Raw genomic sequence first — 57671 nt, forward strand, 5'->3', positions numbered from 1 at the left:
GACCTGACTCAGCCCTCGAACGTCTCCGTGCACTCCGATGACGCGCTCGTCGGAAAGGTGAAGGCCGCCATCGCAGCGGACGACGAGAAGCGGAAGGAGAACGAGCCGCTCAGCCGGAAGCCCGCCCTCGTCCCGATCCTGCCGACGGAGCTGCCCCGGCAGTTCGAAATGACCCTCTGGGACGTGCTCCACACCCTCGCCCGGGCCACCGCTCTGTCGTGGCGGGGTGCGGGCCGGGGACTGGCGGAGCACTGGGGCGCACTCAAGTACACCCAGGCCCTGGCAGGCGGTCGCGACTCCCTTCTCGCCCTCACCAACGAGGGCTACCACATCGGTCGAGTTCAACCACGACGCCATCGCGATCGTGGAGCGGGTGTCCGATCAGCTCAAGACGAGCGTCTACAGCCGCGAGAACGTGATCTTCGGTCTGGTCACCCATCTGAACCAGCATCCGGACGACGAGACACGCAGGGTGGGCGTCCAAGCCCTCATCCAGCGACGCAGTCGCACAGTCTGGATGGACCTCCCCGACGCCGGCTATCACGAAGCAGTCCGCTGCCACGACTCCGGCATCCCCGTGCGCGTCCGCGGGGTGCTCAACAGCCCGCCCGGTGGATCCGCCACCATGCAGGTCGCCGACTTCGGACCGGATCCGTCCTTCGGGCAGTAGCGGCTTTTACGCCTCGCGGCGCCAAAAAGGCCCCTACCCTCACACCGGCCCGTCGGGTTCACGCTCCGACGGCATCGCGGGCAGAGCGTCTTCGAGGGCCCGCCGAGCTTCTGCGAGCTGTGACTCGGCACGTTGCAGAGCAGCGATCAGCTTCGGGAGCCCTGTGCGTGCGGCGGGATCGCCATCTTCACCATCGGTGTACGCCTTGAGGGTGTGCGCCAGCCGAAGGAAGGCGTCCCGCGCCGCTCGTTGTTCGTCCGGTTCGAGATGCTCCGAGAGCTTCAACCACTTGGCCTCCTTGTCGTCGGCCTCTTGGGCAGCAAGCGCGACAATCTCACCTACCACCCCACGGACGGTCTCCTCAAGGCTCAGCGCCACCCGAAGCAGTGGTGCTCCGACCATGTCGTCCTCACTGGGTTCACTCCCAGACGGGAACATCCGGTAAAAGCTCCAGCGGTCCTGGGGCTCGCTCAGTCGTTCCAATGCCCTGAACACGGAATCGAACGCGCGCAGCGGTGGAGTTTGGGATGGGAATGCCGTCCGGTGGTCCCAGAGCGCGAGGATGACGGTCGTCGCTTCGCGGCGTACGCCATCCGCCTCTGCTCCCGTGGCGTCCTCCGCCTGCACGATCAAGTCACCGATGCGGTGGGCCATCCAGCGGCCCAGGACATCACTCTCAGAGAGACTGTCGGCGATCTCCTTGCCAAGTTCGAGGGTCCGCTCAAAGCTCGCCGCATCTTCCGGAGTCATCGAAGAGGTAAATCTTGTAGGACCGTTCGCGTGGGGGGAGGGATTCGTCATCGTTTTGGCGGGACCTCGTCGTGTAGCTCTGCTTCTGGTCTTTGTGTGTACGGTCGATCATCACTTCGACGATCATGCTCTGTTCGGCCAGAGCCAGCAATTCCTGAAGGGCGTCCCGCTGAATTTCCAGCCGCCGTCCCTGAGTACCCGTCACACGGTCCGAACCGGTCGTAGAAGTATCGTCCCAGCAGGTGCTACGAAGAGCGATGTCATCAGCCCGAGTCCATTCGCGCATATCTGCGTCCGCTTCCAGCCCTAGCAGATCGATGACTTCATCAGAAGGCATATAGGGCGGGTACTTGATCCCTGCGGCCAGCGGATCCTTACTGTCCATCCCCTCACGCCCGTCAGGATCGATGATCCAACCGGTGAGCCGGAAACCTTGGACGTCGAACTGGTAGTCGCTGTCATTGGCATCGGGAATGCGGTAGCCCATGTACGAAGGGGCTGTCTGCAGGGCAAGTACCAGTGCCCTGGCCCTCTCGGGAGTGACGAGGGCACTACGGATCAAGACGCTCTGCTCAGCTTCATATCCCGCGTCATCGGAGCTTTCCCAGACTGTGACCCATCCGTCACCCGCCACGAGACGCTCACTGAAGTGCCTGCTGTTCAGCCGCCAGACCCAGTCGGCGTCCGGGGATTCGTTCTTTCCTCTCAAAACGCTCTGCGGTGAGGGGTCCCGTCGGTCGGCAAGCCACCTGCCGTCGTCTCGAGTGACGCGGAAATCACGAAGCCAGTCAGTGAACAGGTCCATGTCCGCCCCGCTCTCCCGGTACACGGGATGCACCTTGAGCAACTCCCCGGCCACGGTCCACAGGGCGTGAGTCGTGAGGTAGAAGTCCAGGTCGTCGGCGTCCGGCCGGGTCGTACGGTAGGCGAAGGTGCTCCCGTCCTTGTACAGCCTGAGGGTGTGGCGCGGGTCGTCCTCGTGGGTGCCGCGGTAGGGGAGCCGCCAGGCGTCCGTGATCGTGCGCCCAGCGAGACCTATGACGGTCTCCTCGGAGACCCCAAAGGCTTCGCCGAGGGGCTTGCACCAGTCATCCTTGAAATCCCAGAAGAAGCGAAAGTCGCTCGGTTCGGATTCGTGGGCTTCGTCCTCCATACGGCTTCGATTTCTTGCTGCTCGTTCCTCCCACGACTCAGTGAGGATTTCCGTCGGGATGTTGATCTCGCGTACGGTGGCGAACTCCTCTGCGCTCAGGATCTCAGGGCGGGACGAGGCGAGGGCCAGACAGATCCTTTTCGCGCTCTCCTGCATCACAACGTGCGGTCCGTCGTCGAAGAGCACTCTCCGCAGCAAGGGCTCGAACTCTGCAAGTGTCCGATGCGTCGCGGGGTTCTGAGCGGCCCGCGCGAGGGCGAAGAGCAGCCATTGACGGGCGTGCCGATCGTAGAAGGGCAGACGGGCATCATGGAACGGAGTCACATCGATCGTGCCGAGCGCGAATCGTAGGAGGGCGTCAAGTTCTTCTTGGCAGTTAAGTTCGGCGAGGAGCCTGACACAGTGTGCGGCCCGCCACCTGACGTCCTGCTCGGGGTCACCCAGGACTGCCCACAGATAGCCTGCGAAGCACTCCACGACTCCGGTCGGCCCAGTGGGAAGGTCGGCGAACCCACCGTCGCCCGAATCCTCGGGGCAGAGGTCAGCCAGCATGGTGCCGAAGTCGTCGAGGACAACCTGCGCCTGCTGACCGGTAAGGCGTGGGGCAAGCCGAGCTGCCAGGTGATAGCACTCCTCGGGGGGAAGCACGGCCGACTGCGAACCGAGTTCTCGAAGAGCCGTCGCGAGCAGATCCGCATCGCGCTCGTCGGCCAGACGAGCGAGTTCGGACAGGCCGATGGGGTCGTAGACCTTGGTGGTCAGCTCCCGACTGAACCGGGTCGCGGCCGTGTTCGCGAGATGCCTCAATTGCTGGCGCGCCGCTCGTGGCAGCAGCGGCAGAGCAGCCAGCTTCTTGACCATCTGCGCGTAGTCGAAAGCGTCGAGGTTGGGATGGGACTGGAACGCGGCCAGCATGTCGTCAAGTTCACGCAGGGGCACCCTTACTGCGTGGGCTATGACCTGCTCCATATACAGCAGGTGGTCGGACGTGCGAACGAGGTGGCGGGCCTGCTCCCAGCCTTCGGCGGTGGAGAAGTCGCACTCTGCCAGGGCGTCCTCGGCCTGCCGTGCACGAGCCGCTCGCGCTGCGTCCTGCTCATTGTCCGGGGTCCATCGGCCCGAGCTGTAACCGCCCGATGCGGAGAAGGCGATGTGGCGTTTGCCAGGGGCGAGCAGTGTTCCGGAGATGTCGACGTCCAGTTCGGCGGCGGTCCGGTCGAGGCGTTCGAAGGATGCGCTGCTGAAGCGTCGTGGCCGTAGGAATTGTCCCAACGTTCCAGCGATACGCTCACCGTCTCGCGGAGTCTCGCGCAGTGCTCGTTCGACGAGACGGAGTTCATCGACGCGGTGCTCGTCGAACGGCACCAGCGCTGCGGCGGTAACGGCGGACGGAGCGAGCGGGCCGGCCTCTGCGTCGAGCAGTGCCTGGATGAATGAGCCCACGGAGCAGAAGCGGCGGTCGCGCCAGCGGGACGCGACGGTCGTCGCGGTCGCGGCGCTCAAGCGGCCCATGGAGGCCAGTACCTCGGAGTGATTCGTTGCGTCCCCAAGGTAGGGTTCCAGGCTTTCGGTGAGTTGGGCGACGCGATAGGCACGACGGTCGTCGTCGTGATTGCCGTCGGATGCTCGGCGGGCGACGGAGAGGAAGGCCCGCCACAACGCGTGTACGTCGTCGCCCACGCGGTCGGTCAGATCGATCGCCTGGGTGAAGTAAGCGTGAGCTTCGCTTCTGTCGAATCGCTGGACGGCGCGAGTAAGTTTCACCATCTGCTCCGCCTTGTACTCGGCACTCTCCTTAGCCGCGTCGAGCGAAGCGGCCACGGATTCAGCGAGTTCGACGGCGATGTGCTGCAACTCATCGACAGGAGCCGCTGCTCGGACAGCGTCGATGAGGACCCCATCAGGAAGGTGCCGCTGCGCGCTTCGGTACCAGTCGAGCAATTGCTGGCGCGTTCCCTCGGACGAGCCGAAGGCTAGGATCCGGACGCCGAGCCCGGCAATGCCTCTGTGCAGGAAGTGGGGCACCTCCTCAAGGGTCCGGTGGGACGGGGTAGGGGGTACGAGTTCCGGGAAGAGACTTTCCGTGTCGCTGGCGGTTCCGACGAGGCAGTCGATCCACAGGCTCGCCCAGGCGCCGAGGGGCACGACATTCCGCTTGTGGTCGTTTGCGGTACTTGAGTACGTGTGCGGCTTCTTTCGCGCTTCCCGGACGTCTTCGCCGGCGAACTCGTCCGCGTCGAAGGGCTGTCTCCGGATCTTCGACAGCAACGCGAAGCCGCACAACAGCGTGATCGTGTCGGTGCCGCGCCCCCAGCGGCTTCCGGCTCCCCTACCCAGGTCGCCGGGGAGATTCAGCCGCAGGATCCGCTCGGCTTCCCCGTCCGAGAGAAGTCCGTGGCGCAGGCCCATCGCGACGATCCAACCGACCGCTGGAAGCTCCTTGTTCTCTGCGGAGTATCCCGGGTGCCGACGAGCGGAGACGGATCGGCGCTGGCGCTTCAGCCTTCTCACCAAGCGCCGCGCAAGGGGCGCCTGGCAGACGAAGTTGGCCTGCCAGGCGGCAGAAGCGACCGCGAGCTGAAGGTATTTCAAGGACACGGCCGCAAGGCCGAGAGCCTCCAGATCCTCGGTGCGGCCCGAGTCGGCAAGCCGGGTGGCGATGATCAGTCCGGCCTCGAAGGCCACCCAGTTGGGGCTCCACCGAGCAAGATGGCTGACACATGCTTCTACACCGTCGGTGTTGAGAAGCCCGAAGGCGACCTCGGCAATATCCGTCGCGGTGACTCTGTGCCGGTTCGCATCGTCGTCGTCCGACTGCTGCACCCATGCCCTGAGCCATTCCGAGGCGCTGCGCAGCCGACTGCGGGCGAAGTCGGTCTGGCCGGCGGCGAATGAGAGAAGGGCGCCCTCGCAGTGAAGATTGGAACCGGGCCAGTCGCCAACGAGGCTGCGGTTCGCGACGATGTCCTCGATCGTGACGGCATCCAGGAACTGCCCCGCCAGATCGGTGTTGGACCGCAGCAGTTGAAGGCGGCGGGAGTGGCCGGCGGCCAGGCTGCCGGCCTTGACGGCCAGCCGGGTTGCCTCCCACTCCTTTCCCACGCGCAGTGTGGCTTTGAGAGCGAACTGGGCCCGTTGCTGGGCGATCTCCCGTTGTTCCAGGTCATCGCCCTCGGGTAGGGCGCCGTCGGTCATCGCGAGTTCGACGAGGGTGTCGACCTGGCCGGCCTCCCAGAGCAGTTGGGGCAAACTGGCAGCCACGTACGGTTCGTTGGCGGCGAGCGGGGTCAGTCGGTCGATGAAATCGATCAGGGAGCTGCCGGTGGGACGGTACTTCGTCCGGAACCAGGTCTCGGTCGGTTCGTCACGGAACTGCAGCGTGTCACCGTCGACGAGGAGCGGGCGTCCGAGATCGGCCGCGAAGCTGTGCACAAGGGCGGCCGGTACTCCGCACAGCTCGGTCAGAACCTTGACGGGCAACCTCGGCCGGAGCGCAGCCAGGGCCTCGCACAGACGGTCGATCTCCGCGCTCAGGTGGTGGGCGTCTTTGCATCGGTCCACCATGTCCTGGAGGAGTTCGTCGAAGAGGGAGCCGTCGGGGTGCTGCCTCGCCTCCCCGAGAGAGACCAGACAGGACTCGATGTCCGAGGCCATACCCAGAACGAGGGCCTGGATCCGAGGGTTGCCGCCGGTACGCCGATGGAACTCGGCCGCCTGTGCCTCCGAGACCGGCCCGAGTACCGACTCAAGATGCTGCTTGGACTCGGCCACGCCGAAGCCCTCGAGCTCGATTCTGTACACGTTGGGCGGCGGTTTCAACAGATCGATGCGTTCGCTGCGGCACAACATCACGAGCCGCACGTTGTCCGGCAGCGTCTCGCGCAGCACGTCCGTGACGAAGGTCCGCTCCCCGCAATCGTTCGCGATGAGCGCCGCGTTGTCAGCCGCGTCCACGACAAGAACCAGGAGCGCCCCGGGAGCGGAGGCCGTGACAGCCTCCGCAGCGCCCCGGACCCTGGCCATGAACGCCCTCGCGTAGTCGGCCGGCTGAGCTGTGCCCACCGGGATCAGCGGATCGCAAAGGGCATGCGCAGCAAGCTCGTTCGCCAACTGCACCAAACCTTGGCGATGTTGATGGCGCGGTGAACTGGAACGCCGGTACCCACCGTTTCCGAAGCAGTCGTAGACGAGTGTGACCGAGCCGGAAGGCAGATTCGGTTCGATCTGTGTCGTGAGCACCGACTTGCCCACGCCACCGGCCGCGTGAACGACGACGGGCCGCCCGATGAGTCCGACGATGTCGTCGACGATCGCGCGAGTCTGGTCCGTCACGATGACATGCCCGGGTTGGTCGATGAGCTTGGGCGCGGGCAGCACATGCTCAGGTGGAACTCCGAGAGCGGCAAGTACCGTGGAGCGTTCAACGACGTGGTTCGCCTCGAGCGAGGTCGCGCGTCTGGTGATCATCTCCTTCAGCAGCAGGGGCTGCACATCCGGCGCACCGGGAAGAAGACCGGTCAAGTCCAGCCGGAACAGCCCTTCGAGCCGCAGAAGGCCCGGGGCCGTGGCATCCACCTCTAGGCGACTGAAGAACACGGCTTCACCGGCTACATCGTCGGAGAAGTCCGCATACTGCCTGAGGTACTTGACTTCGTGCGCATACTTACCGGGCTCTCCACCGGCTGCCAGGACCTCGATCGCTCGAAGCACGGACTCGCGGACCGGTCGGTTGGAAAGGAACTCGAAGGTCACCTTCTCTTCGAGCCCCGGGGACTCCTGACGAATCTGCCTGAACTTCTCCGCGAACCCCTTGACCGTCTTCGAGAGACCCGACACAGTCCACTCCTCCGTGGCCTGTACGGTCGAGTGCTTCAGCTGCCGGTACACCACACGGTTGGCCTCGTGAAGGCCGGTCGCACCGTAGTACTCGGCGATGTCGACTACGTCCTCGCCAGCTTCGCCCTGGGTGTCGTCGGGCGACACACCCTCGACAGCGATCGCGGTCAGATCGGCGTCGGGAAGCAGTAGTTTCAGCGCCTGGCGAGCCGCCCAGTGGTAATGGAACTGATCACCGTCCCGGCTGGCACGCAGAAGATCGGTGTCAGGCATACCCACTCCCGACAGTCTTCACAGCGATGGAAGGGGGCAAGGGACTCCTCACATCACAGCAGACCAAGACGGTGTAAGCGCACATACATTACCCACCCCTCTCGGACTCGGGCAACGCATCCACTGGCGCACCCTGCCTTCGGCTCCGGCGGGCGGCATAAGCCAGGGCCAGATACCCCGACCCCCGACCCCGTCCTCCAGACCGTGCTGATCACCCTCAGCACGGACGATGCCGGCAGACGACGAACCTTTAGACAGGCTCCTGCCCTGCCTACGGCAGCCACTCAGCGTGCACACGGCCGCGCCCGAGTTGGACTGGCTCCCCCCTCGCCTGTGGCCGCAGCTCGGGTCATCTCTGGGGAGAATTTGGGGAGCACGAGCAGCTCTGGGGAGAGCGTGGGGAGAATCGACTACCCAAGCGGGTACGAGCCTGAAAGAACGCGAAAGAAGGATCAACGCAGGCCAGGTACCTGATCGCTCACATTCCTGCAGGTCAGGGCCACCTGGATGATGACTTCAAGAAGATCTCCTCGCCCTTGTAGACCATGCGGCCCCTACGCGCTCGTCAGGCTGCTTCCCAGAGGCCGGCGTCGAGGATCCGGGCGGCCTTGGTGATGCTGCCCGGCATCAGGTGGCGGTAGGTGCGGTACGTCTCCTCGATGGACTTGTGGCCCATCCATTCCGCGACGTCGGTGATGGGGATGCCGTTGCCGAGGGCGTTGGAGGCGAAGTAGTGCCGGAAGCCGTACATCCCCACCCCCACCTCCGGCGGAAAGTCGGCGAAGAGTTTCCTCACCCGGCGCCGCTCCATGCCTTCGGTGAAGTAGCCGCCCGGACCGCGCAGCAGGTAGCCGTCCTTCGTGGTGCCGTGCTTTTCCTCGTACCGCTCGATCGTCTCGCGGACCGACCGCGGCAGGGGCACCTCCCGGAACTCCCCCGTCTTGCGGTGTTTCAGCTTCGCCGGCTTCAGCGTGTTGGAGTGGATCTGCTCGCGCACCCGGTAGACGTCCTGCGCCACGACATTGTTGACGTTCACCGCCCGCGCCTCACCGTTGCGCAGGCCACAGCCGGCCATCATGACGATCTCCAGCGCCAGGTCCTCGTCGGCGACGGCCAGTGCTTTCGTCACGTAGGCGAGAGAGGGAATGGCAACCGTTCCCCGAACGTATTCGGGCTCCTGGACCCCCTTCACCGGGTCGTCCGCCATGGCCCCCTTGGTGTAGGCGTCCCGCAGGATGGTCTTGAGGACCCGGAAGATGTTCACCTGGTTCCCGCGGCCGACCCCGTCGTTCTCCATCTCGTCCAGGAAGCGTTCGACCACCATGGGCGTGACCGAGTTCAGCTTCCGTGACCCCAGACGCGGGACGATGTGCACGTTGATCGAGCTGTCGACGTGCTCGCCGGTGGAGTAGTCGGTCATCTTGCGCTGCCGGGGCCGCCACTGCTTCGCGTACTCCTCCACCGTCAGCTGCCCCAGTTCCCGGCGGGCCACCGCCACCGACGGCGCCGTCGTCTTCTTCTCCGCGTAGAGCTGCGTGAGACGTTCGATCGCCTCGTCCTGCGTGCCGTAACCGGACTCCTCGCGCTGCTTGCCGAGAGCGTCCCGGAAGCGGATCGAGTACGGGTGCGGGCAGCGGGTGGGCTTGGCGCAGTCGCAGTCCTTGAAGAAGGACCCCATGCCGCGGGCGAGCTGTCGGGCCATGTCACGCACCATCCGTTCCAGCCCAAGAATCTGCTCAGGCGCCGCACTGTCGGTCGCAGGTCAGCAAGCGGGACACGTGCGGGACGCATGCTGACCGTTTGCTGACCTGAGGGGGGCACATGATGCCCCTGACCTGCGGCGACGCCAAATAGTTAGATCTTGGACTTGAACATCGTACGTATCATCGAGGCACTCCTGGACATAGGCTCCCTGCCTGCGTTTTTGCAGGTCAAGGGCTGTTTGCTCACCCTAAAACGAGTCGCATGTCCGGTCAGCTTTCCGCAGGTCTTTCAGGACTCACGCTGACCACTTGCCGACTTTTCTGACGCTTCGCCAGGTGGCATTGGGAAGACTCCACTCGCCCTCCCGGGCTCCACCCCGACGACTCCCCAAGCCTACGCAGCTCTCCCTCGCGGGTATCCGTGATCACCGTCACGCCGACGAGCTGACAGCGGTTGCACGCCCCCGCGACTACCGGTGAAGGGCACCGGCAGGGGCCGGCCGGGAGGAGGCGGGTCAGCGGACCGTCGAGACGGCCCGCGCGGGCATGCCGGATCAGGGCGCCGGGACCGGCGACGACGTTGTAGAGCAGATTCGTGGGTGTCACCGCGGGGGACGGCACGCCCAGGACGCTGACCTGCACCGGCAGCAGGAATACCGCGCCGGACACCCCGGCCGGGGCCGTCACCGCCGAGATCACCAGACCGGCCGCGAACCCCAGCGGTCCCGAGGGCCAGTTCACCGCACATCTGTCTCGGAGATCACCGGTCAAGTATTGGCAGGGCGCCGTCAGTTCGGCACGCGGGGCGGGCGGCTGCCTGCGCACCGAACGCGCCGCGTGGCTCTCACCGGTTCGTCACGCTTCCGGTGGGTCGGCGCCCTTTCCCGCGTCGGCGTCCTCGTCCTGCTCACGAGGGCCGCGGACGGGTCGCAGGAGCGCGGCGAGGAGGACGGCCGTCAGTGTGCCGGCGACGACGCCGCTGCCCAGGATCGTACGGGCCCAGGAGGGGAATCCCGCGTACAGGTCCGGGGTGAGCAGCGGCAGCAGCCCCGCGGTGAGTGCGAGCGCGGCCGTCAGACCGCCCTGGCCCGTGCCGGACAGGTCGGCCCGGCGAAGCATCTCGACGCCCATCACGGCGATGACGGCGTAGACGACGAGGGACGAGCCGCCGACGACGGCCTCCGGTATGCCGGCCAGGGCGCGCGACACCGGGGTGGCGAGCCCGAGGCCGATGAGGAGGACGCCTGCCCCGGCGGTCACGAAGCGGCTGCGGACTCCGGTGAGTCGGCCGATGCCGATGTTCTCCGCGCTGGTGACCATGAGCGACGTGCCGAACAGTCCGCCCACCATCGAGACGAGGGCGTCGGCGCGGGCGACGCGCGGAACGTCCCGCTCGGGGGCGGGAGTCCGGCCGACGGTCTCGCTGTTGAGCACGGTCTGTCCGGTGATCTCGGCGAGGGTGGTGAGGCTGAACACGAGCAGCGGCAGGGCGGCCACGAGATCGAACCGGGGTGACCCGAACGGCAGGAGGTCCGGCAGGGCGAAGCCGCTGCCGGCCGCCGGACCGAAGGTCCCGAGGCCGGTCGTCACCGCCACGACGGTGCCGGTCGCCATCCCGATGAGGACGGAGGTCTGGCGCCAGACGCCGCGCAGGAACACGTACGCGGCGACGGTCGCCGCGACCGTCAGCGCGGCGAGGAGCACCGCGCGCGGTTCCCCGGTGCCGTCCGGGCCGGTGATGAGCCGGGCGGCGACCCGGATCATCGCGATCCCGATGAGCAGCACGGTCACGCCCATGACCAGGGGCGGAAAGAGGCGTACGACCCGGGCGTACAGGGGCAGTACGGAGAGCAGGAGCGCCGCTGCCAGGAGGACGGCACCGGTGGCGGTCGGCGCGCCGTGTTCCTGGGCGATCTGGAGGAACAGCGCGGTCGCGGCGCCGCCGGGCAGCATGACGAACGGCAGGCGGCCGCCGATCCGCCACACGCCGAGGGACTGGAGCAGGGCGCCCGCGCCGCACAGCAGCAGGACGGCGCTGAGCAGCGAGGCCGTGGCTCCCGGGGGCATCTTCAGGGTGCCGGCGACGAGGAAGACGGTGGAGACCGGTGCGGCGATCATCGCCAGGACGTGCTGGGCCGCCAGCGGTGCCAGTCGCCGCAGCGGAACCCGCGCCTGCACGGGCTCGACGGCCTCGACGGCCTTGGCGGGCCGGGGCGAGGCGGAGGCGGAGTCAGAGGCGGAGTCAGTGTCTCGGGTGGTCGTCATGCCGTCGCCTCCAGCCACGGGATGTCGGCCGCGGCGTAACGGTAGGCGCGGAAGACGGCGTTGGGTTCGGACGGGAAGAGGCCCCGGACCTCGCTCTCGTCGTATCCGGCGAAGTGGGGGACGACGTACTCCCAGCAGAGATAGCCGTCCTTCGTCACCTCGAAGAGCCGCCCGGACGGGGAGTCGGTGACGAGTGTGTTCCCGTTGGGCAGGCGCTGCGCGGAGCCCATGAAGGGCGCGAAGAAGAACTCGCGGGCCGGGTCGTGGTACTCCCATACGACGTCGCCGCCGGCCCGGTCGATCTCGATGACCCGGGAGTAGGGCACGTCGTGTCCGGGGCGGAAGACGCCGTTGTCGAAGACCAGTAGCCGCCCGTCGTCCAGTTCGGTGGGCGCGTGCTGCTGGCTGACCGTGCCGGGTCGGCTGCGCCAGAGGATCTCGCCGGTGTCGCGGCTGATGACGACGACCGCCGAGACGCTGCGCAGGCTGGCGAGGATGTTGCCGTCCCGTAGGGGCGTGACACTGTTGATCAGGGGCCAGTGCTCGCGGGCGTACGCCTCGTGGAGCGCGAAGGACTCGCGGTCGAGGTGCTCCGCGGCGCGCCAGGACCACAGGAGTTCGCCGTCCGGGCCGACTTCCCTGATGGTGTCGGCCCAGACCACGCCGTCCGCGGCTTCGGAACCGGGCACCCCGCCGCGTACCGTCGCGGCTTCGGAACCGGTCAGGGGCTCCAGGGCGGTGTAGAGGATGCGGCCGTCCTCGAGATGGTGGGCGTCGTGGTGCTGGAGGGGATCCCGGTGCTCCCGGAGGACGGATCCGTCGGGTGCCGCCCGGAGCATGACGCCGCCCCGGTACTTGTGCCACATGGGGAAAAGGGCGCGCTCGCCCGGGAGTACGCCGTTGTAGGCGAGGGTTCCGTCGGCGAGCAGCCGGGCATGGCGGCCGGGCCGGTAGGGAAGGTCCCAGCGGTGGACGGCACGGCCGCTGATGTCGACGAGGTGGACCTCTCCCGTGCCGGTGAGCGGCGCGTAGAGGGTGTAGCCGTCGTACACGGCCGCCTCGTCGCAGGCGATGAGGCCGGTGGGGCGTCGGCGGCGCGAGTTCTGGTCGATCGGGGGCATGTCGGAAGTCCAGTCGTCAGTCGTCAGTTGCCGGTCATCAAAGTTTCTTTGATGAGATCAATCGACTTTGACGGTAGAGACGTTGTGTGACGGGCGTGTGTCGGCAGTACGAAACCGTCTCCGGGTTTCCGGCGCGTGCCGCGTAGGGTGCCGTCAGGCGCCGTCGACCAGGGAGAACGGCACCGTGGGGTGGGGAAGGACGGGACGTCCATGGAGGCCGTGAACACACCGCGGGTGGGTGCCGCCGTACGCCGACGGCGGCGGGCACTCGACCTGACGCTCGCCGACGTGGCCGAACGCAGCGGACTCTCCTCCCCGTTCCTCAGCCAGATCGAGAACGACCGGGCGCGCCCCAGCATGCGGTCCCTGCAACGGATCGCGGACGCGCTCGGCACGACGGCGGTACATCTGCTCGCGGCTTCGGACGAGACCCGCACGATCGACGTGGTGCGCGCCGGCGACGACAGCGGCCTCGACCGTGAGGCACGCGTCCGGCCGGTGGTACGCGGCCGCCATCAGCTGCACGCCCTGGAGTTCGTCGGCGAGCACGAGGCGGACCGCGAGTTCCGGCACCGCAACGACGAGTTGATGTACGTGGCGGACGGCACGGCGGAGGTGGAGGCCGACGGCCGTATCCACCGGCTGTCGCGCGGGGACACCCTGCTGCTGTCCGGCGGTGTCCGGCACCGCTGGCGCACCACCGAACCGGGCTCGCGGGTCCTGGTGGTCGCGATCGGCGACCACGTGGAGGTACTGGGGTCCTGAGGGAGCGGGGCATCCCGGTGAACGCAGCGCCGCGACCGCCACCGACCGCACAGCCGACCGAATCCCCGTCGCCGCCGGAGTCCGGAAGCAACTGACCGAGGCGGCGGCGGACCGGGGCGTCGCCCCGCCCTGCTACCGCCGGCCGGCGGGCCGACCGAGGTATGCGGGGCGTGGTGCGCGGTGATCGCTCCGGGCGGCGTTCGACACGGCTCCCGGCGATGCCCCGAAGAGGGACGTCCCGCCTGAGCGCCGCCCGGGTGACGGACCGGAGCCGGAAGGAGTAGGGCCTCGGCCTTCGTGACACGCTCACTCCTATCGTGGAAGCAGACGTTGACGGTTGGCGACGAGGTGGGGTGGACAGCGGCATGGACGGGCAGCGAGTCGACTACGCGGCGGTGTTCCAGGACCTTCCCGGCATGGTCGCCCTGCTCACGCCCGACCTGGTGTACGTCGATGTCAACGAAGACTTCACACGCTTCTCCGGACGCTCCCGCACGCAGCTGGTGGGCCGCTACGTCTTCGACGCCTTCCCCGAGAATCCGCACGACCCGGCGGCCGCCGGGATGCGGGAGACCGAGGCGTCGATGCTGCGTGTGGTGGCCACCGGCGAGCGCGACACCATGGCATTGCTCCGCTACGACATCGAGGATCCCCAGCGGCCGGGCCACTGGCAGGAGCACTTCTGGAGCCCCGTCAACGCACCCGTGCTCGGTCCCGACGGCCAGGTGGTGCTGATCGTGCACCGCGTGGAGGAGGTCACTCAGCTCATCCACTCTCGGGACCCCTCGGACGACACCTCCCGGTCCGGGGTCCTGGAGGGTGAGCTCTACGCACGCTCCCGTGAACTACAAGAGGTCAACGAGCGCTTGCGCCAGGCGCACGCCCGGGAGCGGGAAGTGGCGGTGGCCCTCCAGGAGGCGATGCTGCCCTCCCCCAGCCCCGTCGGACACCACGAGGCGGCTGTGCGCTACCACCCCTCGATCAGCGGACTCAACGTGTGTGGCGACTGGTACGACCTGGTCGACCTCCCCGGAGACCGCATGGCGGTGGCCGTCGGAGACGTCGTGGGCCACGGCCTCGCCGCTGCCTGCGTCATGGGTCAACTGCGCAGCGCGCTGAGCGCGGCCACCCTTGTCGCCGATGGCCCGGCCCAGGCCCTCGACGCCCTCGGGCTGTACGCCCGCTCCGTCGAGGGCGCGGAATCGACCACAGCGGCGACGGCCTTCATCGACTGGAACACCCACACCCTCACCTACAGCAGCGCCGGCCACCCTCCGCCCGCACTGCTCGACCCCGACGGGGGCGTGACCTTCCTCGACCGGGCGACCGACCCACCGCTCGGCGCCCGCCCCGAACACGTTCCCCGCCCCCAAGCGACCGCCGCCTTCACCGAAGGCACGACACTGGTGATGTACACCGACGGCCTGATCGAGCGTCGCGCCGAGGACATCTACGACGGCCTCGCCCGCCTCGCCGACTCCCTTGAGCGGCGCAGGAAGGCCGACCCCGAGGCCCTGGCCGACGCCCTCCTCGCGGACCTCCTGCCCACCAGCGGCAACACCGACGACACGGCACTCGTCATCATCCGTCTGTGACGACCGCCCCACCGGCGGCCCGGTCGGCGCCATCGAGGCAACACGCCCCCGGTGCCGCTCGGCACGATGGTCTGATGGATCTCGGTGCCCATGAGGTTCGCCTGCGGCTCCGGGTACCGCGTGTCGGTCACCTCGGACGTCGGCGGCGCCTTGCCGGCGTGTGAGTGACGCCCCGGACACCGCCTACGCGGTGTTCACGTCCAGGAGGCGGCTCGTGCGGGTGCTCGCGCCGGTCAGGGCGAGGGGGATGCCGAGGCTTCCGCACATGCGGTGCGCGCGGGCGAGGGCGCTGAGGGTGGCGGGGGTGGGGTCGGCGGCCGGGACCGCGATGACCACGCGGGCCGGCCGGTGGCTCTGGACGAGGGCCTGGATCTGGAGGGCGGCCGCGGCCCTGTTGGTGACGTCCAGGTCGCGGTGGAGCGTCACGTGCAGGACGTCGTGGCGAATGGTGTGGCTGATGAGCATGGTGTCCCTCCGCGCAGGACGACGAGGGCCCGCAGCCGGACGCGGTGGGGCATCGTCCGAGGATGCCACGGGGATGCGTCCGGGAGCGTTCTCGTGGCGCGCTCGGCGTGGAGTGTCGGTGGCCGGTTCTCCTGAGCCCCGGCCGATTCACGTATATGAATCGGCCGGGGTCGCTGACTAGGGTGGGGAAGACCGGCGTGACCGGTCGAGATCTCGAACGCGACCCTCACCCACCAGGTGGTCTTCATGAGCCAGTTCGACCTGCCCCTCGACCGACTCCGCACCTACCGCAGCGCGTCCGTGGAGCCTGAGGACTTCGACGCCTTCTGGGCGAAGACCCTCGACGAGACCCGCGCGCATCCGCTCGACGCGCGCTTCGAGCCCGTCGCGACGGGCCTCGCCACGGTGGAGACGTACGACGTGACGTTCGCCGGATTCGACGGACAGCCGGTCAAGGGCTGGTTCGTGCTGCCGGCGGGCACGTCCGAACCGCTGCCGGTCGTGGTCGAGTTCCTCGGGTACGGAGGCGGGCGCGGCCTGCCGCACACGCATCTGCTCTGGGCCTCCGCCGGGTTCGCGCACTTCGTGATGGACACCCGGGGGCAGGGCAGCGGGTGGGCCACCGGCGACACCCCCGACCCGGTCGGCAGCGCGCCCTCCTTCCCGGGCTTCATGACCCGGGGCATCGAGAACCCGGCGACGTACTACTACCGGCGGCTGTTCACGGACGCGGTCCGCGCCGTGGAGGCGGCGCGCTCGCACCCGCTGGTGGACGCGGGCCGCACGGCGGTGACCGGGGGGAGCCAGGGCGGCGGCATCACCCTGGCCGTGGCGGGGCTGGTGCGGGACCTGGTGGCGGTGGCCCCGGACGTCCCGTTCCTCTGCGACTTCCCGCGGGCGACGACGGTCACGGACCGGACGCCCTACCGCGAGATCGGCAACTACCTCAAGACCCACCGGGGCCGCGTCCGGCAGGCGCGGGAGACCCTCGCGTACTTCGACGGCGTCCACTTCGCGGCGCGCGCCACCGCACCGGCCCTGTTCTCGACGGCCCTGGAGGATCTGACGTGCCCCCCGTCGACGGTGTTCGCGGCCTTCAACGCGTACGCGGAGGAGGACAAGGAGATCGAGGTCTACGACTTCAACGACCACGAGGGCGGCGGCGCCTTCCAGCAGGCGGCCCAGCTCCGCTGGCTGCCCGGGAGACTCCGCGGCTGAGGCCCCTGCCCCGCCGCTGACCGGCGGGGCAGGAGAAAGCCCTTCACCACAGGTCGCACGGTGTGACCGGGTCGTCACGGCACCGGCGGGTCACTATCTGACGGTGGATCAACCTTCAAAGGTTGCCCACAAGTTGCGTACATTCCCTCACCAGACGAGTCCTCATGGTCTAGATTGACCGTGCTTCACATGATCTGACACGACGTAACAAATGATGATCTTTCGAACCGGCGCCATGGACGGCACGAGGTCGCGTCCACCGCCGCCGGAGCGGAATGTTCCAGTAGCGCTGCAACAGCCAGTACGTGATGCGCGGGCGGGGCGGGGGCCTCCCGGAGCGAGGATCGGCGCGGCGCGGGAGGCGGGGGCCTCCCGAGGGGAGGAACAGCGCGGGAGGCGGGGGTCTCCCGGGGGGAGGAACCGTGTGGAGCCAACACGTCGAGCCCACTGACGCCCTGGGGGGGTCTGTGCAGCAGGGTGAATTAGTCAGCCCGTTTCCCTCGCCCCTCGGGCGTCTGGAGAACGGGGAGTTCAGCCGGACCACGATCGACTGGGAGCAGCGGTACCGCCGTGCCGTGATCACCAGCGACACCGTCGCCACCGCCTTCGTCGTCGCGGCGATCGGCGGCTTCTTCGGGGCCCGGGACGCGGCCAACTGGCACGAGAAGTGGAGGATCCTCGCCTTCGGCACCGAGCTGCTGGTGCTGGGAGCGCTGGCGGTGAGCCGGGCGTGGTCACCGGCCGTGCTCGGCCAGGGTGCCGAGGAGTTCCGTCGGCTCGGGCGCTCGCTGTTCGCGGCGGTCGTCGTCCTGGCGCTCGGCGGGATCGCCCTCACCTCGACCAACATCAAGCTCTGGATCTTCGTCGCGATCCCGGCCATCGCGCTCGTCACCATGACCGAGCGGTATCTGCTGCGTCTCTGGCTGCACAAACAGCGGAAGGAAGGGCGGTGTCTGCGCCCGGTGCTCGCTGCCGGGAGCCTGGCCACCGTGCGCGATCTGATCAACCGGACCCGCAAGTTCCCGCACCTCGGCTGGCGGGTGGAGGCGGTGTGCACGGCGGATCGTCCCGGGCGCGACGGTGACCACCTGGACGGCGTGCCGGTCGTCGGCCGGCTGGCCGACGTCGCGGGCCACGTCCGCCGCGACGGCTACCGTGTCGTCGCGGTCACACCGGACCCGCACTGGTCACCGGACCGGCTGCAGCGGCTGGCGTGGAACCTCGAAGGCAGCGACGCGGAGATGGTCGTGGCCCCCGTGCTCATGGAGGTGGCCGGCCCGCGGCTGCACGTCGACGCGGTGCTCGGGATCCCCCTGCTGCGGGTCAGCATGCCGACCTTCAGCGGCGGCCCCCGGGCGGTCAAGGAGGTCGTCGACCGGCTGGGCGCGGCGGTCCTGCTGATGCTGTTCGCGCCGCTGATGGTGGTCGTCGGGCTGCTCGTGATGGTGGACAGCCGGGGCGGTCCGGTCTACCGCCAGCGCAGGGTCGGCAAGGACGGCCGCGAGTTCACCATTCTCAAGTTCCGCACCATGGTCGCCGACGCCGACCGGGCACGGGCCGCGCTGACCGACCGCAACGAAGGCGCCGGGCTGCTGTTCAAGCTCCGCCGGGATCCGCGGGTGACCCGGGTGGGATCGGTGCTTCGCCGGTACTCGATCGACGAGCTGCCGCAGCTCTTCAACGTGCTCACCGGGTCGATGTCGCTCGTCGGCCCGCGGCCTCCGCTGCCGGAGGAGTCCGCCGCGTACGGCCCGGACATCCGGCGGCGGCTGCTGGTCAAACCGGGCCTCACCGGCCTGTGGCAGATCAGCGGACGCAGCGACCTGTCGTGGGAGGAGGCGGTCCGGCTGGACCTGCGGTACGTGGAGGACTGGTCGCTCGCGCTGGACACGGTGATCTTGTGGAAGACGCTGCGGGCGGTGCTCTACGGGCAGGGGGCCTACTGATGCGCGGGGGGCGTCGTCCGGCAGGCACGGGGAGCGCAGGCCATGAGTGCCTGCATGGGGGGAGGAACGCGTCATGAGAATCAGCGTTTTCGGGCTCGGCTACGTGGGCTGCGTGTCGGCCGCGTGCCTGGCCGGCATGGGGCACGAGGTCATCGGGGTGGACGTGAACCAGGTGAAGGTCGACCTGGTCAACGACGGCAAGGCCCCGGTGGTCGAGGAGCGGATCGGCGAGCTCATCGCCGAGGTCGTACGGACCGGAGCGCTCCGCGCCACCGACGACGTCCGTGAGGCGATCATGGGCAGCGACGTGTCGCTGATCTGCGTGGGCACGCCGTCGGAGGCCAACGGCAGTCTGTGCACCACGTATCTGGAGCGGGTCACCGAGCAGATCGGTGCCGCGGTGGCCGAGCGGGGCGGGCGGCAGACCGTCGTGTTCCGCAGCACCATGCTCCCCGGCACCTGCCTGAACCTGCTGGTGCCGATCCTGGAGAAGTACGCCGGCGGCACGGCCGGGGTGGACTTCGGGGTCGCGGTCAACCCGGAGTTCCTGCGCGAGGGCACGAGCGTGCGGGACTTCTTCGACCCGCCCAAGACCGTCATCGGCGAGCTCGACCGGGAGAGCGGCGACGTGGTGGCGGCGCTGTACGAGGGACTGCCCGGCGAGGTGTTCCGGGTGCCGGTCCCGACGGCCGAGGCGATCAAGTACGCGGACAACGCCTTCCACGGCCTCAAGATCGGCTTCGCGAACGAACTGGGCGCGGTGTGCCGGGCGCTCGGGGTGGACTCGCACCAGGTGATCGACGTGTTCCTGGCCGACCGCAAGCTGAACATCAGCTCCGCCTACCTGCGGCCCGGCTTCGCCTTCGGCGGCTCCTGCCTGCCCAAGGACCTGCGCAGCCTGGTCCACGCGGCGCAGCGGGCCGACGTGTCGGTGCCCATCCTCTCCCACGTGCTGCCCTCCAACGCCGACCACTTGCAGCGCGCGGTGGAGTTGGTCGAACGCACCGGCAAACGCCGGGTGGGCCTGTTCGGGCTGTCGTTCAAACCCGGCACCGACGACCTCCGCGAGAGCCCCCTCGTCGAACTGGCGGAGAGGCTCTTCGGCAAGGGGTACGACCTGCGGATCTACGACCCCAACGTCAACCTCTCCCGGCTGCTCGGCGCGAACCGCGAGTACATCGAGACCCGGCTGCCGCACCTCGCGCAGCTGCTCTCGGACTCCGTCGGCGAGGTGCTCGACCATGCCGAGGTGGCCCTGGTCGGGACCAAGGACCCGGCCGTGCTGTCGGCGCTGCCCCATGACGGCAGCCCGGTGATCGTCGACCTCATCCACCTTCCCGACGCCGCCGTGCGCCGGACCGAACCGGGGTACGTGGGCCTTGCTTGGTAAAGCGACCAGTGGCGCCGTCCGGCGCGCGCTGATCCTGGTGGAGAACCTGTCGGTGCCGTTCGACCGACGGGTGTGGCAGGAGTGCACGACGTTGCGCGACGCGGGCTGGGAGGTGCACGTCATCTGCCCCCGGGGGGAGAAGCGGGACACCGAGCCGGAGGCGGAGATCGACGGGGTGCGGATCCACCGCTACCCGTTGCGCGCGGCCACCGGAGGGCCCGCCGGCTACCTGCGGGAGTACGGAACGGCGTTGTGGCACACGCTCCGGCTGGCCCGCAGGGTCGGCCCGGTCGACGTGGTCCACGCCTGCAATCCGCCGGACCTGCTGTTCCTGCCGGCCCTGTGGCTGAAGCGGCACGGCGCGCGGTTCGTCTTCGACCAGCACGACCTGGTACCCGAGCTGTACCTCTCCCGGTTCGACCGCGGCGAGGACCTGCTCTACCGCGCCGTGTGCGCGCTGGAACGGCGGACCTACCGGGCCGCGGACATCGTGCTCGCCACGAACGAGAGCTACCGGGACGTCGCGGTCCGCCGCGGCGGCCGGCGGCCGGAGGACGTGTTCGTGGTGCGCAGCGCACCCGACATCGACCGCTTCCACCCGGTGCCGCCCGAGCCGGAGTTGAAGCGCGGCAAGCCCCATCTGCTGTGCTACCTCGGCGTCATGGGACCGCAGGACGGTGTCGACTACGCCCTGCGGGCCCTCGCGAAGCTGCGCGACGAGCAAGGACGTACCGACTGGCACGCGGTGTTCGTCGGCGCCGGCGACGCCTTCGACGCGATGGTCGAGCTGTCCCGGCGGCTCGGGCTCTCGGAGCAGGTCCAGTTCACCGGGCGCATTCCGGACGCCGACCTGGTGCGCTACCTGTCCACCGCGGACGTGTGCCTCTCCCCCGACCCGCGCAATCCGCTCAACGACGTGTCGACCATGAACAAGGTCCTGGAATACATGGTGATGGGCCGGCCGATCGTCTCGTTCGACCTGCGGGAGGCGCGCGTCTCCGCCGGTGACGCCGCCGTCTACGCGCCCGCGAACGACGAGGCCGCGTTCGCCGGGCTGATCGCGCGGCTCCTCGACGACCCGGAGGAGCGGGCCCGGATGGGCAAGACCGGCCAGGAGCGGATCGGCGGGGAGCTCTCCTGGCGGCACTCCCAGCAAGCGCTGCTGGCCGCCTACGCCGCCGCCTGCCGCGACCACACCCCCGTGTCGGCGAGCGGCCCGGTCAAGACAGGGAAAAGGCCCCGCCGTTGAGCGATGACACCATACGCCTGGTCACGATCGGGCGGATCATCCGTCGGCGCTGGCGGCTTCTCACCCTCCTCACCCTGGTGGGTGCGCTCGTCGGCCACGGCACCTCCTTGCTGCTTCCGCCGCGCTACACGACCTCGGCGTCGGTCCTGCTGCCGGGGGCGTGGGAGGAGCGCGAGCTGCTGACGCAGGCGGAGATCGCGACCAGTTCGGTGGTGGTCGACCGGGCGGCCGCCGCGCTCGGCTGGGCCGGGGTCGACGGCACCGAGCTCCGCGACCGGGTGAGCGCGGAGGTCGCCGACGGGAACATCATCACGATCTCGGGCACGGCCGACACCGCGGAGCGCGCGCAGCGTCTCTCCGACCGGGTGGCCGGGGAGTTCGTCACCTACGCCGCGCAGATCGTGGGCAACGACACCGACCCCAAGGCGGCGGGGCAGCCCGAGGCACTGCGGAAGCTGGTGGCGCAGACCAGCCGCCGCATCACCGAACTGGCCGACGCGGCCGGTACGGGACGGACCGTGGAGAGCGTGCAGACCCGCACCGAGCTCGCGAAGCTGCGGACCGCGCTGCAGGAGTCCGTGGACAAGCTGGACAAGGCCGAGCCGGCCGACAGCAAGGCCAACCTGGTCGTCATGGGACCGGCGGCCCGGCCCACCGGCGAGGCACCGCCGACGCGGACGCAGCTCGTCGTCGCCGGGGCGCTGCTGTTCTTCCTGCTCACGGTCATCGGCCATCTCGCCGCCGCGCGGATGAGCCGCCGGCTGCGGACCCAGCCGGAGATCGCCGCGGCACTGGGCTCGACGCTGCTCGGCAGCGTCGACGTATCCGGTGAACGGTCCGCGCACCGGCCGGGAGGCCGTGGCCCGCGGGCCCTGCTCCGCCGGCTCCTCGGCGTCGACACCCGGTGGGACCTGCCGACGCCGCGGGCCTCCGACGACGAGGAGGCCCGGCAGATCCGCTACCGGCGGGTGTGCGCCCGCCTCCGGGACCGGCATCCGGCCCCCCGGCGACTGCTCGTCGTCGTCCCGGACGGCGACGAGATCGCCCGCCGGGCCGCCGGGCGGCTCGTCGCCGAGGCCGGAAACGATCCGTCCCCGGACTCGTCGAGCGGGGAGTCCCCCCTGCTGCGGGTGGTGGGGGTCTCCGTGTCCCGGCCGATGGTGCCGGACCACGGCCCGGAGTCCGGTGCCCTGGTCGTGCTCAGCGCGGGCAGCTGGACCGCGCCGGAGCTCGCCGGGATCGCCGAGGCATGTGCCGACGCCCGGCACGAGCTCGTCGGCATCGTCCTCGCCGGCCCGGTCCGGGCCCGTCCGCCGCGTCCCGCCGGCCGTCGCCGCGATCCCGCCGAACCGGCGGTCGCGGTCGGCGCCGACACCACGGGAGGTACGCGGTGACGACGCATACGACATCGGAGCCGTCGGCCGCCGCTCCGCTCCTCGACTTGCAAGTACTGGTGGTGGCGGTGCGCAGGCGCCGCCGGCTCTGGGGCTCCCTCGGGCTGCTCGGGCTGCTCCTCGGCGTGGCGCTGGCCGTCCTGCTGCCGACGCCGCCGACCGCGGTGACCAAGGTGCTGGTCGCGCATCAGGAGGACCAGCCGAACGACCCCGGCACGCTCATCCGCACCGATGTCGCGCTGCTGCAGACCACCCGGATCGCCGGCCATGCACTGGCGGCCCTCAAGTCCCCGGACAAACCGGAGGACTTCATGAAGGACTACACGGGGATCGGGCTGACGAACAACGTGCTGCAGATAGAGGTGACGGGTGAGAGCGACGCGGAGGCGGTGGCCCGCACCCAGGCGCTGGCCGACGCGTTCATCGCGGACCATGTGCGGCGGATAGAGGAGGCGGCGAACTCCGAGGCCAAGGCGCTGACCGATCAGCGCGACCGGCTGCGGGAGGAGCTCACCCAGGTCAACAAGGCGATCGGAGACGCGTCCTCGGAGAGCGGTCCGAAGACGTCGGCGAACATGGAGTCGCTCTTCGCCCGCCGGGCCGAGCTCAACTCGCGGATCGCCGATCTCGACCAGCGCGCCGCGGAGGCGCGTATCGGCACGCCCCACCTCATCGCAGGCACCCAGATCGTGGACGCCCCGCGCCCGGTGCGGCACTCCCTGCCCAAGACCGCCGCCACCCAGGCCGCGATCGGGCTCGCCCTCGGACTCGCCCTCGGGCTCGCGGTGGCCGCCGTCGGCTCGGTCGTGGCGGACCGCCCCGTGCTGCGCCGCGAGATCGCGGCGCACCTCGGCGCCTCGGTCGTCGCCGAGCTGCCCCGCCGGTCGCCCCGGCCGTGGCGGCGCCGGCGGATCCGGGCGGCACGGACCCGGCTCACGGCGTCCCTTGCCCGTACCGTGCGCGACTCCCCTGAACCGCTGTCGCTGCTGGAACTGGGCTGTGCGCGCGGCACGAGCGCGCTCGCCCTGGACCTCGCCCGGGAACTGGCCGCGGACGGGCCCATGGTCGTCGTCGACGGTCTGCCCGGACAGCCGCTGACCCACCGCCGCCCGAAGGCCGGAGACCCGACCGTGGTGGGCGCCGAGCTCGCCGCGACCGTGTCCCGCCGGCAACTCCGCCTCGGTGTCGGCTCGGTGGCGCCCGGTACGGCGTGGGCCGACCTCCCGTACCTCGGCACACGGACCGTGCTCGTCGTGCGTGCCGGGCACGGCAGCACCGCATGGCTGCACACCGTGGCGCGGCAGCTCGCCGAGCAGCGCATCGCGGTGATCGGGGTGGTGCTGAGCGACCCCGACGCGCGCGACCGGACCGACGGCACGCTGTGGGACGGGCCGCACACGGCGCCGCGCGGACGGATCGACCGGCCCGCCCGGCAGAGCGGGACGGGCCCGCGGCGGCCGGAGCGGGTGCCGATGTGGGCCGCGCGGATCCCGGACGACGACGCCCCGCGGATCCCGGACAACGACCAGGAGGTGCGGTAGAGATGTGTGGCATCGCAGGCACGTACCGATGGCCGGACGGGAAGGCCGTCACGGACCGGCTCACCGATACCCTCGCCCACCGCGGTCCGGACGGGGCGGGCCGGTACGGCCACCCCGTCGGTGACGGCGACGTGCAGCTCGGGCACCGGCGGCTGGCCATCGTCGACCTGTCCGAGACGGGCGCCCAGCCGATGGTGTCGGGCGGCCTCGTCCTGACGTACAACGGCGAGCTGTACAACGCGCCCGAGCTGCGTGCCGAACTGGCGGCCGCCGGGGTGCGCTTCCGCGGCACGTCCGACACCGAGGTCCTCCTGGAGGCCTGGCGCCGCTGGGGCACGGACTGCCTGCCCCGGCTGCGCGGCATGTTCGCGTTCGGGATCTTCGACGAGCGGACCGGTGAGCTGGTGCTCGCCCGCGACCAGCTCGGCATCAAGCCGCTGTTCCTGCTCCGGCGCGGCGAGGGCCTGGTGTTCGCGTCCGAGCTCAAGGCGCTCGCCGCCGCCACCGGCGGTTCGCTGGAGGTGGACCACGGGGCCCTGGTGGCCTCGCTGCTGTACTACTGGGTGCCGGACTCGCGGTGCGCGTTCCGCGAGGCGGAGAAGCTGCCGCCGGGGAGCTGGCTCCGGTGCCGGCCCGACGGACGGGTGGACCGCGGCCGGTTCTGGAACCTGCGGGACGTCGCCGCCGAGGGCCGGGAGCGGGCCCTGGCCGGGGAGCGGCCGGACATCGGCGCGATCGTCGAGGAGTCGACGCGGCGCCATCTGCTGTCCGACGTGCCCGTGGCGACCTTCCTCTCCGGCGGGCTCGACTCCAGCTATCTGACCGCGCTGGCCGCCCGCGACCAGCCCGGGATCTCCGCCTACACGATCGGGTTCCGAGCCGAGGACGCCAAGTTCGAGGCGATGCCGGACGACCTGCGGTACGCCCGGCAGGTGGCCGAGCGGTTCGGCGTCGACCTGCACGAGATCGAGATCGCTCCGAACGTCCTCGACCTGCTGCCGCAGATGACGTACCACCTGGACGAGCCGATCGGCGACCCCGCCGCGATCAACACGTTCCTGATCTGCTCGGCCGCCCGGGAGGCCGGGGTCAAGGTGATGCTCTCGGGGATGGGCGCCGACGAGCTGTTCGCCGGGTACCGCAAGCACCTGGCCAACCTCATCGCCCTGCGCTACCAGCGCGTCCCGCGACCCCTGCGGAGCGGACTGTCCCGGGCCGTGGACCGGCTGCCGGTCGCCACGGCCCGCCGGGGATACCGGTCGGTGCGGTTCGCGAAGCGGTTCCTGTCCTTCGCCGATCTGCCGGAGGAGACGGCCTTCCGGCGCAGCTACACCATGTACGACCAGGACGAGCTGCTCGCCCTGGTCGACCCGGACCTGGCCGGGACGGTCGACGACGTGCTGACCGAGCACGCGGACGTCTACCAGGACAACGACCTCGACGACTTCGTGAACCGCATGTGCCTGGGCGACGCCCGGATGTTCCTGCCGGGTCTGAACCTCGCGTACACGGACCGGTCGAGCATGGCCGCGTCGACCGAGGTGCGCGTGCCGTACGTGGACGTCGAGGTGGTCAAGGCGGCGTTCGCCGTGCCCGGCGATCGCAAGATCGTCGGACGGCAGGGCAAGGCCGTCCTCAAGGAGGCGGCCACGTCGATCCTGCCCCGGGAGATCGTGTACCGGCCCAAGGGCCTGTTCAGCGCGCCGCTGCGCGCCTGGATGAGCCGGGACCTGGCACCGCTGGTGCGCGAGGTGGTGAACGACGGCGTCCTCGTCAACTCCGGGATCCTGCGCCGCGACGCGCTGGCCCGCATGGTCGCCGAGGACGCCGCCGGGCAGCGGGACTTCTCCAAGCATCTGTGGCATGTGCTGACCCTCGAGTACTGGTATCGCGGCGCGACCTCCGCGTCCGACCGGAGCACTCACTCGACGGCGTAGAAGACAGCTGAGAAACAAGGGGACTTCGGGTGAAGCAGGTTGTGCAGAACTACAAGAGCGGCGAGCTGGCGGTGCTCGACGTGCCGGTGCCGGGGTGCAAGCCGGGGGGTGTGCTGGTCCGCAGCGCCTACTCGCTGATATCCACCGGGACCGAGCTCATGAAGGTGTCCGAGGCCGGCATGTCGATGCTGGGCAAGGCCCGCTCCCGCCCGGACCAGGTGGCCAAGGTCATGCAGAGCGTGGCCACCAACGGGGTGCCCGCCACCTACCGCAAGGTGATGGGCAAGCTGGACTCGTACACGCCGCTGGGCTACTCGCTGTGCGGGGTCGTCGAGCAGGTCGGCGCCGGGATCGACGACGTGAAGGTCGGCGACCTCGTGGCCTGCGCAGGCAACGAGCACGCGCTGCACGCCGAGCTGAACTGGGTGCCGAAGAACCTCTACTCCCCGGTGCCGGACGGCCTCCAGCCCCGGCACGCGGCCTTCGGCACCGTCGGGTCGATCGCGTTGCAGGGCGTCCGCCAGGGCGAGCCGCAGCTCGGCGAGGTGGCGCTGGTCATCGGCCTCGGGCTGATCGGGCAGCTGGTGGTGCAGCTGCTCACCGCCGCGGGTGTCCGGGTCGTCGGGGCCGACCCCGACCCGGTGCGCTGCGAGCTCGCCGAGCGCCTGGGCGCCGTGGCCTGCGGCGATCCGGCGTCCACGGCCGTGGAGGCCGCCGTCGCCGAGCTCACCGGCGGTCACGGCGTGGACCAGGTGTACCTGGCCGCCGGCGGCGGCAGCAACCAGCCGGTCGAGCTGGCCGCCCGGTTGAGCCGGGACCGCGGCCGGGTCGTCGACATCGGCAAGTGCCGCCTGGACCTGCCGTGGAACGCGTACTACGAGAAGGAACTCGACGTCCGGTTCTCCCGCTCGTACGGTCCCGGCCGGTACGACCCGGAGTACGAGCTCGACGGGCGGGACTACCCGATCGGCTACGTGCGGTGGACCGAGCGCCGCAACCTGGCGTGCTTCCTCGATCTCCTCGCCCACGGCAGCGTCGACGTGGAGCCCCTGATCTCCCACATCGCCGCCTTCGACGACGCCGTCGAGACGTACCGGCGCCTGAAGGACGGCGAGTTGAAGGCCGTGGCCGTGCTGTTCCGGTACCCCGAACACGCGGGGGAAGGGGCGGGGGAAGCGGAGGCCCCGGCGGTGACGGTGCCCGCGGTGCGACGCGGCGGCGGAGCTCCCGCCCCGGCCCGGTCCGCGAAGGGGCCGGTGCGGCTGGCGTTCGTCGGTGCGGGGAACTACGCGACGTCGATGCTGCTGCCGCACCTGACCGGGCGCGACGGCGTCGAGCTGTCCACGGTCGTCACCACGACGGCGCTGTCCGCGGCCAACGCCCAGCGGAAGTTCGGCTTCGCCCGGGCGACCACCGACCTCGACACCGTGCTCGGCGACCCGGCCGTCGACGCGGTGTTCGTGGTCACCCGCCACAGCTCGCACGCCGAACTGACCCAGCGGGCACTGCTCGCGGGCAAGGCGGTGTTCGTGGAGAAGCCGCTGGCGCTCACCGAGGACGAGCTGGCCGGTGTGCTCGCGGCGGTGGAGAAGTCCGGCAACGACCGGCTGCAGGTGGGCTTCAACCGCCGCTTCGCGCCGCTGCTCCAGGAGGCCAGGAAGCGGTTCGGCACCCGGACCGGTCCGGCGAGCCTCCGCTACCTGGTCAACGCGGGCCGGCTCCAGCACGGCAGCTGGTACCTGCGGCAGGGCACCGAGGGCTCGCGGTTCGCCGGCGAGGGCGGGCACTTCATCGACACGGCGAGCTGGCTGCTCCAGGCCGACCCCGTCTCGGTGTACGCGGTCGCCACCCCCGGCAACGACGACGTGCAGGTCGTGCTGCGCTACCCGGACGGGTCCACCGCCACCCTCAGCTACGTCACCACCGGCGCGCCCGGCTTCCCCAAGGAGACGCTGGACCTCGTCGCGGACGGCAAGGTGCTGAAGCTCGACGACTTCGTCCGTGCCTCGGTCCACGCGGACGGCACGGCCGGCCCCAAGCGGTGGGTCAGCTCACGGCTGCCCAAGGCCCGGGACAAGGGCCAGTCCGCCGAACTGGCCGCGTTCGTCAGGGCCGTACGGACCGGCGGGCCGATGCCGGTGTCGCTGGAGTCGCTGGTCGCCACCACGGCGGCCACCCTCGCCGTGCAGACCGGGCTGGCCTCCGGCGCGCCGGTGACGCTGGCGGGCGCGCGATGACCATGAGCGCGGGCTGGTACCTGCGGCGGCTGTCCCGGATGGGGCCGCGGGAGGTCGGCGGCCGGCTGGGCGACACGGTGCGCAGGCGGCGGTGGCGGGCGACGCCGCCGGACTGCCCGCCCGTCACCGGCGCCCGGTTCACCGCCGTACTGCCTCCGGGGACGCTCGCCACGGTGCCGCCGGACGCCGCGAAACGGCTCGTCGCCGAGGCGGACCGGCTGATGGCCGGGCACGCCGAGTTCTTCGGGGTGGTCCGCGACGACCTGGTCGACCCGAACTGGTGGTACGACCCGAAGACCGGGCGCCGGGCCCCGTGGGGGTACGCCTTCGACGTGCCGTACCGGGACGAGGAGGTGGTCGGGGACATCAAGCAGATCTGGGAGCCGTCCCGGCACCAGTACCTCACCGTGCTCGCCGCCGCCTACGCGATCACCGGGGACGAGCGGTACGCCGAGCGCGTGGCCAAGCACCTGCGGTTGTGGTGGGCGGCCAACGCGCCCCTGCGCGGTGTGCACTGGATCAGCGGCATCGAGCTGGGGATCCGGCTGATCTCCTGGGTGTGGATCCGCCGGCTCCTCGACGGCTGGCCGGGCGCGGCCGGGCTGTTCGAGGACAACCCGGTGGCCCGGAACCAGATCTGGCACCACCAGCGGTGGCTGGCCGCCTTCCCCAGCCGGGGGTCGTCGGCGAACAACCACGTCATCGCCGAGGCCGCCGGGCAGTTCGCCGCGGCCTGCGCTTTCGGGTGGTTCCCCTCCTCGGCGCGCTGGCGGGCCGGCGCGCTGCGGTCGCTGGAGCGGCATCTGCGCGGCAACACCTTCGACTCCGGCCTCAACCGCGAGCTGGCCACCGAGTACCACGGACTCGTCCTCGAACTCGGTCTGGCCGCGGTGGCCGAGGCGGACGCCGCCGGTGTGCCGGTCCCGGCGTCGGTCCGGCAGGTGCTGCTGCGGATGACCGACGCGCTCGCGGCCGTCGTGGACGGCCGGTTGCGGCCGCCGCGCCAGGGGGACGCGGACGACGGGCACGGTCTGATCGTGGACGGCGAGGGCACCGACCGCTGGGCCTCGCTCCTCGCCACCGGGGACGCCGTGTTCGGGCGGCTCGCCTGGTGGCCGGCGGTGACCGGCACCGACGTGCGCACCCCGCTCCTCGCCGCGCTCGTCGTGCCGTACGCGAAGAGCGGGACCGCACCGGCCGTGACCCGCCCGGCAAGCCGACCGGCCCATTTCGCCGACGCGGGCATGACCATCCTGCGCGGTCCCGCGGAGATCTGGTGCCGCTGCGACGGTGGGCCGCACGGGTTCCTGTCCATCGCCGCGCACGCCCACGCGGACGCGCTGTCCGTGGAGGTCCGGCACGACGGGGTCGACGTGCTCGCCGACCCGGGGACGTACTGCTACCACGGGCAGCCCGAGTGGCGGCAGTACTTCCGGTCGACCATCGGCCACAACACCCTGCAATGGGACGGCGGTGACCAGTCCGTCTCCGGTGGGCCGTTCCTGTGGACCCGGCATGCCCGCAGCCGCGTCCTCTTCGCTGAGACGTCCGACGCCTCCGACGCGTCCGACGCGTCCGACGCCTCCGCCGGGGGGACGGCCCGCTGGTCTGCCGAGCACGACGGCTACCAGCGCTCCGTGCACCGCCGCAGGGTGGAACTGACCGCCGCGAGCCGGGAGCTGCGGGTGGTCGACGAGGTCCGCGGCGAGCGCGGGCCCGTACGTCTGGCGTTCCACCTCGGTCCGGCGATCTCCGCGGACCTGGTGGGCGACCGGGCCGCGCTCACCTGGACCCGGGACGGCGAGGAGCGCTCCGCGGTGCTCGACCTGCCCGGGCAGCTGTCCTGGCGGGCGCATCGCGGGGAGACCGATCCACCGCTGGGCTGGTACTCCGCCGGCTTCGGGCGCAAGGAGCCCGCCACCACGCTGGTCGGTACGGGCTTCGCCGACGGCGCGGCGTCGTCCGGGGAGTTCACCACCGTACTCAGGTTCCACGGCTAGGGGGCGCGGGGTGTTCACGAGGCGGCGCCGGGCATCGCCGGTGGCGGCGCTGGCGCTGGTCCTGGCGGCGGCGACCGGCTGTACGAGCACGTCGGGCGCGGAGCCGTCCGGCACGTCCGCCACGTCCGGCGCGCCTTCCGTGTCGGGGGCGCCCGCCACCTCCGGGGCGCCTTCCGGAAGCGCCGGGGCGCCCGCCGCGTCCGTGGCCCGCGTGTGCGACAAGGCGGCGCCCGGGCCGGCGACGGCGCCGGCGGGCGCGGTGACGGTCGACCCCGCGGTCGTCGGTGACCTGGCCGCGAAGACCGAGAGCAGCCCCCCGCACACCACGTTCTGGCTTCGGCCGGGCACGCACCGGCTCGAACCGGACGCCTACGCCCAGGTCATGGCCAAGGAGGGGAACCGCTACCTCGGCGCGCCGGGCGCGGTGCTCGACGGCCGGAAGACCAACCAGTACGCGTTCGGCGGCACCGCCCGTGACGTCACGATCCGCTTTCTGACCGTGCAGGGGTTCGTCGCGCCGAACAACGAGGGCGTGGTCAACCACGACATGGCCGACGGGTGGGTGATCGAGCACGCGACGATCCAGTACAACTCCGGGGCCGGACTGATGGCCGGTGCCCGCCAGCGGCTCCGCGCGAGCTGCCTGCGCGGCAACGGCCAGTACGGCATGAACGCGTACAAGACCGGTGACTCGATCCGCGGCCTGGTCGTCGAGGGCAACGAGGTCGTGGGCAACAACACCGACGACTGGGAGCGGCGGGAGCCGGGCTGCGGCTGCACCGGAGGCATCAAGTTCTGGGCCGTCGACGGCGCCGACGTACGCGGCAACTGGGTGCACGACAACCGCGGTGCCGGGTTGTGGGCGGACACCAACAACAACGACTTCCTCTTCGAGGGCAACGTCCTGGAGGCCAACGACGGTGCCGCGCTGATGTACGAGACCAGCTACAACGCGATCATCCGGAACAACACGATCCGAGGGAACAACCGGGTCGAGGGCCGCGAGTCCGCCCGTGGCGACGACTTCCCGTACGCGACCGTCTACGTCTCCGAGGCCGGCGGCGAACCCCGGGTCCCGGCCCGCACGGACAAGATCGAGATCTACCGGAACACGCTGGAGAACAACTGGAACGGGATCACCCTGTGGGAGAACGCCGACCGGTTCTGCAACAGCCCGGCCAACACCTCCACGGACTACTGCACGCTGCTTGTGAAGGACACCGCCCGCTGCGCGCCTCCGGCCATCGCCACGGCGCCGCTCTACGCCGACTGCCGGTGGAAGACCCAGCGGGTGGAGATCCACGACAACCGCTTCGTCCTGGACGCGTCCGTCGCCGGGTGCGCGGCGGAGTGCGGCCGCATGGCGGTGATCGCCAACTCCGGTTCCTCGCCGGACTGGTCTCCGTACCGGGGCGAGCGGGTGCCCGAGGCGATCACCCGCGGACAGGGGAACCGCTGGTACGACAACGTCTACAGCGGACCGTGGAGCTTCGCCGCCGGCGACCCGGGCGGGAAGCTCGACTCCCGGCAGTGGCAGGGCCCGCCGTACCGGCAGGACGCGGGCAGCACCTTCGCCCCACGGGCCGGTGGTTGAGATGAACGGAGACTTCCGGCGCTTCGCGCTGCCGGGCGGCCAGGACACGGCGGACTCGGCGAGCACGGCGGACAGGCGGCCCGGTGCCGCACCGGGCCCCACGGGCACCCCGAAGGCCGTCGGTATCGCCTGGGCGCTGCTGGCCCTCAACACGCTGGGCTCCGCCGGGGCGAAGACCGTCGTCCCGCTCCCCCGCTCCCTCATCCAGATGGCCACCATGGGCGCGCTGGTCGTGGCGTTCGGGCTGGCGCTCGCGCTCAATCTCCGGCTGCGCATCCGGCCCAGCGCCTTCGTGTTCCTGCTGACCCTGCTCCTGGTGCCGAGCGTGATCGCCAGCGTGCAGCCGGACGTCGGGTTCGGCTCGCTGTTCCGCTGCGCCCGGCTGGCGCTGTTCGTCGGCACGCTGTGGCTGCTCAGCCGCTGGTGGGACGGCACCCTGACCTTCGTCAGGTACCACATCCGGATGTACTTCGCGGTGCTCGTCCTGGTCGCCGTCGGCTTGGTCGTCGCACCGGGCACGGCCATGCCCGAGTACTACGGCGGGCGGCTCGTCGGCGCGCTGTGGCCGCTGACCCCGCCGCAGATCGGCCAGTACGCCGCCGTGATCATCGGGCTGGCCGTGCTGCTCCTGCTGGGCCGCCGGACGACCGGGGCCGCCGCGGCGACGGTCATCGTGCCGTCGGCCGTCCTGCTGGCGATGACCCATACCCGGACGGCCACGCTCGGCCTGCTCATCGGCCTGGCGCTGGCGATCGGCTCGCTCGTCCTGACCAGCGCCGCCGCCCGCCGGTTCTTCGCCTGGGCGGTGCTGTGCGCCGCGGTGGCCGCCGTCGTGTTCAGCTCCGCGCTGCGGTCCTGGTTCCTGCGCGGGCAGAGCCAGGAGAACTTCGCCAACCTCACCGGCCGGGCCAAGGTCTGGGACGCCCTGCTGGCGGCGCCCCGGACGACCGGGGAGAAGTTCTTCGGCACGGGCCTGGGCGACAAGTCGTTCGACGGGCTGCCGATCGACAACAGCTGGCTGGCCGTCTACGACGAGCAGGGTCTGATCGGCGTCACCCTCGTGGCGGCGATGATCATCGTGCTGGGCGGCGTGGCCCTGCTGCGGCCGCCGTCGCTGCCGAGGGCCTGCGCGATCTTCCTGATCAGCTACTGCGCGCTCTCCTCGTACACCGAGGTCGGTCTCGGTGACGCCTCGGCGTATCTGCTGCATCTGACCCTGGCCGCCTCGCTGCTCGTGGCACCCGCGGCGGCCCCGCCCCTGCCGACGGTCGAGATCCCTCGGCCGCGTATCCCGCGATGGGCCCGGAGGTGATCTGAGCATGCATGTCCTTGTCGTGCACAACCGCTATTCCTCGGCGCAGCCGAGTGGGGAGAACAGAGTCGTCGACGAGGAGGTGGGGCTGCTGCGCGCGGCCGGCCACCGGGTCGACGTCTTCGAGCGGCGCAGCGACGACATCGCCGCCCGGTCCCTGCTCGGCAAGGTCGCGGTGCCCCTGCTGGTGCCGTGGAACCCGGCGGTCCGTACGGAGCTCGCCGCCCGGCTCCGCGCCGAGCGGCCGGACGTGGTGCACGTCCACAACGTCTTCCCGCTCCTGTCCCCCGCGGTGCTGGCCGCCTGTGCCGACGCCGGTGTGCCCGTCGTCGCCACGCTGCACAACTACACCCAGGTCTGCCCGCCCGGCACGCTGCACCGGGACGGCCGGGCGTGCACCGAGTGCGTGGGGTCGACGGCTTCGCTGCCCGCCGTCCGGCACGGCTGCTATCGGAACTCGCGCCTCGCGACGGTTCCGCTCGCGGTCAGCCTGACGGTCAACCGGCGGCGGTGGTGGTCCGGCGTGGAGCGGTTCTTCTGCATCTCCGCGGCGCAGCGCGACATCCTCGTACGGTCCGGCATGCCGGCCGAACGGCTCGCGGTGAAGCACAACTTCGTGCCCGATCCGGGTGCCCGCCGCACGGGCGCCGGGGAGCATCTGCTCTTCCTCGGCCGGCTCGCGGAGGCCAAGGGCGTGCGGCTGCTCATGGCCGCGTGGGACGAGCTCGCCGCGGACGGCGGTGTGGGCGTGCCGCTGGTGATCGCCGGCGCGGGGCCGCTGGAGGGAGAGGTGACCGCCTGGGCGGCGGGCCGGGACGACGTGCGGTACGCCGGCCTGTGGGACCCGGAGGAGTGCCGGCGCGCCGCCGCGCGGTCGGTCGCCGTCGTGGCTCCCTCGATGGCCCAGGAGACGTTCGGCCTGGTGGTCGCGGAGGCGATGGCGGCGGGAGTCCCGGCCGTCGCCGCCGGTCACGGCGCCTTCGTCGAACTCGTCGAGGAGGGGGTGACCGGGCTGCTCCACCGGCCGGGCGAGCCCGCCTCGCTCGCGTCCCGCATCCGCCGGATCACGGCCGATCCGGAGCGCAACCGGGAGATGGGGGAAGCGGCACGGCGCCGTTACGAGCAGGGGTTCAGCCCGGCCGTCGGGCTGGAGCGCCTGCTGGAGGGGTACCGCTCCGCGATCGCGGAGTGGTCCGGCGGCGGGGACGGTACGCCGCCGGCAAGGAACGTACACGCGGGCTCGCGGCGGGGTACCCGCGCGGGCGGAAATGGGGGGAAGTAGATGACTCGATGCCGACTCTGCGGCTCGGAGGCGCTGGCCAGCGTCGTCGATCTGGGGGCGACCCCGCCGTGCGAGAGTTTTCTCGCCGCGGACCAACTGGACCGGCCGGAACCGGCGTACCCGCTGCACCTGCGGGTCTGCACGGACTGCTGGCTCGCACAGATACCTCCGCTGATCACGCCCGAGGAGACGTTCAAGGAGTACGCGTACTTCTCCTCGTACTCGACCTCCTGGGTGGAGCACGCGCGCGGGTACGTCGCGGACGCCGTGGAGCGCCTCGCTCTCGGCCCCGACTCCTTCGTGGTGGAGGTCGCGAGCAACGACGGGTACCTGCTGCGGCACATGGTGGACCGGGGGATCCGCTGCCTCGGCGTCGAGCCGTCGGTGAACGTCGGCGCCGCGGCGCGGGAGGCGGGTGTGCCGACGCTCACGGAGTTCCTGTCCCCGGACACCGGCGCGGCCGTCCGCGCCGAGCACGGCCCGGCGGACCTGGTCGTGGCCAACAACGTGTACGCGCACATCCCCGACGTCGTCGGGTTCACCCAGGGGCTGCGCGCCCTGGTCGCCGACGACGGCTGGGTCTCCATCGAGGTGCAGCACCTGCTGACCCTGATCGAGGAGAACCAGTACGACACGATCTACCACGAGCACTTCCAGTACTACACGGTGGCGTCGGCCGCGCGGGCGCTCGCGAGCGGCGGCCTCACGCTCGTGGACGTCGAGCTGCTGCCGACGCACGGCGGCTCCATCCGGCTGTGGGCCCGGCCGGCGGCGGTGGCCGGCGAGCCGTCCCGGCGGGTGGCCGAGGTGCTGGACCGGGAGAAGGCGGCCGGGCTCCAGGAGCTCTCCGGGTACGCCGAGTTCTCCGCCCGGGTGGCCAAGGTGCGCCGGGACCTCCTGCGGTTCCTCATCGAGGCGGCGGAGCGCGGCGAGACGGTCGTCGGCTACGGCGCCCCGGGCAAGGGCAACACCCTGCTCAACCACTGCGGCATCCGGCCCGACCTGCTCGCGTACACGGTCGACCGCAACCCGTACAAGCACGGCAGGTTCACCCCGGGCACCCGCGTCCCGATCCTGGCGCCCGAGCAGATCGCCGCCGACCGACCCGACTACGTGCTCGTCCTCCCGTGGAACCTGCGGGCCGAGCTCGTCGAGCAGCTGTCCTTCGTGCACGAGTGGGGCGGCCGGCTGGTCTTCCCCATCCCGGAACTGAGCATTGTCGAGGTCAAGTCATGAAGGTCGTCCTGTTCTGCGGCGGTTACGGGCTGCGCATGCGCAGCGGAGCCTCCGACGACGTGCCCAAGCCGATGGCGATGGTCGGCCCGCGGCCGCTGATCTGGCACGTCATGCGCTACTACGCGTCCTTCGGGCACACGGAGTTCATCCTGTGCCTCGGGTACGGGGCCCACCACATCAAGAACTTCTTCCTCACGTACGAGGAGACGACGTCCAACGACTTCGTCCTGCGCGGCGGGCGGACCGAGCTGCTGTCCACCGACATAGCCGACTGGACGATCACGTTCGCGCAGACCGGCATCGAGTCGCCGATCGGGGAGCGGCTGCGCCGCGTCCGGCAGCACCTGGACGGCGACGAGATGTTCCTCGCCAACTACGCCGACGTGCTCACCGACGCCCCGCTGCCGGAGATGATCGACCGGTTCGCCCGGCGCGACGCGGGTGCGTCGATGATGGTGGTGCCGCCGCAGTCGTCGTTCCACTGCGTGGACCTGGGCGAGGACGGCCTGGTGGGGGGCATCACCGCGGTGAGCGACATGCCGCTGTGGGAGAACGGCGGGTACTTCGTGCTCCGCCAGGAGGTGTTCGACCACATCCCGGAGAACGGGGACCTGGTCGCCGACGGATGCGCCCAACTCGCCAAGCAGGGACGGCTGGTGGCGTATCAGCACCGCGGGTTCTGGAAGCCGACCGACACCGTGAAGGAGCGGGCCGCGCTCGACGACGCCTACGCCCGGGGCGACCGCCCGTGGGCCGTGTGGGAACGGGACGGCGCGGGGGCGCGCGAGGGGGTGAGGACCGCGTGATCCGGCTCGGCTCCGGGCGTCTGGACCGGATCGTCGCGGTGGGGGCGCACTGCGACGACATCGCCATCGGCGCGGGCGGCACGCTGCTGACGCTGTGCCTCGCGCGGCCGGGCGTCCGCGTCGACGCCCTGGTCCTCTCCGGCGGTGGCGGCGAGCGGGAGCAGGAGGAGCGGGCGGCGCTCGCCGCCTTCTGCCCGGGCGCCGACCTGCGGCTGACCGTCCTCAAGCTGCCGGACGGCCGGATCCCCGCGCACTGGGAGGAGGCCAAGGCCGCCGTCGAGGAGCTGCGCGAGCGGACCGAGCCGGACCTGATCCTCGCCCCGCGGACCGACGACGCGCACCAGGACCACCGCGGCCTGGCGCGGCTGCTGCCGACCGCGTTCCGCGACCATCTCGTCCTCGGCTACGAGATCGTCAAGTGGGACGGCGATCTCGGCCGTCCCACGGCGTACCAGCCGCTGTCGCCGGAGGTCGCCGAGGAGAAGGTCCGGCTGCTGCAGGAGCACTACCCCTCGCAGCGGCACCGGCCCTGGTACGACCGCGAGGCCTTCCTCGGTCTCGCACGGATCCGCGGCATCGAATGCCACGCGCGGTACGCCGAGGCGTTCGCCGTCACCAAACTCACTCTCGACCTGGGGGAATGAACCTTGCGCGTACTGCTGACCGGACACCAGGGCTACTTGGGCACCGTGATGGCCCCGGTCCTCGCGGCTGCCGGACACGAGGTCGTCGGTCTCGACGCCGGCCTGTTCGCCGACTGCGTCCTCGGCCCGCGGCCCGCCGACCCGTCCGGGCACCGGGTGGACCTGCGGGACGTCACGGCCGAGCACGTGGCCGGGGTGGACGCCGTGATCCATCTGGCCGCGCTCTCCAACGACCCGCTGGGATCGCTGGCGCCGGACCTCACCTACGACATCAACCACCACGCCTCCGTACGGCTGGCCCGGCTGGCCCGCGACGCCGGGGTGACGCGCTTCCTGTACGCGTCGACCTGCTCGGTGTACGGCGCCGCGGGCGGTGACGGCCTGGTCGGCGAGGACGCCCCGCTGCGCCCGGTGACGCCGTACGCGGAGTCCAAGGTCCGCGTCGAGGACGACCTGCACGCGCTGGCCGACGACGACTTCACCCCGGTGTACATGCGCAACGCCACGGCCTTCGGCTTCTCGCCGCGGCTGCGCGCCGACATCGTGCTGAACAACCTGGTGGGCCACGCGCTCCTGTCCGGCGAGGTGCTCGTGATGTCCGACGGCACGCCCTGGCGCCCGCTGGTGCACGCCGCCGACATCGCCCGGGCCTTCGAGGCGGCGCTGACCGCGCCGCGCGAGGCGGTGCACGACCGGGCGTTCAACATCGGCAGCGAGGTCAACAACGTCACGGTCGCCGAGATCGCCGACCAGGTCGCCGAGGCGGTGTCCGGCTCGAAGGTGGTGATCACCGGGGAGACCGGTGCCGATCCGCGCTCGTACCGGGTGGACTTCTCCCGGTTCCGGGCCGCGATACCCGGCTTCGACTGCGAGTGGACGGTGAAGCGGGGCGCGCTCGAACTCGCCGACGCGTACCGCGAACACGGGCTGATCCGGGAGGACTTCGAGCGCCGCTTCACCCGTCTCGCCGTGCTGCGCGCGGCGTCCGAGGCCGGCTCCGTCGACGACACCCTGCGGTGGCGCCGATGAGGACGGCCGGCGAGCGGATGCACGAGCTGGTGGAGCGGTTGTACCCGCTGTGCCGGAGCATCACCGGCGACGGGGTGCGCGCCACCCTGGACATCGTCGGCGAGTACCTTCCGCTCCAGGTGCACGAGGTGCCGACCGGGACGGAGGTCCTCGACTGGACGGTGCCGCAGGAGTGGAACATCCGGGACGCGTACGTCGCCGACGCCGCCGGCAACCGCGTCGTGGACTTCGCCGCGTCCAGCCTGCACGTGCTCGGCTACAGCGTGCCGGTGTCGCGGACGATGCCGCTGGCCGAGCTGCGCGAGCACCTGCACACCCTGCCGGACCATCCGACCTGGGTGCCGTACCGCACCAGTTACTACACGCCGGAGTGGGGGTTCTGCCTGGCGCAGGAGACCTTGGACGCGCTGCCGGACGGCGAGTACGAGGTGTGCGTCGACTCCACGCTCGCGGACGGCCATCTCACCTACGCCGAGCACGTGGTCCCCGGGCAGGTCGCCGACGAGGTGATCGTCTCCTGTCACGTCTGCCACCCGTCGCTGGCCAACGACAACCTGGCCGGCGTCGCGGTGGCGACGTTCCTGGCCCGGGCGCTGGCCGAGCGGACGCCGTACTACACCTACCGGTTCATCTTCGCGCCCGGCACCATCGGGGCGATCACCTGGCTGGCCCGCAACGCGGAGCGGATCGAGCGGGTCAAGCACGGCCTGGTGCTGGCCTGCGCCGGGGACACCGGACAGCTGACGTACAAGCAGAGCAGGCGCGGCGACGCGGAGATCGACCGGGTGATGCGGCACGTCCTCACCGCGTCCGAACGCCCGCACCGTGTCGCCGAGTTCACGCCGTACGGCTACGACGAGCGGCAGTACTGCTCCCCCGGGTTCGACCTCGGCGTGGGCTCGCTCAGCCGGACCCCGTACGCCGGCTACCCCGAGTACCACACCTCGGCGGACAACCCGGACTTCGTCTCCCCGGAGGCGATGGAGGACACCCTCGCCGTCTGCCGCGAGGCGTTCGAGGTGCTCGACCGCAACCGCCGGTACGTCAACCTCAGCCCCTACGGCGAACCACAGCTGGGACGACGGGGGTTGTACGAGTCGCTCGGCGGGCGCAGCGACGCGAAGCAGGCCCAGATGGCCATGCTCTGGGTGCTGAGTCTCTCCGACGGCGAGCACCGTCTGCTGGACGTCGCCGAGCGGTCCGGGCTGCCGTTCGACACGGTCGCCGCCGCGGCCGACGCCCTGGGCGCCGCCGGGCTGATCAAGGCATGACGCCGATGACCACCGAGGGAGAGACGACGACACCGGCGGACCGGCGGACCGCCAAGCGTGCCGTCGCGGGCCGGCTGTCCTGGGGACTGGCCGACCAGGCGGCGTCCAGCATCTCCAACTTCGCGGTGGGGATCTATGTGGCGCGCTCGCTGGGGCTGACCGCGTTCGGCGTGTTCAGCCTGGCCTGGGTGACCTACGGCGTGGTGCTCAACGTCTCCCGGGGGCTGGCCACCGATCCGCTGGTGGTGCGGTTCAGCGGCGTGCCGGACGCGTCCTGGCGTGCGGCGGTGGCCAGGTCGTCGGGTACGGCGCTCGGTGTCGGCGCCGCGCTCGGCGCGGTGTCCCTCGTGGTCGGCCTCGCGCTCGGCGGCCCGGTGGGGACCGCGTTCGCCTGCCTCGGCGTCGTCCTGCCGGGGCTGCTGTTGCAGGACGCGTGGCGGTTCGCGTTCTTCGCGGCCGGCGCCGGGCGGAAGGCATTCGTCAACGACATGGTGTGGGCCGTCGCGCTCGTCCCGGCCATGGTGGTGGCGGCCCGGGTGGGCAGCGTGGCCGCTTTCGTGCTCGCCTGGGGCGCGTCCGCCGCGGTGGCCGCGGGGTACGGCCTGCTCCAGTCCGGGATCCGGCCCCGGCCGGCCGGGGCCCGCGCGTGGATGCGCGAGCACCGCGACCTCGGCTCGCGGTACCTCGTCGAGAACGTCACCAACAGCGGCGCGAGCCAGCTGCGGGCGTACGGGCTCGGCGCGATCGTCGGGGTCGGCGCCGTGGGGGTGGTCCGGGGCGCCGAGCTCCTGCTCGGCCCGTTCCTCGCCGTCCTGATGGGTCTTTCCCTGGTCACCGTCGCGGAGGCGGCACGGGTGCTGCGGCGGGCCCCGCACCGCCTCGGCGCGTTCTGTCTCCTGCTGGGCGGCGGGCAGGCCGCCGCCGCGCTGCTCTGGGGCGGGGCGCTGCTGCTCGTACCGGACCGGGTCGGCGAGCTCGTGCTCGGCGGCGTCTGGAGCGGCGCCTCGGAGCTCATCGTGCCGGTCACGCTCGGCGTCGCGGGCGCCGGCCTCGGCACCGGCGCGGCGGCCGGGCTGCGCGCGCTCGGCGCGGCCCGGCGCAGCCTGCGCAGCCAGCTGATCGCCTCCGCCTGTTACGTCGCCGGCGGGCTCGGCGGCGCGGCCGCGGCCGGCACGGTCGGCTCGGCCTGGGGCGTGGCCGCCGCGACCGTCTGCAGCTCGGCGGTGTGGTGGCTGCAACTGCGCTCGGCCCTGCGGGAGCACCACCGGAAGCCCCTTCCCGACGTTCCCGATGCTCCTGTTCCCGATGTTCCCTTGCCCGCTGATCCCGTGCCCGCCGTTCCCGTGCCCGCCGTTCCCGATGTTGCCGATGTTCCCGAAGCGAGGACCTCATGACCGCCCGACCCCGACTGAGCATCGGCCTGCCCGTGTACAACGGCGAGGAGTACCTGGCCGAGTCGTTCGACGCCCTGCTCGGCCAGACGTACGAGGACTTCGAGCTGGTCGTCTCCGACAACGCCTCGACCGACGGCACGGGGGACATCTGCCGCCGGTACGCCGAGAAGGACTCACGCATCCGGTACATCCGGCTCCCCCGGAACATCGGCGCCGCGCCGAACCACAACTACGTGTTCACCGAGTGCCGCGGCGAGCTCTTCAAGTGGGCCTCGCACGACGACCTGTACGCCCGGGACCTGCTGCGGCGCTGCGTGGAGGCGCTGGACGAGCGGCCGGACGTGATCCTGGCCCACGCCGACCAGGCGGTCATCGACGAGGACGGGCAGGTGAAGGTCCCGTACGAGTACACGCTGGCCACCGCCTCGCCGCACGCGCCGGAGCGCTTCCGCAGCATGCTGTTCGAGCCCGGTGGCGACGACTTCTACGGGGTGATGCGGGCCGATGTGCTGCGCCGGGTGAAGCCGCACGACAGCTACCACCACGCGGACCGCACGTTCGTCTCCGAGATCGGCCTGCACGGGCCCTTCCACCAGGTGCCGGAGCTGTTGTACTTCCGCCGCGACCACCCCACCCGCGCCGAGCGGGCCAACCCCTCCAAGCGGTCCCGGTGCGTCAACCTGGACCCGCGCCGGGCCGGCCTCCTGCACCCGACGCCCCGGCTGCTCGCCGAGTACGTCTGGGGCTTCGTCGCGGCGATCCGGCGGGCGCCGCTGTCCACGGCCGACCGGCGCGCGTGCTACCGCCACCTGGCCGCGTGGGCGACCAGCAGGGCCCGGCCGGGCGCGGGCGAGCGGGTCGAGGACCGGGCCCCGGTCGACCCGGCGAAGCTCACCGTCTCCGTCGACGCACTCGTCGCGGGCCGCGAGGGGCGGCGGGCGTGACCGCCTCCCGCGTCGGGGTGTTCGGCCTGCTCGGCTCCGGCAACCTCGGCAACGACGGCTCGCTGGAGGCCGTGCTCGGGTACCTCCGCGCCGAGCACCCGGAGGCGGTCGTGGACGCGCTGTGCGGCGGACCCGAGGTCGTCTCTGCCCGGTACCGGATCCCCGCGACGCGGCTGCACTGGTACCGCGGGGAGTACCGGACCGCGTCGCGTGCGGGCGCGATCGCGGGGAAGGGCCTGGGCAAGCTCGTCGACGCCTTCCGTACGGCCGCCTGGGTGCGCCGGCACGACGTGGTGATCGTGCCGGGCATGGGCGTCCTGGAGGCCACGCTGCCGCTGCGGCCGTGGGGATTCCCGTACGCGCTGTTCCTGCTCTGCGCGTCCGGCCGCCTGTTCGGCACCCGGGTCGCGCTGGCCGGCGTCGGCGCCGACGCGATCGGCAACCGCTCGACCCGGGCCCTGGTGCGCTGGTCGGCGCGGCTCGCCACGTACCGCTCGTACCGGGACGGCCTGTCCCGCGACGCGATGCGGGCGATGGGCGTGGACACCGCGCGCGACGAGGTCTACCCGGACCTCGCCTTCGCCCTGCCGACGCCCTCGGAGCCCGCGACACCGGGCCTGGTCTGCGTCGGCGTCATGGACTTCCACGGCGGCGACGACGACCGCGACCGGGCCGAGGAGATCCACCGGCGCTACGTGGACGGAGTAACCGCCTTCGTCCGCGCGCTGGTTCGGGACGGCAGACCGGTCCGGCTGCTCACCGGCGACGAGGTCGACAGGGCGGTGGTCGCCTCGATCCTCGACGCCGTGGACTCGCCGCTGGTCACCGCCGCCGACGCGGCCTCGCTGGCCGACCTGATGAAGGAGACGGCCGCGGCCGAGGCCGTGGTGGCGACTCGCTACCACAACCTGGTCTGCGCCCTGAAGGTCGGAACGCCGACGCTCGCCCTCAGCTACGCGGCGAAGAGCGACGCGCTGATGGCCCAGCGGGGACTCGCCGCGTACCGCCACCCTGCCCGCGAGGTCGACGCCGACCGACTCCTGGAGCAGTTCCGGGAGTTGGAGAAGGCCGCGGCGGAGCTGCGGGTGACCCTCGCCGAGCGGAACCAGGTCGCCGCCCGGCGCCTGGAGGAGCAGTTCACCGCCCTGACCGCGGCCCTGTTCCCGACGACCGACCACGCCCCCACCCACGCCCACGCCCTGCGGGAGACCCCATGAAAGCGACCGAAGTCCCGGAGATCGACGGCGCGTACCTCTTCGAGCCGACGCCGTACGCCGACGAACGCGGCTTCTTCTGCCGCACGTTCGACGCCGATGTGGTCCGCTCGGTCGGCCTCGACCCGAACTCCTTCGTCCAGGACAGCGTGTCCCGCTCGGTCCGGGGCGTGCTGCGCGGCCTGCACCTGCGCTCGGGCGCCGGCGAGGCCAAGCTCGTGCGCTGCTCGTACGGGAGGATCTTCGACGTCGTCGTCGACCTGCGGCCCGACTCCCCGACGTACCGCAACCGGGCCTTCTTCGAGCTGTCCGGCGAGACGCAGGCGACCCTGTACATCCCTGCGGGATGCGCGCACGGCTTCCAGGCGCTGAGCGAGACCGCCGACACGTCGTACCGGATCGACCGCCCGCACGATCCTGCCGAGGACGTGACGATCGCCTTCGACGACCCGGAACTCGCCGTCCCCTGGCCGCTGCCGCCCGTATCGATGTCCGAACGGGACCGGAAGGCGCCGAGCCTCGCCGAGGCCCTCGAGCAAACGGAGAAGTGACGTCAGCATGGACAGCGAAGAGTTCCTCCTGCCCCGGTCGCGGCAGGCGAACGAGCGGCTGCACGCCCTGGTCCCCGGGGGCGCGCACACCTACGCCAAGGGCGACGACCAGTACCCCGAGAACCTCGCCCCGGTCATCAGCCACGGCCGCGGCGCCCACGTCTGGGACGTCGACGGCAACCGCTACATCGAGTACGGGTCGGGGCTCCGGTCGGTCAGCCTCGGCCACGCCCACCCCCGCGTGAACGAGGCGGTGCGCCGGGAGATCGACCGCGGCAGCAACTTCGTCCGGCCCTCCATCGTGGAGGTCGAGGCCGCGGAACGCTTCCTGGCCACGGTGCCGACCGCCGAGATGGTGAAGTTCGCGAAGAACGGCTCCGACGTCACCACCGCCGCCGTCCGCCTCGCCCGCGCCGTCACCGGGCGCCCCCGGGTGGCGATCTGCGGCGACCACCCGTTCTTCTCCGTCGACGACTGGTTCATCGGCACCACGCCGATGAACGCCGGCATCCCGGCGGCGACCACCGAGCTCACCGTGGCGTTCCCGTACGGGGACCTGGCCGCCACCGAGGAGCTGCTCAGCCGGTACGAGGGCGAGGTCGCCTGTCTGATCCTCGAACCCGCCGGCCATGCCGAGCCGCCGCCCGGGTACCTCGCAGGACTGCGCGAGCTGGCCGACCGGCACGGCTGCGTCCTGGTCTTCGACGAGATGATCACCGGCCTGCGCTGGTCGGAGGCGGGCGCCCAGGGTCTGTACGGCGTCGTCCCCGACCTCTCCACGTTCGGCAAGGCGCTGGGCAACGGGTTCGCCGTCTCCGCGCTGGCCGGGCGCCGCGACCTGATGGAGTGGGGCGGGCTGCGCCACTCCGGCGACCGGGTGTTCCTGCTGTCCACCACCCACGGCGCGGAGACGCACTCGCTGGCGGCCGCGATGGCCGTGCAGACCACGTACGCCGAGGAGGGCATCACCGCGCGGCTGCACGCCCTCGGCGAGCGGCTGGCCGCCGGTGTCCGCGAGGCGGCGGCCGCGATGGGCGTCGGCGAGCACGTCGTCGTCCGGGGGCGGGCCAGCAACCTGGTCTTCGCCACCCTCGACGAGAACCTCCGGCCGTCGCAGGAGTACCGCACCCTGTTCCTGCGCCGGCTCCTCGCGGGCGGGGTGCTCGCCCCGTCGTTCGTGGTGAGCAGCGCGCTCGACGAGGCGGACATCGACCGCACCGTCGACGTGGTGACCCAGGCGTGCGCGGTGTACCGGAAGGCACTGGACGCCGCCGACCCCACGCCGTGGCTGGCCGGGCGGCCGGTGAAGCCGGTATTCCGCCGCTTGGCTTGACGCGCGGCGTGGTGCGGTGCGGCGCAGCACCGCGCCGCGACATTGCATGACGTGAGGTGACGTGACGTGACGTCAGCGGTGCTGCCACCGGCCCTCGTCGGCGATCCGGTCGACCAGCCACGCGGTCGCCGGCACCACCACCAGCGCGGTGCACCAGCCGCCGAGGACGTCGGTCGGGTAGTGCGCGCCCAGGACGACCTGCGCCCATCCCATGGCGGCGCCGGCGACCAGCGCCGCGACGAGCACGAGCGAGGTGCCGGCCGCCCTGCCGAGCCCGAGCCGGCCGGTCGCGAGCAGCGCGACGGCGAGGGCGAGCGCGGTGAGGAAGGCGGTGTGCCCGCTCGGGTAGGACAGGTTCTCGTCGCCGTGGATGGTGCGTCCCACCAGGTGCTTCAGCAGCCTCGTCGTCGCCACGGTCAGACCGGCACCGGCGACGACGAGCACCGCCGCGCGAGGGCGCCGAAGGAGCAGGCAGCCCGCCACGAGGGCCACGACCAGCATCGCCGCCCCCACGGGCTCCCCCAGGAAGTCCGTGGCGAGCGCGACCGTCCGCCACGGCGGCGGCACGCCGTCCGCCGTCGACCAGAGCCACGCGTCGACCGCGCCGGGGTCGCCCCGGCCGCTGTAGAGGACCCCGAGCACGACGGCCACGAGCGCGGCAAGGGCCGCGACCAGCCCGACCCACACGCGCAGCAACGGGGGCAGCACCGCGCGACGGTCTGCCCCGAGTTCCCGCTCCGCTCCGGCCAGGCGATCCACGTCCATGTCCTCACGATAGGCGGCGGATTCGGACCCGACTGTCGACCCCGCACACCTCACCACCCCGCGTGACCCACATCACTTTCACCGTCCTTCCGCTTTCCGTTATCCATGCCCGGGCCCCAGGCTCTCCCGTGCGCAACCATCTCCAACAGACGGGACAGTCGGCGTGCGGCAGAGCACAGGAACCGAGCGGGACACCGAGCTGGTCATGGCGGCACGGAACGGTGACCCATGGGCGCGGGAGCAGCTGGTCACCGCCCACCTGCCCCTGATCCGCACCACCGTGGCGCTCGCCATGAGCGGCCGTGGGGGCGCCGAGCACGTCGAACACGTCGTACGGGAGACGATGCTGCGCGCCCTCGACGGGCTGGCCGCCGTGTCCGATCCCGCCACCTTCAGGCCGTGGCTGGTCGCGATCGCCGTGGACGGGATCCGTAGGCACCGGCACGCGCAGCCGGCCGGTTTCGCGCAGGGGGACGCCGCGACGCCGGCCGCCGAGTGGCAGCACCCGAGGGGTCAGGCGTACGAGATCACCACGGCGGCGCGCTGGCTGGACCCGGACGACGGCGAACTGTTGGCCCTGTGGCGGCTGGAGTGCACGGGTGAGCTGACCCGCTTCGAGACCGCGGCCGCGCTGCGGTGGTCCGTCGAAGACACGACGGTCCGCGTCGAGGGGCTACAGGCCCGGCTCGACGCAGCCCGGGTCGTGGCGGGCGCACTGACCGAGAACGCGCCCTGCCGCGGCCTGAGCCGAGAGGCGGCGGGATGGGACGGCCGGCCCTCCGCCCCGTGGCGCGACCACCTGGCCCAGCACACGCTCGCCTGCGGGCACTGCGCGACGCGCTGGAACGGCCTGGTCCCCGCGGCGATCCTCCTGACGGCCACGCGCCCCGCGCGTTCGGCCGAGGCGAGTGCGGCCCAGGCGAGTGCGGCCGCCCGGGAAGACGTCACACCACTGCCTGCGCCTTCGTACGCCCCCGGCTCACACGGCGCCTCCGTCTCGTACGAAAGCACCGAGCAGCCGTTCACGGCCGCAAGCCCGTACGGTACGACCGAACTGCCCCCACTGATATCCCGCCACGGGACGGCCTCGGCCTCCTCGATACCGGGCCGGCGCGGCTCGCGTGCGGCGCTCCGTCGCCGTCGTCAGACGCAGGAACGGAACCGGCGCCGGGCCGTCATCGCCGCCGGTGTCGTGGTCATGGCGGTCACGGGCGGAGCCTTCTCGCTGTACGGGGGGCGTGGAGGGGACGACGAGCTCCTCGAAGCGAACCGGCTGGCAGCCTCGGGCCCGGACCTGCCACTCGCCCACGACCCGTCCTCCCACTCCGGGGCCCCGGTGACGGAACCGGTGACCCCCTCCTCCTCACCGTCCACCTCCAAGTCCGCCGCCGCACGCCCCTCCACGTCGGCATCGCCCACCGCGCGGACCACCACCGAGCCGACCCGTCCCGCCCGCACCACCCCGCCGCCCCAGGTGAGGACGACCCCGCCCCGCACCACGGCCCCCACGGGCGGCCCACAGTCAACCGGCACCGGCACCGGCACCGGCACCGACTCGAACTCCGGCACCGACACGGGCACGGACTCGGGCGCGGGTACCGGAGCCAGTACCGGCACCGGTACCGGAGCCGGTGCGCAGAACGACCAGGGCCAGAGCTCGGCCGCCGACCAGGTCGTGGCCCTCGTCAACGCGGAGCGCGCCAAGGCGGGTTGTGGCCCGCTGTCGATGAACTCGACCCTGACCAGGGCGGCTCAGGGCCACTCCGACGACATGGCGGCGCGTGACTTCTTCGACCACACCAACCCCGACGGCGACGGCCCGGGGGAACGGGTGACGGCAGCCGGCTACCCCTGGTCGACGTACGGCGAGAACATCGCCATGGGCCAGAGCACGCCGGAACAGGTCATGGACTCTTGGATGAACAGCCCGGGGCACCGCGCGAACATCCTCAACTGCTCGTTCAAGGAGATAGGCATCGGCATCCACTCCGCGGGCGGCCCTTACTGGACACAGGTCTTCGGCGCCCGCTGACACCGCCGCCCCGCACGCGTTCGCCGCGGCGCTGCCCACCCACAGCAGGGGCAGCGCCCGCACGGGATGCCCTGTCGCTCCGGCTCGCTCCCATGGCCACGTCGTAGCCGGGCACCCCCTCCGCCGCCGGCCGATCCGGCATCTCCACCGTGCCTGATCCCGGGCGATCACGGCCAGGCACAGATCGCGCGTGGCGACGCAGCCACGCAGCGCGACATCCATGAGAGGACCCCCACCCCCACCCCCACCCCCACCCCCACCAGAAGCACGTTATCCGCGTTTGCGCTTATGGCGCGTCTGCAATTATTGTTGCAGCACGTAAGCAGCCTACTCAAGCAAACACGGAAGGACGGAGCCATGCCGCTCGCGCTCCTCGCCCTGGCAGTCGGGGCCTTCGGGGTCGGAACGACCGAGTTCGTCGTCATGGGACTACTGCCCGACATCGCCGGCGACTACGGCGTCTCCATCCCCACCGCGGGCCTGCTGGTCACCGGCTACGCGCTCGGCGTCGTCGTCGGCGCACCCCTGCTGACCGTCCTCGGCGGCAACGTGAGCCGCAAGCGGATGCTCATGCTGCTGATGGGCCTGTTCGTCCTCGGCAACACGCTCTCCGCCGTCGCCCCGAGCTTCGGGATGATGCTGACGGGCCGCGTGATCGCCTCGCTCGCCCACGGCTCGTTCTTCGGCATCGGTTCCGTCGTCGCCGCCGAGCTCGTCGCGCCGGACAAGAAGGCCGGCGCCATCGCCACCATGTTCACCGGCCTGACGGTCGCCAACATCGTCGGCGTACCGCTCGGCACCTTCATCGGGCAGGCGGTCGGGTGGCGCACCACCTTCGCGCTCGTCGCCGTGCTCGGTGTGATCGGGCTGCTCGGCATCGCCAGGCTCGTGCCCGCCATGCCCCGCCCGGAAGGCACCCACCTGCGCCAGGAGCTGAAGGCGTTCCGCAATCCGCAGGTGCTGCTCGCGATGGCGATGACGGTGCTCGGCTTCGGCGGCGTCTTCGCCGCGATCACCTACATCGCACCGATGATGACCGAGGTCGCCGGCTACTCCGACGGCGCGGTCACCTGGCTCCTCGTCCTCTTCGGCGTCGGCATGTTCCTCGGCAACCTGATCGGCGGCCGGTACGCCGACCGTGCGTTGATGCCCCTGCTGTACGCCGCCCTCGGCGGGCTCGCGATCGTCCTCGCCCTGTTCACCGTGGCCGCCCACCACAAGGTCCTCGCCGCGATCGGCATCCTCCTCGTCGGGGCGCTCGGCTTCGCCACGGTGCCGCCGCTGCAGAAGCGCGTCCTGGACCAGGCGCACGGCGCGCCGACCCTGGCCTCCGCCGTCAACATCGGCGCCTTCAACCTCGGCAACGCGCTCGCCGCCTGGCTCGGCGGCAGCGTCATCGCCGCCGGCTTCGGCTACACCGCCCCGAACTGGGTCGGCGCCGCCCTCGCCGCCGCCGCCCTCGGCCTCGCCTTCTGGTCCGCGGCGCTGGAGCGCCGGACTCCCACGGCCGAAGCCGCCGACACCGCCACCGCCGACACCCGCACTCCCGTACACCACTGATCACTCCGGGCGACGACCGTCCTCGACCAGGCGTCCGCGTCCCCGGCTCTCGCCTCCGCCGCCGGCGTCGGCGCCCTCGACCTCACATCACCCGGAATCGCAGAGAAGGCAGTACACCCATGTCCCACGTCCCCACCGTCACCCTCAACAACGGCACGGAGATCCCCCAGCTCGGCTTCGGCGTCTTCCAGGTCCCGGACGACGAGACCACCACCGCCGTGGCCCACGCCCTCGAAGCCGGCTACCGCTCCGTCGACACCGCCGCGATCTACGGCAACGAGGCCGGGGTGGGCCGCGCGCTCGCCGCCTCCGGTGTCCCCCGCGAGGAGCTCTTCGTCACCACGAAGCTGTGGAACGCCGACCAGGGGTACGACTCCACCCTGCGGGCCTTCGACGACAGCCTCGCCAAGCTCGGCCTCGACCACGTCGACCTGTACCTGATCCACTGGCCCACCCCGGCCCGTGACCTGTACGTCGACACCTGGAAGGCCATCGAGACGCTGGTCGCCGACGGGCGGGTCCGCACCGCGGGAGTCTCCAACTTCCAGCCCGCGCACATCCGTCGGCTCCTGGACAGCAGCGACCTGGTGCCCGCCGTCAACCAGATCGAGCTCCACCCGGCGCTCCAGCAGCGGGAGTTGCGCGAGCTGCACGCCGAGCACGCGATCGTCACCGAGGCGTGGAGCCCGCTCGCGCAGGGCGCGGTGCTCGCCGACCCGGCGATCGCCGCGATCGCCGCCCGGCACGGGAAGTCCCCGGCCCAGGTGGTGCTGCGCTGGCACCTCCAGCTCGGGAACGTCGTCATCCCGAAGTCCGTGACCCCCGGCCGCATCCGCGAGAACATCGACGTCTTCGGCCCCGGCTTCGTCCTCTCCGACGACGAGATGCGGTCGGTCGCGGCCCTCGACCGCGGACTGCGCACGGGACCGGACCCCGACACCCTCAACTGAGCCGCCCGGCCCGCCCGTTCCGCCCGCGGCCCGTTCCGTCCGGGCCCGGACAGGGCTGAAGCCCGAGCCGTACAAGCGGCTCGGGCTTCAGGTCGTGCACAGGCGTGCACGAGGCGTGGCGCGCGCCTCCCGGACGGGCGCCCCGCTCACTGGTGTCAGTGCCAGTACTTCATGGTCGTACCCCCTCCCCCGCTCGTGGGCGCAGAGTGACCTCGAAGCGGTCGAGACCGCGGAGGGTCAGATTGCGCCGGTGTACCGGTTCCGCGACTCCCCGTGCGTCCGGGTAGTCCCTGGCCAGGGCCCCGAGGACCGATCCGGCGAGCCGGATCGCCATGGACGCGCCCAGACAGGCATGGGCTCCGCGGCCGAACCCGAGGTGAGGGTTCGGGGCGCGGTCGAGTCGCAGGTCTGTGGGGTGGTCGAAGCGGAGCGGGTCGTGGTTGGCCGCGCCCAGGAAGAGCGTGACCGGATCACCCGCTCTCATCGTGACGCCACCCAGTTCGGTGTCGGTGACGCAGACCCGGGCGTCCGCCTGGACGGGTGCGTCGTACCGGATGAGTTCGTCCACGGCGGAGGCCGGAGTCGCCGGGAAGGCGGCCATCGCGCCGGGGGTGGTGAGGAGGGCGGCCGCCGCGTTGCCGAGGAGCCGCGAGGCGGATTCGTAGCCGGCGTGGAGGACCGCGCGCAGACTGTTCCGAAGAATCGTTTCCTCTACGCCGCTGTCCGCCGCGTGCTCGGCGACATGGGCGATGAGCCCTTCCTTGGGCGGATCCGCGAGCCACCCGCCGGCGTACTCGGCGAGCCGGGCGCGGGCCGCGACGGCGGGCTCGTGCTTCTCCGGCCACAGGCCCGCGTCCATGCCGTCGACGACGGTACGGGACATGGGCACGAACCAGTCGAGCTCGGGGGCCGGGACGCCGAGGAAGGCGGTCACGAAGCGCAGCGCGACCGGTTCGGCCAGTTCTCCGACGAAGTCGAAGGAGGGCCGCTCGGCCAACTCCGCCAGCAGGTCCGCGATCTGGAGCTCCAGACCGTCGTGCAGCGCCCGCCGGTCCTGTGCCCGGAATCCGTCGAGGAGCAGGTGCCGGATGGCCGTGTGCTCCGGCGGATCGAGGGTCTGCACGCTCAGCAGCGGCGCGGGGATGTCCTCCCCGGCGCGGCGCCAGTCGGAGGCGAATCGGTGACTGTCGGTGAGGACGGCGAGGCAGTCGGCGTGCCGGGTCAGGACCCAGGAACCGAGCAGTTCGTGCCAGAAGACGGGAGTGGACTCACGCATCCGGGCGTACGCGGGGTACGGGTTCCGCAGGTTCGACGGACGGATCAGATCCAGGATCGGGTCCACAGCTGCCGCTTGCTCCACGAAACGTCTCCCCCTTCGCATACGGCCTGGTTGTGGCCTTGAGTGCTTCCGAGTCGAACAGTGCGAGACGTGGATCCGCCGGTGGGCGGAGCGTCTCGCCGTCGTGCCACCGGCGGTTCGCCGGTCCTTCCCCGTGCAACTTTCGAACATCATGCGAGCCGAGCGCCGGTGACGCTACCACGCAACTGAGGTGGCTGGTATGACTACCTGCCAGAGATCTTTCACAAAGCTTCGGGGAGTTACGGAAGATGACCGGCAAAGACCAGACGATTGTTCACGATGTCCCGGTAAACGTCGCCCAACAGCCCAACCCGTACCCGCTCTTCGAGCGCATCCGCGAGCACGGAGTCGTCCAGCGCGTCCGGCTGAATCCCACCCTTGAAGTCTGGATGGTCACCGGTTACGACGAGGCGGTGGCCGCGCTCACCGACCCCCGGCTCAGCAGCAGTCCCGTCGGCGTCAACGGACTTGAGGAGGAGATGGCCCATCAGGAACGCACCAACGTCCTGATGGCCAGCATGCTCGTCGCCAACGGCGAGGACCACACCCGGCTGCGCAACCTCGTCTCGAAGGCCTTCACCTTCCGCCGCGTCGAGCAGCTGGCACCCCGCGTCCAGGCGCACACCGACGCCTTCATCGACGCCTTCGCGGCACGCGGATCCGCCGATCTGGTCTCCCAGTTCGCGCTTCCGCTGCCCATGGCCGTCCTCAGCGAACTCATCGGCATCCCGGCCGAGGACCAGCCCGACTTCGCCCGCCTCGCGGTCGGTCTCATCATGCCCCCGAACACGCCCGAGCGGCTCGCCAAGGGGGCGCAGGCCCGTGCCGAACTCACGGAGTTCTTCGAGCCGTTGATCGCGCAGCGCAAGGCCGATCCGAAGGACGACCTGCTGAGCGCGCTCTGTGCCGCGCAGGCCGAGGAGCGGATCAGCGACCGCGAGCTGACGGCCATGACCATCCTGCTCACGCTGGCCGGTCACGAGACGACGGCGAGCCTCATCGCCAACGGCGTCCACGCGCTCCTGCGCCACCCCGAGCAGTTCGCGGCGCTCCGCGACGACCCCTCGCTGCTGCCCGGCGCGATCGAGGAACTGCTGCGCTACGAGGGCCCGGTGAGCCGGGGCGTCGCGCGCTTCACCGTCGACACGTACGAGATCGGCGGCGTCACCATCCCGGCGGGCGAGATGATCATCATCGGGCTCGCGGCGGCCAACCGCGACCCGGCCCGGTACGACCGGGCCGACATCCTCGACGTGGCACGCCGCGAGGTCCCGCAACAGCTCGCTTTCGGCCATGGTGTGCATTTCTGCCTGGGCGCGCCGCTGGCCCGGGCCGAGGCCCGGATCGCCATCGGGACCCTGCTCCGCCGCTTCCCGGACCTGCGCCTGACGGACCCGGACGCCGATCTGACGCGGCGCGAGGGCATCCTGCGGGGCATGGCGACGCTGCCGGTGAGCTTCACCCCGGAGGGCTGAGCCCGCGGACTCGGCCGACGGGCCGAGCCCGCACCGGGTGGGTCAGGCGCGGCCGCGCAGGGCGGCCGCGTAGGCCTCGTCGGGGTCGAGACGGCGCAGTTCCTCGGCGATCAGCTCGGCGGTGGTCCGGACCTTGAGGGCGAGGACCCGGCTGGGCTGGCCGGGGATGGCCAGGCGGGCCACCGGGCCCTCCGGCCGGTCGATGCGGATCTCCCCGTCGGGCGTGCCCATGCGGACGGCCGTGACGACCGGGCCGTCGGACACGATCCGGTCGACGGGGACGCCGAGCCGGACCTCGAACCAGCGGGCGAGGAGTTCGGCGCTGGGGTTCTCCGCCTCGCTCTCGACGGCGGCGGAGGTCACGGTCGCCCGGGCCTGGTCGAGCGCGGCGGCGAGCATCGAGCGCCACGGGGTGAGCCGGGTCCAGGCGAGGTCCGTGTCGCCGGGGGCGTAGGAGGCGGCCCGTGCCTCCAGGGCGGCGAGCGGGTCCTCGACGGCGTACATGTCGGTGATGCGGCGCTGCGCGAGCACGCCCAGGGGATCCCGGGAGGGGACCTCGGGGGCGTCCACGGGCCACCAGACGACGACCGGCGCGTCCGGCAGGAGCAGCGGCAGGACCACGGAGTCGGCGCGGGCGCCGAGTTCGCCGTGGAGACGGAGCAGGACCGTCTCGCCCGAACCGGCGTCGCTGCCGAGCCTGACCTCGGCGTCGAGCCGGGTCTCGTGCCGCTCGCGGGGCGAGCGGGCGTGGCGCTTGATGACGACGAGGATGCGGGAGGGGTGCTCCCGCGAGGCTTCGCTGGCGGCCCGGACCGCGTCGTAGGCGTTCTCCTCGTCCGTGACGACGAGCATCGTGAGCACGACGCCCACGGCGGGAGTCCCGACCGCCCGGCGGCCCTCCAGGATCGCCTTATTGATCTTGCTGGAGTTGGTGTCCGTCAGATCGATCTTCATGCGCGGCGCCCGTCCCTTCCTCGGTGGCGAGCCTAACGCTCCTCGCCGGGTGCGGCGTCCACCGGTTCCCCGTCGTCCGGGGACGCCTGGTCCTGGCTGCGGCGGCCGACGACGGCCGCGGCCGCGATCGCGGTGCCGAGGAAGGCGGTCGCCACCACCCACGGCCGGTCGAGGACGTGGCAGGTGGCGTGGTCGAGGGAGTACCGGCCCGCGCCCGCGATGCCGATCGCGGCGGCGGTGAAGCCGAGGAAGGCCGGGTACTCGTACCCGCCGCCCTGGGCGAAGAAGCCGGCCGGGGCGTGGACGGCGACGGCGCCCGTCATGGCGCCGGCCGCGGCGGCGCCGGCCGCCGGGGTGGCGAGGCCGAGGGCGAGGAGGACACCGCCGCCCGCCTCGCCGAGACCGGCGGCGATCGCGCTCTCCCGGCCGGGCGAGAAGCCCATGGCCTCCATGCCCTTGGCGGTGCCTTCGATGCCGCCGCCGCCGAACCAGCCGAAGAGCTTCTGCGTGCCGTGCGCGGCGAGTACGGCTCCGGTGCCGACCCGCAGCACGAGGAGTCCGAGGTCGCGTCGGTTGAGCCGGGAATGGGACATGAGGGCTCCGTAACGTGCGGGAAGGCGGACTCGTACGCCGTCCACTCTCGGCCCCTTCCTCCGGACGCGCCGCCCGGGAGCACCGTCCTCTGCTCCATCGGAGTCATCTTTTGCGGCAATTGTCCTCCGTTGCTTTAGTGAGGGAGCTGTGGCCGACCCGAAGAGAGTGGGTACGCATGACCGCCGAGTCCCCCGAGACCGCCGCCCTGCGGGAGAGGGTCCGCACGCTGATGCCCCGGGCGAAGGAGGACCTCACCGCGCTCGTGGCGATGCGGTCCGTCGCCGATGCCCGGCAGTTCCCGCCGGAGGAGTGCGCCAAGGCCGCCGACTTCCTCGTACGCGCCTTCACCGAGGCCGGTCTCCGCGACATGCGGCGGGTGACGACCCCGGACGGCACGGACGCGGTGGTCGGCCACGCGCCCGGCCCCGAGGGGGCGCCCACGGTCCTCCTCTACTGCCACTACGACGTCCAGCCGCCGCTCGACGACGACGCCTGGCAGACACCGCCCTTCGAGCTCACCGAACGCGACGGCCGCTGGTACGGGCGCGGCTCCGCCGACTGCAAGGGCAACATCGCCATGCATCTGACGGCCCTGCGCGCGCTGGGCGGGCCGGAGGGCAAGGACTTCCCCGTACACATCAAATTCGTCGCGGAGGGTTCGGAGGAGCAGGGCACGGGCGGCATGGAACAGCTCGTACCGCTCCAGCCCGACCTGTTCGCCGCCGACGCCCTGCTGATCTGCGACACCGGCAACTTCGCGCGCGGACTGCCCACCGCGACGACGTCGCTGCGCGGGCTCACCAACGTGGTGGTGACCGTCTCCACGCTCAAGGGCGAGATGCACTCGGGGATGTTCGGCGGCCCCGCGCCCGACGCGCTGGCCGCGCTGGTACGGATCCTCGACGGCCTGCGCGACGAGCACGGCAACACCGCGATCAAGGGGCTGCCGGGCGACGGTTCCTGGGACGGCGTGGACTATCCGGCCGAACAGTTCCGGACCGACGTGGGCGTCCTGGACGGCGTGTCCCTCGTCGGTACGGGCTCGGTCGCCGACGAGCTCTGGGCCCGGCCCGCCGTCACCGTCCTCGGCATCGACTGCCCGCCGGTCGTGGGCTCCTCGGCCGCGATCCAGGCGAAGGTACGGGCCAGGGTCAGCCTCCGGGTCCCGCCGGGCATCGACGCGGACGACGCGCTCCGTGCGCTCACCGACCATCTGACCGCGGCCGCGCCCTGGGGCGCCCGGGTCGAGGTGGAGGCGGAGAGCGCCGGGCAGCCCTTCCGGGCGCGGACCGACGGTCCGGCCTACCGGGCGCTGGCGTCGGCACTCCGCGAGGCGTACGGGAAGGAGATGGTCCAGTCGGGGCAGGGCGGGTCGATCCCGCTGTGCAACGTGCTCGCCGACCGGTTCCCCGAGGCGGAGATCGCGCTGATCGGCGTCGAGGAGCCCGGCTGCCTCATCCACGCGCCCAACGAGAGCGTGGACCCCTCCGAGATCGAGCACATGGCACTGGCCGAGGCGCTCTTCCTCAGCGGCTACGCGACCGCACGCTGACCGCTGCCCCCCGAATGGAAAGGGACCGAAGATTCCATGACACAGACTCATGACAGACCCTCGCCGCACGACGTACCGCCCGGTCCGCTCGGTGTGCTGGCGGGCGCGGCCTGGCAGGCGCTGCTCGTCGCCGGACTCGTCTCGGTGGTCCTGGGCATCATGGTGCTCGCCTGGCCGGACGCCTCCCTGAGGGTGGCCGGTGTGCTCTTCGGCCTCTATCTGCTCTTCAGCGGCGTGATGCAGCTGGTCGCGGCCTTCGGTACGCACGCGACGACGGCGCTGCGGGTCATGGCGTTCATCAGCGGCGCACTCTCGATCCTGCTCGGTCTGTTCTGCTTCCGGGGCGCGATGCAGTCGACCCTGCTGCTCGCGCTCTGGATCGGCATCGGCTGGCTGTTCCGGGGCATCACGCAGACGGTGGCCGCGGCCTCCGACCCCGCGATGCCCGCGCGCGGCTGGCAGATCTTCCTCGGCGTCGTGAGCGCGGTCGCCGGCGTGGTGCTGATCGTGTCGCCGCTGGAGTCGGCGGCGGTCCTCACCGTCCTCGTCGGTGTCTGGCTGCTCGTGGTCGGCGTGGTCGAGGCCGTCACGGCGTTCGTGATCCGCTCGCGCGCCAAGGACCTGCCGGCGGGGGCCTGACGGAACGGCCCCACCGCCCCCGGTAATCCGCGTGTACCGCCCGCCGTCCGCCCGATTTCCGGGCGGACGGCGGGCGCGGTTGACCTGTGCGCTACATTTTGCCGGTCCTTGACCACCGATCCCCCGCGATCGCAACCCTTCCGGAGTCGGCAACCCATGAGCGACATCGTCAACGGCCTGGGCCGGGCGGGCGCGTACGGCGCCCTCGGCGTGGTCCTGCTGATCCTCGGCATCGTGCTCGTGGATCTGCTGACGCCGGGGAAGCTCGGCCGGCAGATCTGGGAAGAGCGCAACCGCAACGCCGCGATCCTGCTGAGCTCCGCGCTCCTCGGCATAGGCGGCATCGTCTTCACGTCGATCTGGACCACGTACCACGACTTCGGCAAGGGGCTCGTCTCCACCGCCGCGTTCGGCCTGCTCGGCCTCGTGATGATGGCGGTCGCCTTCCTCGTCGTCGACCTGGTGACGCCGGGCAAGCTCGGCGCCACGCTGGTCGACCCCGAGCCGCACCCGGCGGTGTGGGTGACGGCCTCCTGCAACCTCGCGGTCTCGGCGATCGTCTCGGCCTCGATCGCCTGACGCCCCTGCGCGTCAGTCCAGCGTCTGGGTCAGTTCGCTGCGCGCCGCGGTGTGGACGACGCGGCCGCGCGCTCCGTTGACGATCGGCAGGTA

43 protein-coding genes and 1 pseudogene (1 of these 44 cut by a window edge) are annotated in these 57671 nt (G+C 71.3%); 32 read left to right on the plus strand and 12 right to left on the minus strand.

Going from position 1 to position 57671, the window contains the following annotated elements; all coding sequences use genetic code 11:
- Positions 1-373: 373 nt before the first annotated feature.
- On the plus strand, positions 374-670 hold the full coding sequence (locus ACZ6K0_RS13380) for a hypothetical protein (RefSeq protein WP_469232121.1): 297 nt from the start codon (positions 374-376) through the stop codon (positions 668-670).
- 39 nt (positions 671-709) lie between these two features.
- Here ACZ6K0_RS13380 and ACZ6K0_RS13385 read toward each other — a convergent pair whose 3' ends face one another.
- The 6 genes and pseudogenes from ACZ6K0_RS13385 to ACZ6K0_RS13410 all read right to left on the minus strand — a co-directional run bounded on the left by ACZ6K0_RS13385 (position 710) and on the right by ACZ6K0_RS13410 (position 12771).
- Entirely contained in the window at positions 710-1420 is a 711-nt protein-coding gene (locus tag ACZ6K0_RS13385) for a hypothetical protein (protein ID WP_469232125.1), read from the minus strand.
- Positions 1392-7682, minus strand: a complete 6291-nt coding sequence (locus tag ACZ6K0_RS13390; RefSeq protein ID WP_469232127.1) for a hypothetical protein — start codon at positions 7680-7682, stop codon at positions 1392-1394. Before ACZ6K0_RS13390 ends, ACZ6K0_RS13385 begins: the two co-directional genes overlap by 29 nt.
- Positions 7683-8247: 565 nt before the next feature.
- Positions 8248-9360, minus strand: a complete 1113-nt coding sequence (locus ACZ6K0_RS13395; RefSeq protein WP_469232226.1) for a tyrosine-type recombinase/integrase — start codon at positions 9358-9360, stop codon at positions 8248-8250.
- A 520-nt stretch (positions 9361-9880) separates the two neighbouring features.
- A pseudogene (locus ACZ6K0_RS13400) lies at positions 9881-10126 on the minus strand (TSUP family transporter); the annotation flags it as partial.
- A 114-nt stretch (positions 10127-10240) separates the two neighbouring features.
- Positions 10241-11650 carry a uracil-xanthine permease family protein gene (locus ACZ6K0_RS13405; protein WP_469232129.1) on the minus strand — a complete coding sequence of 470 codons (1410 nt, stop codon included), beginning with the start codon at positions 11648-11650 and terminating at the stop codon, positions 10241-10243.
- Complete coding sequence (locus ACZ6K0_RS13410) at positions 11647-12771, minus strand: arylsulfotransferase family protein (protein WP_469232131.1); 1125 nt, start codon at positions 12769-12771, stop codon at positions 11647-11649. Before ACZ6K0_RS13410 ends, ACZ6K0_RS13405 begins: the two co-directional genes overlap by 4 nt.
- Before the next feature lie 210 nt (positions 12772-12981).
- Here ACZ6K0_RS13410 and ACZ6K0_RS13415 point away from each other — a divergent pair, with 210 nt between their 5' ends.
- Together ACZ6K0_RS13415 and ACZ6K0_RS13420 are read left to right on the plus strand one after the other, a co-directional pair.
- On the plus strand, positions 12982-13536 hold the full coding sequence (locus tag ACZ6K0_RS13415) for a helix-turn-helix domain-containing protein (RefSeq protein WP_376409866.1): 555 nt from the start codon (positions 12982-12984) through the stop codon (positions 13534-13536).
- Between the two features lie 365 nt (positions 13537-13901).
- Positions 13902-15131 (plus strand): PP2C family protein-serine/threonine phosphatase, encoded by a 1230-nt coding sequence (locus tag ACZ6K0_RS13420; RefSeq protein ID WP_469232133.1) that lies wholly within the window; start codon positions 13902-13904, stop codon positions 15129-15131.
- Positions 15132-15314: 183 nt separating this feature from the next.
- Here ACZ6K0_RS13420 and ACZ6K0_RS13425 read toward each other — a convergent pair whose 3' ends face one another.
- Complete coding sequence (locus ACZ6K0_RS13425; protein WP_376409872.1) at positions 15315-15596, minus strand: hypothetical protein; 282 nt, start codon at positions 15594-15596, stop codon at positions 15315-15317.
- A 246-nt stretch (positions 15597-15842) separates the two neighbouring features.
- Between ACZ6K0_RS13425 and ACZ6K0_RS13430 the strand changes: the two genes are divergently transcribed.
- From ACZ6K0_RS13430 to ACZ6K0_RS13535, 22 genes are all read left to right on the plus strand, one after another.
- Positions 15843-16814, plus strand: a complete 972-nt coding sequence (locus ACZ6K0_RS13430) for an acetylxylan esterase (RefSeq protein ID WP_376409875.1) — start codon at positions 15843-15845, stop codon at positions 16812-16814.
- Positions 16815-17281: 467 nt separating this feature from the next.
- On the plus strand, positions 17282-18760 hold the full coding sequence (locus ACZ6K0_RS13435; RefSeq protein WP_376409878.1) for a sugar transferase: 1479 nt from the start codon (positions 17282-17284) through the stop codon (positions 18758-18760).
- A gap of 73 nt (positions 18761-18833) precedes the next feature.
- Positions 18834-20150, plus strand: a complete 1317-nt coding sequence (locus ACZ6K0_RS13440) for a nucleotide sugar dehydrogenase (RefSeq protein WP_376409881.1) — start codon at positions 18834-18836, stop codon at positions 20148-20150.
- Positions 20140-21399, plus strand: coding sequence for a glycosyltransferase family 4 protein (locus tag ACZ6K0_RS13445; protein ID WP_469232136.1), 1260 nt, complete (start codon positions 20140-20142; stop codon positions 21397-21399). Before ACZ6K0_RS13440 ends, ACZ6K0_RS13445 begins: the two co-directional genes overlap by 11 nt.
- Complete coding sequence (locus ACZ6K0_RS13450; RefSeq protein ID WP_376409887.1) at positions 21396-22793, plus strand: Wzz/FepE/Etk N-terminal domain-containing protein; 1398 nt, start codon at positions 21396-21398, stop codon at positions 22791-22793. Before ACZ6K0_RS13445 ends, ACZ6K0_RS13450 begins: the two co-directional genes overlap by 4 nt.
- Positions 22790-24334, plus strand: coding sequence for a Wzz/FepE/Etk N-terminal domain-containing protein (locus ACZ6K0_RS13455; protein WP_469232139.1), 1545 nt, complete (start codon positions 22790-22792; stop codon positions 24332-24334). Before ACZ6K0_RS13450 ends, ACZ6K0_RS13455 begins: the two co-directional genes overlap by 4 nt.
- Positions 24335-24336: 2 nt before the next feature.
- Positions 24337-26271, plus strand: a complete 1935-nt coding sequence (gene asnB, locus ACZ6K0_RS13460) for an asparagine synthase (glutamine-hydrolyzing) (RefSeq protein ID WP_376409893.1) — start codon at positions 24337-24339, stop codon at positions 26269-26271.
- 29 nt (positions 26272-26300) lie between these two features.
- Positions 26301-28508: a bi-domain-containing oxidoreductase gene (locus tag ACZ6K0_RS13465; RefSeq protein ID WP_469232142.1), complete on the plus strand. Its 2208-nt coding sequence runs from the start codon at positions 26301-26303 to the stop codon at positions 28506-28508.
- Positions 28505-30508 carry a heparinase II/III family protein gene (locus ACZ6K0_RS13470; RefSeq protein WP_469232144.1) on the plus strand — a complete coding sequence of 668 codons (2004 nt, stop codon included), beginning with the start codon at positions 28505-28507 and terminating at the stop codon, positions 30506-30508. Before ACZ6K0_RS13465 ends, ACZ6K0_RS13470 begins: the two co-directional genes overlap by 4 nt.
- A gap of 10 nt (positions 30509-30518) precedes the next feature.
- Entirely contained in the window at positions 30519-32102 is a 1584-nt protein-coding gene (locus tag ACZ6K0_RS13475) for a right-handed parallel beta-helix repeat-containing protein (protein ID WP_469232146.1), read from the plus strand.
- Between the two features lies 1 nt (position 32103).
- Positions 32104-33414 (plus strand): O-antigen ligase domain-containing protein, encoded by a 1311-nt coding sequence (locus ACZ6K0_RS13480; RefSeq protein ID WP_469232148.1) that lies wholly within the window; start codon positions 32104-32106, stop codon positions 33412-33414.
- A 7-nt stretch (positions 33415-33421) separates the two neighbouring features.
- Positions 33422-34696 carry a glycosyltransferase gene (locus ACZ6K0_RS13485; protein WP_376409906.1) on the plus strand — a complete coding sequence of 425 codons (1275 nt, stop codon included), beginning with the start codon at positions 33422-33424 and terminating at the stop codon, positions 34694-34696.
- Complete coding sequence (locus ACZ6K0_RS13490) at positions 34697-35932, plus strand: class I SAM-dependent methyltransferase (RefSeq protein ID WP_469232150.1); 1236 nt, start codon at positions 34697-34699, stop codon at positions 35930-35932.
- Entirely contained in the window at positions 35929-36738 is an 810-nt protein-coding gene (locus tag ACZ6K0_RS13495) for a glycosyltransferase family protein (protein ID WP_376409912.1), read from the plus strand. The genes ACZ6K0_RS13490 and ACZ6K0_RS13495 overlap by 4 nt, the downstream gene beginning before the upstream one ends.
- Positions 36735-37382: a PIG-L deacetylase family protein gene (locus ACZ6K0_RS13500; RefSeq protein ID WP_469232152.1), complete on the plus strand. Its 648-nt coding sequence runs from the start codon at positions 36735-36737 to the stop codon at positions 37380-37382. Before ACZ6K0_RS13495 ends, ACZ6K0_RS13500 begins: the two co-directional genes overlap by 4 nt.
- Before the next feature lie 3 nt (positions 37383-37385).
- Positions 37386-38411 (plus strand): NAD-dependent epimerase/dehydratase family protein, encoded by a 1026-nt coding sequence (locus tag ACZ6K0_RS13505; protein WP_469232154.1) that lies wholly within the window; start codon positions 37386-37388, stop codon positions 38409-38411.
- Positions 38408-39682, plus strand: coding sequence for a DUF4910 domain-containing protein (locus tag ACZ6K0_RS13510; RefSeq protein WP_469232155.1), 1275 nt, complete (start codon positions 38408-38410; stop codon positions 39680-39682). Before ACZ6K0_RS13505 ends, ACZ6K0_RS13510 begins: the two co-directional genes overlap by 4 nt.
- Positions 39683-39687: 5 nt before the next feature.
- Positions 39688-41076 (plus strand): hypothetical protein, encoded by a 1389-nt coding sequence (locus tag ACZ6K0_RS13515; RefSeq protein ID WP_469232157.1) that lies wholly within the window; start codon positions 39688-39690, stop codon positions 41074-41076.
- Complete coding sequence (locus ACZ6K0_RS13520; protein ID WP_469232159.1) at positions 41073-42020, plus strand: glycosyltransferase family 2 protein; 948 nt, start codon at positions 41073-41075, stop codon at positions 42018-42020. Before ACZ6K0_RS13515 ends, ACZ6K0_RS13520 begins: the two co-directional genes overlap by 4 nt.
- The gene (locus ACZ6K0_RS13525) at positions 42017-43237 is read left to right on the plus strand and encodes a polysaccharide pyruvyl transferase family protein (RefSeq protein ID WP_469232161.1); all 1221 of its coding nucleotides are present in this window, start codon (positions 42017-42019) and stop codon (positions 43235-43237) included. The genes ACZ6K0_RS13520 and ACZ6K0_RS13525 overlap by 4 nt, the downstream gene beginning before the upstream one ends.
- Positions 43234-43785, plus strand: a complete 552-nt coding sequence (gene rfbC, locus ACZ6K0_RS13530) for a dTDP-4-dehydrorhamnose 3,5-epimerase (RefSeq protein WP_376409930.1) — start codon at positions 43234-43236, stop codon at positions 43783-43785. The genes ACZ6K0_RS13525 and rfbC overlap by 4 nt, the downstream gene beginning before the upstream one ends.
- A gap of 7 nt (positions 43786-43792) precedes the next feature.
- Positions 43793-45118, plus strand: a complete 1326-nt coding sequence (locus tag ACZ6K0_RS13535) for a glutamate-1-semialdehyde 2,1-aminomutase (protein ID WP_469232163.1) — start codon at positions 43793-43795, stop codon at positions 45116-45118.
- Positions 45119-45190: 72 nt separating this feature from the next.
- Here ACZ6K0_RS13535 and ACZ6K0_RS13540 read toward each other — a convergent pair whose 3' ends face one another.
- Positions 45191-45883, minus strand: a complete 693-nt coding sequence (locus ACZ6K0_RS13540; RefSeq protein WP_469232165.1) for a phosphatase PAP2 family protein — start codon at positions 45881-45883, stop codon at positions 45191-45193.
- Between the two features lie 163 nt (positions 45884-46046).
- On the opposite strand from ACZ6K0_RS13540, the gene ACZ6K0_RS13545 reads away from it, so the two are divergent.
- The 3 genes from ACZ6K0_RS13545 (at position 46047) to ACZ6K0_RS13555 (ending at position 50425) form a co-directional block, all read left to right on the plus strand.
- Positions 46047-47915: a CAP domain-containing protein gene (locus ACZ6K0_RS13545; RefSeq protein ID WP_469232167.1), complete on the plus strand. Its 1869-nt coding sequence runs from the start codon at positions 46047-46049 to the stop codon at positions 47913-47915.
- Between the two features lie 357 nt (positions 47916-48272).
- Positions 48273-49475, plus strand: a complete 1203-nt coding sequence (locus ACZ6K0_RS13550) for an MFS transporter (RefSeq protein ID WP_469232169.1) — start codon at positions 48273-48275, stop codon at positions 49473-49475.
- Between the two features lie 119 nt (positions 49476-49594).
- Positions 49595-50425, plus strand: coding sequence for an aldo/keto reductase (locus tag ACZ6K0_RS13555; protein WP_469232171.1), 831 nt, complete (start codon positions 49595-49597; stop codon positions 50423-50425).
- A 169-nt stretch (positions 50426-50594) separates the two neighbouring features.
- On the opposite strand, the gene ACZ6K0_RS13560 is transcribed toward ACZ6K0_RS13555, so the two are convergent.
- A complete protein-coding gene (locus tag ACZ6K0_RS13560) occupies positions 50595-51785 on the minus strand; it encodes a cytochrome P450 (RefSeq protein WP_376409948.1) in 1191 nt (396 codons plus the stop codon).
- Positions 51786-52033: 248 nt separating this feature from the next.
- Between ACZ6K0_RS13560 and ACZ6K0_RS13565 the strand changes: the two genes are divergently transcribed.
- On the plus strand, positions 52034-53260 hold the full coding sequence (locus ACZ6K0_RS13565) for a cytochrome P450 family protein (RefSeq protein ID WP_469232173.1): 1227 nt from the start codon (positions 52034-52036) through the stop codon (positions 53258-53260).
- Positions 53261-53302: 42 nt separating this feature from the next.
- Here the strand turns inward: ACZ6K0_RS13565 and opcA are convergent, their stop codons facing one another.
- The gene (gene opcA / locus ACZ6K0_RS13570) at positions 53303-54214 is read right to left on the minus strand and encodes a glucose-6-phosphate dehydrogenase assembly protein OpcA (RefSeq protein WP_376409953.1); all 912 of its coding nucleotides are present in this window, start codon (positions 54212-54214) and stop codon (positions 53303-53305) included.
- Positions 54215-54246: 32 nt separating this feature from the next.
- Positions 54247-54807, minus strand: a complete 561-nt coding sequence (locus tag ACZ6K0_RS13575) for a DoxX family membrane protein (RefSeq protein ID WP_376409956.1) — start codon at positions 54805-54807, stop codon at positions 54247-54249.
- Positions 54808-54983: 176 nt separating this feature from the next.
- Between ACZ6K0_RS13575 and ACZ6K0_RS13580 the strand changes: the two genes are divergently transcribed.
- The 3 genes from ACZ6K0_RS13580 to ACZ6K0_RS13590 all read left to right on the plus strand — a co-directional run bounded on the left by ACZ6K0_RS13580 (position 54984) and on the right by ACZ6K0_RS13590 (position 57578).
- Entirely contained in the window at positions 54984-56360 is a 1377-nt protein-coding gene (locus ACZ6K0_RS13580) for a M20/M25/M40 family metallo-hydrolase (RefSeq protein ID WP_469232175.1), read from the plus strand.
- A gap of 36 nt (positions 56361-56396) precedes the next feature.
- Positions 56397-56999 carry an HdeD family acid-resistance protein gene (locus ACZ6K0_RS13585; RefSeq protein ID WP_376409962.1) on the plus strand — a complete coding sequence of 201 codons (603 nt, stop codon included), beginning with the start codon at positions 56397-56399 and terminating at the stop codon, positions 56997-56999.
- Between the two features lie 156 nt (positions 57000-57155).
- Positions 57156-57578, plus strand: a complete 423-nt coding sequence (locus ACZ6K0_RS13590; RefSeq protein ID WP_317601289.1) for a DUF350 domain-containing protein — start codon at positions 57156-57158, stop codon at positions 57576-57578.
- 12 nt (positions 57579-57590) lie between these two features.
- Here ACZ6K0_RS13590 and ACZ6K0_RS13595 read toward each other — a convergent pair whose 3' ends face one another.
- On the minus strand, positions 57591-57671 hold the final stretch of the coding sequence (locus tag ACZ6K0_RS13595; protein WP_469232177.1) for a S66 family peptidase. The gene runs 948 nt beyond the window's last position; 81 of the gene's 1029 nt are visible here — the last part of the coding sequence; the start codon falls outside the window, past its right edge — the gene reads right to left on this strand; it ends in the stop codon at positions 57591-57593.

The sequence above is a fragment of the Streptomyces sp. NPDC042346 genome (assembly GCF_055581845.1).

What these genes read in the sequence shown, in the direction of transcription:
- ACZ6K0_RS13385 (WP_469232125.1), bottom strand. Translation starts at nt 1,420, where the DNA reads ATGACTCCGGAAGATGCGGCGAGCTTTGAGCGGACCCTCGAACTTGGC.
- ACZ6K0_RS13390 (WP_469232127.1), bottom strand. Translation starts at nt 7,682, where the DNA reads ATGCCTGACACCGATCTTCTGCGTGCCAGCCGGGACGGTGATCAGTTC.
- ACZ6K0_RS13395 (WP_469232226.1), bottom strand. Translation starts at nt 9,360, where the DNA reads ATGGGGTCCTTCTTCAAGGACTGCGACTGCGCCAAGCCCACCCGCTGC.
- ACZ6K0_RS13405 (WP_469232129.1), bottom strand. Translation starts at nt 11,650, where the DNA reads ATGACGACCACCCGAGACACTGACTCCGCCTCTGACTCCGCCTCCGCC.
- ACZ6K0_RS13410 (WP_469232131.1), bottom strand. Translation starts at nt 12,771, where the DNA reads ATGCCCCCGATCGACCAGAACTCGCGCCGCCGACGCCCCACCGGCCTC.
- ACZ6K0_RS13415 (WP_376409866.1), top strand. Translation starts at nt 12,982, where the DNA reads ATGGAGGCCGTGAACACACCGCGGGTGGGTGCCGCCGTACGCCGACGG.
- ACZ6K0_RS13420 (WP_469232133.1), top strand. Translation starts at nt 13,902, where the DNA reads ATGGACGGGCAGCGAGTCGACTACGCGGCGGTGTTCCAGGACCTTCCC.
- ACZ6K0_RS13425 (WP_376409872.1), bottom strand. Translation starts at nt 15,596, where the DNA reads ATGCTCATCAGCCACACCATTCGCCACGACGTCCTGCACGTGACGCTC.
- ACZ6K0_RS13430 (WP_376409875.1), top strand. Translation starts at nt 15,843, where the DNA reads ATGAGCCAGTTCGACCTGCCCCTCGACCGACTCCGCACCTACCGCAGC.
- ACZ6K0_RS13440 (WP_376409881.1), top strand. Translation starts at nt 18,834, where the DNA reads ATGAGAATCAGCGTTTTCGGGCTCGGCTACGTGGGCTGCGTGTCGGCC.
- asnB (WP_376409893.1), top strand. Translation starts at nt 24,337, where the DNA reads ATGTGTGGCATCGCAGGCACGTACCGATGGCCGGACGGGAAGGCCGTC.
- ACZ6K0_RS13470 (WP_469232144.1), top strand. Translation starts at nt 28,505, where the DNA reads ATGACCATGAGCGCGGGCTGGTACCTGCGGCGGCTGTCCCGGATGGGG.
- ACZ6K0_RS13480 (WP_469232148.1), top strand. Translation starts at nt 32,104, where the DNA reads ATGAACGGAGACTTCCGGCGCTTCGCGCTGCCGGGCGGCCAGGACACG.
- ACZ6K0_RS13485 (WP_376409906.1), top strand. Translation starts at nt 33,422, where the DNA reads ATGCATGTCCTTGTCGTGCACAACCGCTATTCCTCGGCGCAGCCGAGT.
- ACZ6K0_RS13490 (WP_469232150.1), top strand. Translation starts at nt 34,697, where the DNA reads ATGACTCGATGCCGACTCTGCGGCTCGGAGGCGCTGGCCAGCGTCGTC.
- ACZ6K0_RS13495 (WP_376409912.1), top strand. Translation starts at nt 35,929, where the DNA reads ATGAAGGTCGTCCTGTTCTGCGGCGGTTACGGGCTGCGCATGCGCAGC.
- ACZ6K0_RS13510 (WP_469232155.1), top strand. Translation starts at nt 38,408, where the DNA reads ATGAGGACGGCCGGCGAGCGGATGCACGAGCTGGTGGAGCGGTTGTAC.
- ACZ6K0_RS13515 (WP_469232157.1), top strand. Translation starts at nt 39,688, where the DNA reads ATGACCACCGAGGGAGAGACGACGACACCGGCGGACCGGCGGACCGCC.
- ACZ6K0_RS13520 (WP_469232159.1), top strand. Translation starts at nt 41,073, where the DNA reads ATGACCGCCCGACCCCGACTGAGCATCGGCCTGCCCGTGTACAACGGC.
- rfbC (WP_376409930.1), top strand. Translation starts at nt 43,234, where the DNA reads ATGAAAGCGACCGAAGTCCCGGAGATCGACGGCGCGTACCTCTTCGAG.
- ACZ6K0_RS13535 (WP_469232163.1), top strand. Translation starts at nt 43,793, where the DNA reads ATGGACAGCGAAGAGTTCCTCCTGCCCCGGTCGCGGCAGGCGAACGAG.
- ACZ6K0_RS13540 (WP_469232165.1), bottom strand. Translation starts at nt 45,883, where the DNA reads ATGGACGTGGATCGCCTGGCCGGAGCGGAGCGGGAACTCGGGGCAGAC.
- ACZ6K0_RS13550 (WP_469232169.1), top strand. Translation starts at nt 48,273, where the DNA reads ATGCCGCTCGCGCTCCTCGCCCTGGCAGTCGGGGCCTTCGGGGTCGGA.
- ACZ6K0_RS13555 (WP_469232171.1), top strand. Translation starts at nt 49,595, where the DNA reads ATGTCCCACGTCCCCACCGTCACCCTCAACAACGGCACGGAGATCCCC.
- ACZ6K0_RS13565 (WP_469232173.1), top strand. Translation starts at nt 52,034, where the DNA reads ATGACCGGCAAAGACCAGACGATTGTTCACGATGTCCCGGTAAACGTC.
- opcA (WP_376409953.1), bottom strand. Translation starts at nt 54,214, where the DNA reads ATGAAGATCGATCTGACGGACACCAACTCCAGCAAGATCAATAAGGCG.
- ACZ6K0_RS13575 (WP_376409956.1), bottom strand. Translation starts at nt 54,807, where the DNA reads ATGTCCCATTCCCGGCTCAACCGACGCGACCTCGGACTCCTCGTGCTG.
- ACZ6K0_RS13580 (WP_469232175.1), top strand. Translation starts at nt 54,984, where the DNA reads ATGACCGCCGAGTCCCCCGAGACCGCCGCCCTGCGGGAGAGGGTCCGC.
- ACZ6K0_RS13585 (WP_376409962.1), top strand. Translation starts at nt 56,397, where the DNA reads ATGACACAGACTCATGACAGACCCTCGCCGCACGACGTACCGCCCGGT.
- ACZ6K0_RS13590 (WP_317601289.1), top strand. Translation starts at nt 57,156, where the DNA reads ATGAGCGACATCGTCAACGGCCTGGGCCGGGCGGGCGCGTACGGCGCC.